This is a genomic window from Acidimangrovimonas sediminis, assembly GCF_002871005.1.
GTDB classification, from domain to species: domain Bacteria; phylum Pseudomonadota; class Alphaproteobacteria; order Rhodobacterales; family Rhodobacteraceae; genus Acidimangrovimonas; species Acidimangrovimonas sediminis.
In genome coordinates, this window is record NZ_PHSN01000014.1 from 1 (window position 1) to 53,760 (window position 53,760).

The 53,760-nt window shown below is 67.7% G+C and carries 59 protein-coding genes and 1 pseudogene (1 of these 60 only partly in view); 22 read left to right on the forward strand and 38 right to left on the reverse strand.

Annotated features, from left to right (window positions below):
• Positions 1–181 precede the first annotated feature (181 nt).
• Positions 182–565: a VOC family protein gene (locus tag CVV76_RS13585; protein ID WP_102225215.1), complete on the reverse strand. Its 384-nt coding sequence runs from the start codon at positions 563–565 to the stop codon at positions 182–184.
• A gap of 45 nt (positions 566–610) precedes the next feature.
• Positions 611–1,420 (reverse strand): SDR family NAD(P)-dependent oxidoreductase, encoded by an 810-nt coding sequence (locus tag CVV76_RS13590; protein ID WP_102225216.1) that lies wholly within the window; start codon positions 1,418–1,420, stop codon positions 611–613.
• Positions 1,421–1,465: 45 nt separating this feature from the next.
• On the opposite strand from CVV76_RS13590, the gene CVV76_RS13595 reads away from it, so the two are divergent.
• Positions 1,466–1,849, forward strand: a complete 384-nt coding sequence (locus CVV76_RS13595) for a winged helix-turn-helix transcriptional regulator (RefSeq protein ID WP_102225217.1) — start codon at positions 1,466–1,468, stop codon at positions 1,847–1,849.
• A 74-nt stretch (positions 1,850–1,923) separates the two neighbouring features.
• Here the strand turns inward: CVV76_RS13595 and CVV76_RS13600 are convergent, their stop codons facing one another.
• The 9 genes from CVV76_RS13600 to CVV76_RS13640 form a co-directional block, all read right to left on the reverse strand.
• On the reverse strand, positions 1,924–3,021 hold the full coding sequence (locus CVV76_RS13600) for an NAD(P)/FAD-dependent oxidoreductase (protein ID WP_102225218.1): 1,098 nt from the start codon (positions 3,019–3,021) through the stop codon (positions 1,924–1,926).
• Positions 3,018–4,124: an alpha-hydroxy acid oxidase gene (locus CVV76_RS13605; RefSeq protein WP_102225219.1), complete on the reverse strand. Its 1,107-nt coding sequence runs from the start codon at positions 4,122–4,124 to the stop codon at positions 3,018–3,020. Before CVV76_RS13605 ends, CVV76_RS13600 begins: the two co-directional genes overlap by 4 nt.
• Positions 4,121–4,999, reverse strand: coding sequence for an ATP-binding cassette domain-containing protein (locus CVV76_RS13610; protein WP_102225220.1), 879 nt, complete (start codon positions 4,997–4,999; stop codon positions 4,121–4,123). The genes CVV76_RS13605 and CVV76_RS13610 overlap by 4 nt, the downstream gene beginning before the upstream one ends.
• Entirely contained in the window at positions 4,996–5,832 is an 837-nt protein-coding gene (locus CVV76_RS13615; RefSeq protein ID WP_102225221.1) for an ABC transporter ATP-binding protein, read from the reverse strand. Before CVV76_RS13615 ends, CVV76_RS13610 begins: the two co-directional genes overlap by 4 nt.
• Position 5,833: 1 nt before the next feature.
• Positions 5,834–6,763: an ABC transporter permease subunit gene (locus CVV76_RS13620; RefSeq protein WP_102225222.1), complete on the reverse strand. Its 930-nt coding sequence runs from the start codon at positions 6,761–6,763 to the stop codon at positions 5,834–5,836.
• On the reverse strand, positions 6,756–7,763 hold the full coding sequence (locus tag CVV76_RS13625; RefSeq protein WP_102225223.1) for an ABC transporter permease subunit: 1,008 nt from the start codon (positions 7,761–7,763) through the stop codon (positions 6,756–6,758). The genes CVV76_RS13620 and CVV76_RS13625 overlap by 8 nt, the downstream gene beginning before the upstream one ends.
• Positions 7,764–7,845: 82 nt before the next feature.
• Complete coding sequence (locus tag CVV76_RS13630; protein WP_102225224.1) at positions 7,846–8,196, reverse strand: RidA family protein; 351 nt, start codon at positions 8,194–8,196, stop codon at positions 7,846–7,848.
• A gap of 54 nt (positions 8,197–8,250) precedes the next feature.
• Positions 8,251–9,354, reverse strand: a complete 1,104-nt coding sequence (locus CVV76_RS13635; RefSeq protein WP_102225225.1) for an NAD(P)/FAD-dependent oxidoreductase — start codon at positions 9,352–9,354, stop codon at positions 8,251–8,253.
• Complete coding sequence (locus CVV76_RS13640) at positions 9,351–10,958, reverse strand: ABC transporter substrate-binding protein (protein WP_102225226.1); 1,608 nt, start codon at positions 10,956–10,958, stop codon at positions 9,351–9,353. The genes CVV76_RS13635 and CVV76_RS13640 overlap by 4 nt, the downstream gene beginning before the upstream one ends.
• A gap of 144 nt (positions 10,959–11,102) precedes the next feature.
• Here CVV76_RS13640 and CVV76_RS13645 point away from each other — a divergent pair, with 144 nt between their 5' ends.
• Positions 11,103–12,038: a LysR substrate-binding domain-containing protein gene (locus CVV76_RS13645; RefSeq protein ID WP_199178602.1), complete on the forward strand. Its 936-nt coding sequence runs from the start codon at positions 11,103–11,105 to the stop codon at positions 12,036–12,038.
• A 195-nt stretch (positions 12,039–12,233) separates the two neighbouring features.
• Here the strand turns inward: CVV76_RS13645 and CVV76_RS13650 are convergent, their stop codons facing one another.
• From CVV76_RS13650 to CVV76_RS13700, 11 genes are all read right to left on the reverse strand, one after another.
• Complete coding sequence (locus tag CVV76_RS13650) at positions 12,234–12,920, reverse strand: GntR family transcriptional regulator (RefSeq protein WP_102225227.1); 687 nt, start codon at positions 12,918–12,920, stop codon at positions 12,234–12,236.
• 84 nt (positions 12,921–13,004) lie between these two features.
• Positions 13,005–13,763 carry a carboxymuconolactone decarboxylase family protein gene (locus tag CVV76_RS13655; protein ID WP_102225228.1) on the reverse strand — a complete coding sequence of 253 codons (759 nt, stop codon included), beginning with the start codon at positions 13,761–13,763 and terminating at the stop codon, positions 13,005–13,007.
• Positions 13,760–14,149, reverse strand: a complete 390-nt coding sequence (locus CVV76_RS13660; protein WP_102225229.1) for a cupin domain-containing protein — start codon at positions 14,147–14,149, stop codon at positions 13,760–13,762. The genes CVV76_RS13655 and CVV76_RS13660 overlap by 4 nt, the downstream gene beginning before the upstream one ends.
• Positions 14,150–14,160: 11 nt before the next feature.
• Positions 14,161–15,054 carry an NAD(P)-dependent oxidoreductase gene (locus CVV76_RS13665; RefSeq protein WP_102225230.1) on the reverse strand — a complete coding sequence of 298 codons (894 nt, stop codon included), beginning with the start codon at positions 15,052–15,054 and terminating at the stop codon, positions 14,161–14,163.
• A 27-nt stretch (positions 15,055–15,081) separates the two neighbouring features.
• Positions 15,082–16,452: an MFS transporter gene (locus CVV76_RS13670; protein ID WP_102225231.1), complete on the reverse strand. Its 1,371-nt coding sequence runs from the start codon at positions 16,450–16,452 to the stop codon at positions 15,082–15,084.
• A gap of 88 nt (positions 16,453–16,540) precedes the next feature.
• Positions 16,541–16,996, reverse strand: coding sequence for a carboxymuconolactone decarboxylase family protein (locus CVV76_RS13675; RefSeq protein ID WP_102225232.1), 456 nt, complete (start codon positions 16,994–16,996; stop codon positions 16,541–16,543).
• Positions 16,997–17,062: 66 nt separating this feature from the next.
• Positions 17,063–18,493 (reverse strand): aldehyde dehydrogenase family protein, encoded by a 1,431-nt coding sequence (locus tag CVV76_RS13680; RefSeq protein WP_102225233.1) that lies wholly within the window; start codon positions 18,491–18,493, stop codon positions 17,063–17,065.
• 4 nt (positions 18,494–18,497) lie between these two features.
• A complete protein-coding gene (locus CVV76_RS13685) occupies positions 18,498–19,373 on the reverse strand; it encodes an NAD(P)-dependent oxidoreductase (protein ID WP_102225234.1) in 876 nt (291 codons plus the stop codon).
• A 48-nt stretch (positions 19,374–19,421) separates the two neighbouring features.
• A complete protein-coding gene (locus tag CVV76_RS13690; RefSeq protein WP_102225235.1) occupies positions 19,422–19,748 on the reverse strand; it encodes an NIPSNAP family protein in 327 nt (108 codons plus the stop codon).
• Between the two features lie 26 nt (positions 19,749–19,774).
• Positions 19,775–20,584, reverse strand: a complete 810-nt coding sequence (locus CVV76_RS13695; protein WP_102225236.1) for an N-acyl homoserine lactonase family protein — start codon at positions 20,582–20,584, stop codon at positions 19,775–19,777.
• Between the two features lie 683 nt (positions 20,585–21,267).
• Entirely contained in the window at positions 21,268–21,663 is a 396-nt protein-coding gene (locus CVV76_RS13700) for a DUF302 domain-containing protein (protein WP_102225237.1), read from the reverse strand.
• Between the two features lie 357 nt (positions 21,664–22,020).
• On the opposite strand from CVV76_RS13700, the gene CVV76_RS13705 reads away from it, so the two are divergent.
• The 3 genes from CVV76_RS13705 to CVV76_RS13715 all read left to right on the forward strand — a co-directional run bounded on the left by CVV76_RS13705 (position 22,021) and on the right by CVV76_RS13715 (position 24,047).
• On the forward strand, positions 22,021–22,980 hold the full coding sequence (locus CVV76_RS13705) for a hypothetical protein (protein ID WP_102225238.1): 960 nt from the start codon (positions 22,021–22,023) through the stop codon (positions 22,978–22,980).
• Between the two features lie 166 nt (positions 22,981–23,146).
• Positions 23,147–23,470 (forward strand): SHOCT domain-containing protein, encoded by a 324-nt coding sequence (locus CVV76_RS13710; RefSeq protein WP_102225420.1) that lies wholly within the window; start codon positions 23,147–23,149, stop codon positions 23,468–23,470.
• A 97-nt stretch (positions 23,471–23,567) separates the two neighbouring features.
• Positions 23,568–24,047, forward strand: a complete 480-nt coding sequence (locus CVV76_RS13715) for a c-type cytochrome (protein WP_102225239.1) — start codon at positions 23,568–23,570, stop codon at positions 24,045–24,047.
• An 18-nt stretch (positions 24,048–24,065) separates the two neighbouring features.
• Here CVV76_RS13715 and CVV76_RS13720 read toward each other — a convergent pair whose 3' ends face one another.
• Positions 24,066–26,402: a heavy metal translocating P-type ATPase gene (locus CVV76_RS13720; protein WP_102225240.1), complete on the reverse strand. Its 2,337-nt coding sequence runs from the start codon at positions 26,400–26,402 to the stop codon at positions 24,066–24,068.
• 259 nt (positions 26,403–26,661) lie between these two features.
• Between CVV76_RS13720 and CVV76_RS13725 the strand changes: the two genes are divergently transcribed.
• The 4 genes and pseudogenes from CVV76_RS13725 to CVV76_RS25610 all read left to right on the forward strand — a co-directional run bounded on the left by CVV76_RS13725 (position 26,662) and on the right by CVV76_RS25610 (position 28,619).
• Positions 26,662–27,666: an aldo/keto reductase gene (locus CVV76_RS13725; protein ID WP_102225241.1), complete on the forward strand. Its 1,005-nt coding sequence runs from the start codon at positions 26,662–26,664 to the stop codon at positions 27,664–27,666.
• Between the two features lie 74 nt (positions 27,667–27,740).
• Complete coding sequence (locus tag CVV76_RS25405) at positions 27,741–27,890, forward strand: hypothetical protein (RefSeq protein WP_233192911.1); 150 nt, start codon at positions 27,741–27,743, stop codon at positions 27,888–27,890.
• Positions 27,891–27,929: 39 nt separating this feature from the next.
• Positions 27,930–28,172 (forward strand): annotated as a pseudogene (locus tag CVV76_RS25605) (alcohol dehydrogenase catalytic domain-containing protein); the annotation flags it as partial.
• Positions 28,173–28,298: 126 nt separating this feature from the next.
• On the forward strand, positions 28,299–28,619 hold the full coding sequence (locus CVV76_RS25610; RefSeq protein WP_269844494.1) for a zinc-binding dehydrogenase: 321 nt from the start codon (positions 28,299–28,301) through the stop codon (positions 28,617–28,619).
• A gap of 125 nt (positions 28,620–28,744) precedes the next feature.
• Here the strand turns inward: CVV76_RS25610 and CVV76_RS13735 are convergent, their stop codons facing one another.
• Positions 28,745–29,503 (reverse strand): SDR family oxidoreductase, encoded by a 759-nt coding sequence (locus CVV76_RS13735; protein WP_102225242.1) that lies wholly within the window; start codon positions 29,501–29,503, stop codon positions 28,745–28,747.
• A 96-nt stretch (positions 29,504–29,599) separates the two neighbouring features.
• Here CVV76_RS13735 and CVV76_RS13740 point away from each other — a divergent pair, with 96 nt between their 5' ends.
• The 9 genes from CVV76_RS13740 (at position 29,600) to CVV76_RS13780 (ending at position 36,542) form a co-directional block, all read left to right on the forward strand.
• A complete protein-coding gene (locus CVV76_RS13740; RefSeq protein WP_102225243.1) occupies positions 29,600–30,511 on the forward strand; it encodes an AraC family transcriptional regulator in 912 nt (303 codons plus the stop codon).
• A gap of 402 nt (positions 30,512–30,913) precedes the next feature.
• Positions 30,914–31,462, forward strand: coding sequence for a sigma-70 family RNA polymerase sigma factor (locus CVV76_RS13745; RefSeq protein WP_102225244.1), 549 nt, complete (start codon positions 30,914–30,916; stop codon positions 31,460–31,462).
• On the forward strand, positions 31,459–32,142 hold the full coding sequence (locus tag CVV76_RS13750) for an anti-sigma factor (RefSeq protein WP_102225245.1): 684 nt from the start codon (positions 31,459–31,461) through the stop codon (positions 32,140–32,142). Before CVV76_RS13745 ends, CVV76_RS13750 begins: the two co-directional genes overlap by 4 nt.
• A 124-nt stretch (positions 32,143–32,266) precedes the next feature.
• On the forward strand, positions 32,267–32,818 hold the full coding sequence (locus CVV76_RS13755; protein WP_102225246.1) for a fasciclin domain-containing protein: 552 nt from the start codon (positions 32,267–32,269) through the stop codon (positions 32,816–32,818).
• Positions 32,819–32,908: 90 nt separating this feature from the next.
• Entirely contained in the window at positions 32,909–33,724 is an 816-nt protein-coding gene (locus CVV76_RS13760) for a cytochrome b/b6 domain-containing protein (protein ID WP_199178603.1), read from the forward strand.
• Positions 33,725–34,501: a molybdopterin-dependent oxidoreductase gene (locus tag CVV76_RS13765; protein WP_102225248.1), complete on the forward strand. Its 777-nt coding sequence runs from the start codon at positions 33,725–33,727 to the stop codon at positions 34,499–34,501.
• A 4-nt stretch (positions 34,502–34,505) separates the two neighbouring features.
• Complete coding sequence (locus tag CVV76_RS13770) at positions 34,506–34,856, forward strand: DoxX family protein (RefSeq protein WP_102225421.1); 351 nt, start codon at positions 34,506–34,508, stop codon at positions 34,854–34,856.
• Between the two features lie 109 nt (positions 34,857–34,965).
• Positions 34,966–36,036, forward strand: a complete 1,071-nt coding sequence (locus CVV76_RS13775) for a type III polyketide synthase (RefSeq protein ID WP_102225249.1) — start codon at positions 34,966–34,968, stop codon at positions 36,034–36,036.
• Complete coding sequence (locus tag CVV76_RS13780) at positions 36,033–36,542, forward strand: isoprenylcysteine carboxyl methyltransferase family protein (protein ID WP_102225250.1); 510 nt, start codon at positions 36,033–36,035, stop codon at positions 36,540–36,542. Before CVV76_RS13775 ends, CVV76_RS13780 begins: the two co-directional genes overlap by 4 nt.
• A 227-nt stretch (positions 36,543–36,769) precedes the next feature.
• On the opposite strand, the gene CVV76_RS13785 is transcribed toward CVV76_RS13780, so the two are convergent.
• From CVV76_RS13785 to CVV76_RS13825, 9 genes are all read right to left on the reverse strand, one after another.
• A complete protein-coding gene (locus tag CVV76_RS13785) occupies positions 36,770–38,077 on the reverse strand; it encodes a TRAP transporter large permease (RefSeq protein WP_102225251.1) in 1,308 nt (435 codons plus the stop codon).
• Complete coding sequence (locus CVV76_RS13790; RefSeq protein WP_102225252.1) at positions 38,074–38,568, reverse strand: TRAP transporter small permease; 495 nt, start codon at positions 38,566–38,568, stop codon at positions 38,074–38,076. Before CVV76_RS13790 ends, CVV76_RS13785 begins: the two co-directional genes overlap by 4 nt.
• Positions 38,569–38,583: 15 nt before the next feature.
• Positions 38,584–39,570, reverse strand: coding sequence for a TRAP transporter substrate-binding protein (locus tag CVV76_RS13795; protein WP_102225253.1), 987 nt, complete (start codon positions 39,568–39,570; stop codon positions 38,584–38,586).
• Between the two features lie 393 nt (positions 39,571–39,963).
• Positions 39,964–40,767, reverse strand: a complete 804-nt coding sequence (locus CVV76_RS13800) for a BtpA/SgcQ family protein (RefSeq protein WP_102225254.1) — start codon at positions 40,765–40,767, stop codon at positions 39,964–39,966.
• 69 nt (positions 40,768–40,836) lie between these two features.
• The gene (locus CVV76_RS13805) at positions 40,837–41,700 is read right to left on the reverse strand and encodes a carbohydrate ABC transporter permease (protein ID WP_199178604.1); all 864 of its coding nucleotides are present in this window, start codon (positions 41,698–41,700) and stop codon (positions 40,837–40,839) included.
• 99 nt (positions 41,701–41,799) lie between these two features.
• Entirely contained in the window at positions 41,800–43,071 is a 1,272-nt protein-coding gene (locus tag CVV76_RS13810; protein ID WP_102225256.1) for an extracellular solute-binding protein, read from the reverse strand.
• Positions 43,072–43,115: 44 nt separating this feature from the next.
• Positions 43,116–43,916, reverse strand: coding sequence for a carbohydrate ABC transporter permease (locus tag CVV76_RS13815; protein ID WP_102225257.1), 801 nt, complete (start codon positions 43,914–43,916; stop codon positions 43,116–43,118).
• Between the two features lie 2 nt (positions 43,917–43,918).
• Positions 43,919–45,019, reverse strand: coding sequence for an ABC transporter ATP-binding protein (locus CVV76_RS13820; protein ID WP_102225258.1), 1,101 nt, complete (start codon positions 45,017–45,019; stop codon positions 43,919–43,921).
• Positions 45,020–45,085: 66 nt separating this feature from the next.
• A complete protein-coding gene (locus tag CVV76_RS13825) occupies positions 45,086–45,886 on the reverse strand; it encodes an SDR family NAD(P)-dependent oxidoreductase (RefSeq protein WP_102225259.1) in 801 nt (266 codons plus the stop codon).
• A 140-nt stretch (positions 45,887–46,026) separates the two neighbouring features.
• On the opposite strand from CVV76_RS13825, the gene CVV76_RS13830 reads away from it, so the two are divergent.
• From CVV76_RS13830 to CVV76_RS13840, 3 genes are read left to right on the forward strand one after another with little or no spacing between them, the layout of a single operon-like run.
• Positions 46,027–46,854, forward strand: coding sequence for a DeoR/GlpR family DNA-binding transcription regulator (locus CVV76_RS13830; protein ID WP_102225260.1), 828 nt, complete (start codon positions 46,027–46,029; stop codon positions 46,852–46,854).
• Between the two features lie 17 nt (positions 46,855–46,871).
• The gene (locus CVV76_RS13835) at positions 46,872–48,356 is read left to right on the forward strand and encodes an FGGY-family carbohydrate kinase (RefSeq protein ID WP_102225261.1); all 1,485 of its coding nucleotides are present in this window, start codon (positions 46,872–46,874) and stop codon (positions 48,354–48,356) included.
• Positions 48,353–48,994: an HAD family hydrolase gene (locus CVV76_RS13840; RefSeq protein WP_102225262.1), complete on the forward strand. Its 642-nt coding sequence runs from the start codon at positions 48,353–48,355 to the stop codon at positions 48,992–48,994. The genes CVV76_RS13835 and CVV76_RS13840 overlap by 4 nt, the downstream gene beginning before the upstream one ends.
• 342 nt (positions 48,995–49,336) lie before the next feature.
• Here CVV76_RS13840 and CVV76_RS24970 read toward each other — a convergent pair whose 3' ends face one another.
• From CVV76_RS24970 to dctP, 4 genes are all read right to left on the reverse strand, one after another.
• Positions 49,337–49,495, reverse strand: a complete 159-nt coding sequence (locus CVV76_RS24970; protein WP_158243155.1) for a hypothetical protein — start codon at positions 49,493–49,495, stop codon at positions 49,337–49,339.
• Positions 49,496–49,505: 10 nt separating this feature from the next.
• On the reverse strand, positions 49,506–50,822 hold the full coding sequence (locus tag CVV76_RS13845) for a TRAP transporter large permease (RefSeq protein ID WP_102225263.1): 1,317 nt from the start codon (positions 50,820–50,822) through the stop codon (positions 49,506–49,508).
• On the reverse strand, positions 50,812–51,333 hold the full coding sequence (locus CVV76_RS13850) for a TRAP transporter small permease subunit (protein WP_102225264.1): 522 nt from the start codon (positions 51,331–51,333) through the stop codon (positions 50,812–50,814). Before CVV76_RS13850 ends, CVV76_RS13845 begins: the two co-directional genes overlap by 11 nt.
• Positions 51,334–51,437: 104 nt before the next feature.
• Complete coding sequence (gene dctP / locus CVV76_RS13855) at positions 51,438–52,472, reverse strand: TRAP transporter substrate-binding protein DctP (RefSeq protein ID WP_102225265.1); 1,035 nt, start codon at positions 52,470–52,472, stop codon at positions 51,438–51,440.
• Between the two features lie 160 nt (positions 52,473–52,632).
• Here dctP and CVV76_RS13860 point away from each other — a divergent pair, with 160 nt between their 5' ends.
• Positions 52,633–53,304: a GntR family transcriptional regulator gene (locus CVV76_RS13860; RefSeq protein WP_233192913.1), complete on the forward strand. Its 672-nt coding sequence runs from the start codon at positions 52,633–52,635 to the stop codon at positions 53,302–53,304.
• Positions 53,305–53,449: 145 nt separating this feature from the next.
• Here the strand turns inward: CVV76_RS13860 and CVV76_RS13865 are convergent, their stop codons facing one another.
• Positions 53,450–53,760, reverse strand: the final stretch of a protein-coding gene (locus tag CVV76_RS13865) for an RraA family protein (protein WP_102225267.1). 358 nt of this gene lie beyond the right edge of the window; the window shows 311 of its 669 coding nt (coding positions 359–669); its start codon lies beyond the right edge, outside the window; it ends in the stop codon at positions 53,450–53,452.

Genomic DNA, 53,760 nt, shown 5'->3' on the forward strand with positions numbered 1-53,760 from the left:
TCGAGGATGCCGATTACAACGGATGAGCCCGCCGCACGAGACAAACCGCCGGGCCGCCCCGGCTTCGTTGCTCCCGTTGACCAGTTGCACCCAAAAGGGCCGGCGCGGCGATCGGGCAGGCACCCGTCGCAACCACCCGGGCGCGCGGGTGCCGCCGAATGTGGCCTGACGGCCCTGAGGTTCAGCCGGCGCCTTGGTGGACCACTTCCACGTTGTTTCCGGCCGGGTCGATGACGAAGCCGGCATAATAGGCGTTGTGGTACTTCGGGCGCAGGCCCGGTGCGCCATTGTCCGTGCCACCCGCGGACAGCGCGGCCGCATGAAACGCCGCCACCTCTTCGCGGTCCTTGGCACAAAACGCCATGTGAATCGGGGGCGGCTCCGTCCCCTCTGCGCCGCCGATGAAGAACTCGACCCAATCGCGGCCGAAACCGGCGACGCCGCCCCCGGGGCGGTCGACATGGAACTTCATCTCTATCCCCAGCGGCGCAAGTGCGGCTTCGTAGAAGCGCTGCATCTCCGCAAGGCGGGTGGTCTTGAGGCTGATGTGGTCGAAGATGCTCATTCCTGCTTCCTTTCGATCGTGATCATGGGGGCGTGCACGCGCGCGTCAGATCGTCGGCAGCATTCCCCCGTCCAGACGCAGGTTCGCGCCCGTCATGTAGGAGGCGCGCGGGCTGGCGAGGAAGGCGACGGCATCCGCGATTTCCTCCAGCGTGCCGACGCGCCCGATGGGCACCTCCGCGAAGAGCGGAAGGACGGCGGCCTCCACCTCGGCCCAAGGGGCGCCGGGCGCGACGCCCCGCTGCTGTGCCACCTCGCGGAACCTGGCATCGAGCTTCTCGCTGTGGATCGTGCCGGGCGACACCGTGTTCACCGTCACCCCCTCGGCCGCGACGGCCTTGGACATGGAGGCGGACATCGCCAGCATCGCCGCCTTGGCGGCGGAGTAATCCGGGTTCGCCGCCGGAGGCATCAGCCCGGCGAGGCTTGAGATATTGATGATCCGCCCCCACCCGGCACGGCGCATCTGGGGCAGCACGGCCTTTGCCACGCGCACGGCCGCCAGCACGTTGGCGTCATAGGTCGATGCCCAGGCCCCGGGTTCGGTCGTGCCCCAGTCGGAACCACCGCCGGAGCCACCCGCGTTATTGACGAGGATCTCGATCTCCCCCGCGACCGCCCGGGCCTCGGCCAGCATCGCATCCACCTGCCTCTCGTCCGTCAGGTCCCCGGTCACCACATGCGCCGTTCCGCCGGCCTCGCGGATCTGCCTCGCCACGCCGCAGGCCAGATCCGCGTCGCGGCCATGAACGATGACGATGGCCCCTTCCCCGGCCAGCCCCCGTGCGATCCCGGCGCCGATGCCCTTGCTGCTGCCGGTCACCAGGGCAATCTTCCCGTGAAGGTATAGATCCATGATCTGGCTCCTCTTATCCTGAGCCCGTGATGTAGGAGCGCCGCTATGGATGCCGCAAGAACGCACCAAAAGGTGCCTGTCCCCGAACCGGACCGAAGCGCCTGCCTCGGGCCGGATGGCGCGGTGGCGCATGTGACCCGCTGCCTGCGGATGATCAGCGGACGATGGAAGCTGCCGATCCTGTTTCGCCTCTACGCGGACGAGGTATTGCGAAGCTCCCAGCTGTTGCGCGACATCCCGGACGTCTCGCAGAAGATGCTGACCCAGCACCTGCGGGAGCTTGAGGCGGACGGGCTGATCCGGCGGACGGATTTCGGCGAAGTGCCCCCGCGGGTGGAATACCGGCTGACCGACCGTGGCGAGGCGCTGATGCCGGTGCTGCTTGCCGCACGCCAGTTCGCAGAGGACCACGGGCAAGAGGCCAAATGACAGCGAGGGAGGCTGTCACCCCATAAGGGCGCCCTCCTCACGCCCCCCTGGAACGCCGTGGTCGGGCCCCCGGATCAGCCATCGGACGCGTCCCGAGCGTAGAACCGTGCCGGCCTCATCTCTGCCAGATCCGCCACGCGTTCGCCTTGCAGGATCTCGCGCGCGACAAGCTCCGCCCAGACGGGCCCCCAGCCGATACCGCCGTGCGATACGGCCAGGTAGAGGCCCGCAAGCCAGGGCAGACCGCCGATCACCGGGCCGCCCGTCGGCATCGCCCGAATGCCGATCCGGACGTCCGAGAGCGGAACGTCGGTGAGGGCCGGGATCGTCCGGGCGATATCGGCAAGCATCCCGGCGGCCGACGCACCGTTGAGCGCGTGGCTCCGCGTCAGGGACTCGCCCCGCCAGTGCAGCGCCAGCCCGTGATCGTAATCGGGACGCGCGAGCCATGCGGCGCCGTTGACCACTTGCCGCGGCAGCCCCTCGCGCCCGGCACCGGCATAGAGCATGACGCCCGGCGCCAGCGAGACCGGGATCGCAAGGCCCGCCATCGCCGCGACGGCGGGTGTCGCGGCCCCCGTCGCCAGCACGACCATATCCGCCTCAAGCGTACGGCCGTCGCGCAGCTCCACCCCCGTCACCCGGTCGCCACGGCGCGAAATCGCCGCCACCTCGCCCCGAAGGAGATGGCCCCCGAGGCTTTGGAAGTTCCGCACGAGGAGGTCGATCATCCGTGGCGCGTCGACCCAGCCCGAGCGCAGTTCCAGCGCCGCGCGCGCATCCGGGGCGGGGCGCAGTTCGGGGGCCAGTTCGGCGATCTCCGCGGCATCCAGCAGGTCGAGCGCGATCCCCGCGGCGCGGCATCCCGCGACCGCCGCATCGAACCCGGGGACGGCCTCGGCAAAGGTCAGCGTGCCCGACCAGTCCAGCCAGTCGCCGCCAAGCGCCTCGTGCAGCCGGTCGAAGCGGTCATTCACGCTCAGCCTCAGGCGCGCCTGTCCGGCGGGCTCGGGCCAGGCGACCTGCGGAAAGGTAGAGAGCCAGGAGAACGACGCCCGCGAGGTACCCGCCCCGGGCGCCGGATCGACCAGCGTCACATCGCCTCCCTCGCAGACCAGGCGATAGGCGATATTCGCCCCGATGGCGCCCGCGCCGACGACGACGATCCTCATGGCATCGACCGGAAGACCGCAGGCGACAGGTCCGACACGCGCGAACAGCCAAGGTGGCCCAGCGTCGTCCAGAATTCGTCGCGCAGAAGGTCGAGCGTGCGCTTGACCCCGGCCTCGCCATCCGCCGCCAGCCCCAGCGCCGCGATCCGCCCGAGGCAGACCGCGTCGGCGCCAAGCGCCAGTGCGGTCGCGATGTCGCTGCCGCGCCGGATACCGCTGTCGAAGACGATCGGCACATCGGGACCGGCCTCGTCGCGGACCTCGGCCAGCGTGGTGATCGAGGCGGGCTCGCGGTCCAGCGTGCGGCCGCCATAGTTCGAGACGTAAAGCCCGACCGCCCCGGCCTTCAGCGCGGCGCGGGCATCCACGCGGCTGTTCACGCCCTTGACGATGCAGGGCAAGGGTGCCTCGGCGATCACCCGCGCGGCTTTGGCCCAGTCCCAGCGGGGACGGGTGAAATCCAGAAGCTCGCGCAGCATCGCATCGTCGGATTTCCCCGGCCCGAAGTTCGAGGGCGTCCCCGCCCCGGGCATGGAGAAGCGATCCTCCATCATCCGCTCGCGCCATTGGCGGATCGGCGAGTAGGTCACGCAGATATGGCCGTAGCCCGCGGCCTTGGCGCGGTGCATCATGTCGATGACCGCCGTCTCCTCGCCGCAGAACGTCATCTGGAAGACCGCCGCCGCGGGGCTTGCCCCGGCCACCTCCTCGAGCGAATGGCCCGCCGCGACCGGCACCATCTGGGCGATCCCGGCGGCATGGGCGGCGCGCCCGACCGCCAGCATTCCGTCGGGGTGGAACAGGGTCTCGCCCCCGCCGAACGGCGCGGTGAAGGCCGGGAAGGACAAGTCGCGCCCCAGCACCCGGGTGCCTGTGTCGGGGTTCGAGATCCCGGCGAACAGCGGCGTCTCGAAGACGTAGGCATCGAAGGCCGAGACATTCGCCCGTGCTGTCACCTCGTCTCCGGTGCCGCAATGCATGTAGTTCCAGACCTGATCGGACAGGTTCTGCCGCGCCTGCCGCCGGATCCCCACCAGCGAGGCGTATTTCTCGCGCGTGGCATAGCGGTCGTCGCGACGGACGTCTTCGCGCGCTTCGGTCATTCGGGCATCTCCCTGTCGTGCGTAACTGTGTTGGCGTCGGCCCGGGCCGCCTGGCGTGCGGCCAACCGGCTGCGGATGGCATCGACGTCGGTCGAGGGGGTGGCCGCCAGCAATTGCCGGGTGAAGGGGTGTTCCGGCGCCGTGAACAGCGCCTCGGCCGGGCCCCGTTCCACCACCTCGCCCGCGCGCATCACCATCACCTCATCAGAGATCCGGCGCACCACCGACAGGTCGTGACTGATGAAGACATAGGCCAGCCCCATCTCGCGCTGAAGCGCCGCCAGAAGGTTCAGCACCTGCGCCTGCACCGACAGATCCAGCGCGCTGACGGGTTCGTCGAGGATCAGGATCGCCGGATGCACCATCAATGCCCGGGCAATGGCGATGCGCTGGCGCTGCCCGCCCGAGAACATGTGCGGATAGCGCCCCGCATGGTCGCGGGTCAGGCCCACGCGTTCCAGCATGTCGCCCACCCGTTCGCGACGCGCGGCGGCCGGCAGATCGGTGTTCAGCGCAAGCTCATCCTCCAGTGCCGCCCCCACCCTCTGGCGCGGGTTGAGCGAGCCGTAGGGGTTCTGGAACACGATCCGCACCTTGCGCCGGAGCACCGCATCGGGCCGGGCGCGGGCGATGTCGACGCTTTCGCCGTCGATCTCCAGCGTGCCGTCGGTAAACGGGTCGATCAGGGTAAGGATGCGCGCCAGTGTGGACTTACCGCAACCGCTCTCGCCCACGACCGAAAGGGTCTGGCCGCGCGCCAGCGTCAGGTCCACGCCCTTGAGCGCGCGGAACGGTGGCGCGGCCCGCAGGATTCCGCCGCGGCCCGGGTAGTCGCGGACAAGGCCGCGCGCCTTCAGGACGACCGGCGCGCTCATGCCCCCTCCTCCTCGGTGAAGGCCACGCCGTCCAGGTCGCTCCCTCCACCCGCCCGCTCCGGCAGCGCGGCGAGAAGGGCCCGCGTATAGGCATCCTTCGGCGCCGCGAAGAGGCTGAGGACATCGGCCTCCTCCCGCGTCCGGCCGCGGTACTGCACCATGACGCGGTCGGCGGTTTCGGCCACCACGCCCATGTCGTGGGTGATCATGATCATCGCCATGCCGGTCCGGGCCTGAAGATCCATCAGTAGGTCGAGGATCTGTTTCTGTATGGTGACGTCCAGCGCGGTCGTCGGCTCGTCCGCGATCAGAAGGCGGGGGGCGCAGGCGATCGCCATCGCGATCATCACCCGCTGGCACTGCCCCCCGGAAAGCTGGTGCGGATAGGCGGCAAGCTTCGCCTCCGGCTCGGGCAGGCCCACGGCACGGAACAGCTCCACGATGCGGCGGCGGCGGGCGGCGCGGCCCAGCTTCTGATGGGTCTTCAGCACCTCGCCCACCTGAAGCCCCACGGTGAAGCACGGGTTGAGCGAGGCGATCGGTTCCTGGAAGATGATCGCCATTTCGCGGCCAATGAGACGCCGCCGCGCCCGGGGTGACAGCGCCAGCAGGTCGGTCCCGTCGAAGCGCATCGCGTCGGCGCGCACCGTCGCCGTGTCGGGCAGAAGCCCCATCACCGCCAGCATCGCGACCGACTTGCCCGACCCGCTCTCGCCGACGATGGCCAGCACCTCGCCCGCGTCGACATGCAGGTCGATGCCGATGGCGGCCTCGAGCGGGCCGTCCGCGGTGTCGAAGGTGACCGAGAGGTTGCGTATCTCCAGAAGCGGCATGTCAGCTCCGTTTCAGACGGGGGTCGAGGACGTCGCGCAGCCCGTCGCCGCAGAGGTTGATCGCCAGCACGGTGATCAGGATCGCCAGACCCGGCATGGTGACCACCCACCAGGCGGACAGGATGAACTCGCGCGCGTCGGCAAGCATCGTGCCCCATTCCGGCGTCGGCGGCTGCGCACCGAGGCCCAGGAACCCCAGCGCCGCGGCGTCGAGGATCGCGGTCGAGAACGACAGCGTGCCCTGCACGATCAGCGGCGACAGGCAATTGGGCAGGATCGTGCGCAGCATCAGCCGCGGGGTCGAGGCGCCGGCGATCCGTGCCGCGATGACGTATTCGCTGCCCTTCTCGGCCATCACGCTGGCCCGGGTGAGCCGGGCGAAATGCGGTTGCAGCACCACTGCGATGGCGATCATCGCGTTCATCAGCCCCGGCCCCAGGATGGCCACCAGCACCAGCGCCAGCAGCAGCGACGGAAAGGCCAGTACCACGTCCATCACCCGCATGATCACCGCGTCCAGCCAGCCGCCGAAATAACCCGCGATCAGGCCCAGCGTGATCCCGATGCTGAGCGCCGCCACCACGACCACAAGCCCGATCATCAGCGAGGTCCGCGCGCCCATGATCAGCCGCGAGAGGATGTCGCGGCCCAGCGGATCGGTGCCCAGAAGATAGGCCGTGCGCCCGCCCTTCTCCCATGCGGGCGGCAGCAGGAGAGCGTCGCGGAACTGCGTCACCGGGTCGTGCGGCGCGAGGAGCGGGGCGAACAGCGCCACGAGGAACAGCGCCGCCACGACGCCAAGGCCCAGCACCGCGCTGCGGTTCTGCCGGAAGCTGCGCCAGAAGGCGGCGAAGGCCGCGCGGGCGGTGCCCTCGCGGGCGCCGGGGCGTCGGGGCGTGCCGCCCAGGGCGGGGATGCGGGGATCAGGCATGGCGGATACGGGGGTTGATGACGGCATAGAGGATATCCACGACGAGGTTGACCAGCATCACCATGGTCGCGATCACCAGGAGGCCCGACTGCACCACCGGGTAGTCGCGGCTGGAGATCGCATCGACGATCCACTTGCCGATGCCTGGCCAGGAAAAGATCGTCTCGGTCAGGATCGCCCCGGTCATCAGGGCGCCGACCTGAAGCCCTACCACCGTGACCACCGGGATCAGCGCGTTGCGCAGTGCGTGCCGCCCCACGACCAGCCCGGGCGCCAGCCCCTTGGCCCGGGCGGTGCGCACGTAATCCTGCCCCAGCACCTCGAGCATTGCAGAGCGCGACTGCCGCGCGATCACCGCCATCGGCACCGTCGCCAGCACGATCGACGGCAGGGCCAGATGCGCCACGGCAGACCTGAAGGCGCCGGGCTCGCCCGACAGCAGGCTGTCGATCAGCATGAAGCCGGTGGGCTGCGGAAAGTAGTACATGAGCGAGATCCGCCCCGAGACGGGCGCCCAGTGCAGAACCCCCGCGAACAGCACGATGAGCAGGAGCCCCCACCAGAAGATCGGCATCGAGTAGCCCACCAGCGCGGTCGACATCGACAGCTGGTCGAACCACGTCCCCCGCTTCACCGCCGCCAGCACGCCCAGGGGCATGCCGATCACCACCGCCAGCACCATGGCGCAGATCGACAGCTCCAGCGTGGCGGGAAAGAAGGTCAGGAAGTCGTTCAGCACGGGCCGGTGCGTCACCAGCGACGTCCCGAGGTTGCCATGCGCCAGCTGCCCCAGATAGCCGAGGTACTGCTGCCAGAGCGGCCGGTCGAGGCCCAGCCGCGCCATCGCGGCGGCGTGTTCCTGCACGGTCATGCCCTTGTCGCCGGCCATGAGCGTCACCGGGTCGCCCGGCAGCAGGTGGATGAAACCGAAGGACACGATGGTGATCCCGAAGAGCGTGGGGATCAGCATCGCGATCTTGCGGACGATGAAATTCAGCATGCGGGCAAATTCGGCATTCGGGGGGGATCCGGGGCGTTGGACGGGGCCACTGGCGCGGCCCCGCGTGTTGAGGTCTGGCCGGTCAGTCCACCGCGGCGGTGATCACCACCTCGATCAGCCGGCGCGGATCGCCGAGATCGGCCACCCCGATCGCCGCGCGCGATGGCAGATGCTCGGCCGGGATCCAGCCCATCCAGACCTCGTTCATCTCGGCCTTCTTCGACATGTCGGAAAGGTAGACCCGGGCATGAAGGATCCGCGTCCGATCGCTGCCGCAGGCGGCCAGCAGCGCGTCCAGCTTGTCGCAGATCTCGCGGGTCTGGCCCGCGATGTCGAGGCCGATATCGGTGGCGGCGTGCCCCGAGGCATAGAGCACGCCATTGTGGATCACCCCACCATGAAGGTGCGGGCGGGGGTTCTTGCGTTCGATCATCTGTCTGATTTCCTTGAGGTTCGGCGAAGTTCGGCGGAAGTCGGCACCGGGGGCTCAGGCCCCGGGCGCATAGGGGGTCAGGTCGACCTCGGGGGCCTCCCCGGAGGCAAGGCGCGCCAGCTGGCGCCCGGCGAAAGGCCCGATCGTCAGCCCCGACGCGCCCAGGGCATTGCCGAGGATCAGCCCCTCGATCCCCGGCACCGCGCCGAGGATCGGGGTGAAGTCGGGGCCGGCCGGGCGAAAGCCGATGCGCGTCTCGATCAGGCTGGCGCGGGCTAGACCCGGGGCATAGCGCAGGGCCGCGCTCAGCACCTCGTGCTGGCCCGCTGCGGTCACGCGGTAATCGAAGCCCGCGCCGTCCTCGCGCGTGGCGCCGACCACGACCCGGCTGTCGTCGAAGGCCAGAAGGTAATGGCTGGCCATCGGCAGCAGCACCGACCAATGCGCGGTCTCGACCCCGGGAAGACCGAAATGCAGGATCTGCCCGCGCTGCGGCACCACCGGATGGGCCAGCCCCAGCGGCCCGAGGATCTGCTGCGCCCAGGCACCCGCGGTCACCACCACGCGGTCGGCCGGGATCTCGGCGCGCTGGCCGTCGCGCACGCGCACCCTGCCCCCCTCGACGTCGAGAGTGGCGTAATCGCTGATCACCTCGGCCCCCAGCGCCACCGCGGCACGCAGCATCGCGGGCGCCAGCTGGCGGGCGTTCACGCGCGCCCCGCCGGGCACGAAGAAGGCCTTGTAGTCCGGGTTGATCGGCGGGAAATGCTTCTGCGCCTCGGAGGGCGGGATCTCGTGGAAACCGCCGGATTCCGGCGCGTCGGCGGTGCGGGCGGCCAGCCGCTCGCCCGCCGCGTCGTAATCGGCCTGCATCTCCGAGGTGACAAGCGCCCCGGTCTTGCGGTAGCCCACGTCGGTTTCGCCCCGCGCCGCGAGATCGGCGATCATCGCCTCGTAATAGCGCGCACCCGCGGCATACATCCGGTACCAGACCGGATCCTCGACCTTGGTCGCCCAGGGGCAGACGATGCCCGCCCCCGCCATGGTCGCCTTGCCCTGGTGCCCGTGGTCGATCACCGTCACCGCGTGCCCCTGGAGGGCAAGGTGATAGGCGGTGCTGGCGCCAAGGATCCCGGCGCCGACGATCACGACCTTCATTGCACCGTCACCCCCGAGAAGCGCGACGATCCGAAGACCGCCGGGACGAAGCCGTGCACCGACTTGTTGACCGCGGTGATGGTGTCCGCGCCGCCCAGCACGACGACCGGCACCTGCGCGTGCACCTCTTCCTGCGCCTGGTGATAAAGGTCGGTGCGCTTGGCCTTGTCGGTGATCGCACCGGCCTCGCGCAGCAGCTTGTTGAACTTCGGATCGCACCACGACCCGATGTTCGAGGGCGCAGGCGTGCCGTCGGCCGAGCAGCTGAGGTAGTTGTTCAGGATCTGGCTGGGATCGGGAAAGTCATAGATGCCGCCGAACATCGCCACGTCCGCCTCGTGATGCTGCGCCCGCTTGATGTATTCGGCCCATTCATAGGTCTTGATGTTCGCCTTGACCCCGATCTTGGCCCAGTCCGCCTGGATCATCTCGGCCGCCCGCTTGCCGTTCGGCATGTAGGGACGCGACACCGGGATCGCCCAGAGATCGGTGGAGAAGCCCTTGGGATAGCCCGCCTCGGCCAGAAGCTTCTTTGCGTCCTCGGGGTCGTACTTGTAGGGCCCGATGTCCTTGGCAAAACCCCAGAGCGAGGGCGGCACCACGGCCCCGGTGACATGACCCATGCCGTTGTAGACCACCTTCACCAGGCTCTTCATGTCGATCGCCTCGGCCAGCGCGCGCCGGACCTTGACGTTCTCAAGCTCCTTCTTCTTGACGTTGAAGTGCAGGAATCCGGTCGAGGGCACCTTGGTGCGCACGGCCTCGAGGTTCGGCGCCTTGTCGATCTGGGCCTTGTCGGAAAGATTCGGATAAAGGCTGATCAGGCATTCCCCCGCCAGCGCCCGCTGCAACCGGACCGAGGCATCGCCCGAGATCGCCATCACGACCGCGTCCACCTCCGGCGTGCGGTTCTTGTCGCCGATCTTCGCCCCCCACGTCCCCTTGAACGGGATCAGGCGCACCATGGAGTCGGTCTGGTAGGCCTGGAAGCGAAACGGCCCGGTCCCGATCGGATCCTGGTCGAACTTCTCGGGCGTGCCGGCCTTTGCCATCGCATCGGCATATTCCTTCGACGTCATGCCGAGAGAGCCGTGCGACATGGTCCCCAGAAAGGCCGCGTCGGGCTTCTTCAGGGTGAAGGCGACGGTGTAGTCGTCGACCTTGGTGATCTTGGCGATGTTGCCCTTCAGCTTGGCGTTGAAGGTCGGGTAATTGCCGCCCGAGACGTCGTGATAGGGGTTCTTCGGATCGGTCATCCGGTCGAAGGTGAAGATCACGTCATCGGCGTCGAACGGTCGGGTCGGCTTGAACGCGGCGTTCGACTGCCACGCCACATCGTGACGCAGCTTGAACGTGTAGGTCAGGCCGTCCTTCGACACGCTCCAGCTTTCGGCCAGCGCCGGCTCCAGCGTCGAGCCCCCGCGCGAGACCGAGACCAGCCCGTCGTAGATCTGGCCCAGCACGGTCATCGTCGTGCCGCTGTTGGTGAGCTCGGGGTTGAAGATCTCGGGCGCCCCCTCGAGGCAGACCGTCAGCACCTTGGCCTGAGCCGCCGGGGCCGCCGCGACGAGCAGCGCCGCCAGCACATATCTGAAGTTTCTCATCTTGCACCTTCCTGTCATCGCATTCGTCCGCGGTCTGGAAACCTGCCGCTTCGGAGCTCAGGGAGGGCTGTCGATTCATGATTGTCAAATTCGTAAAAGGCGGACCAATATGAACACAGGTTATAGTGGAAAGGGGATCGTCCGATGGCCTCGATGAATGTCCGGCAGCTCGAGGCGTTTCACGCGGTGATGGAAACCGGGTCTGTCACGCTGGCGGCGGAGCGGCTGGGGGTTTCACAGCCAGCGGTGAGCAAGTTATTGAAATCGTTCTCGGAAACCTGTGGGTTCAAGCTGTTTACCCGGTCCGGCGGGCGGATGCTTCCGACCGCCGACGCGCGGCTTCTGGCAACCGAGGTGGAGCGGCTCTTTTCCGGCACGGAGCGCATCCAGAAGCTTGCCCGGGCGGTGCGCGACCGCGAATGGGGCGAGGTCTCCGTCGCGGCGCCGCCGGCGCTCTCTGCCCGTTTTTTGGCCCATGCGCTGTCGCCCTTCATGAAAAGCCAGCGCAAGATGCATGTTTCGCTCAGCTCCTACTCCAGCCCGCGAGTCGCCGAGCTGGTGGCAAGCCAGCAGATCGACATCGGCCTGACGGTGCAGCCGTTCGACCATGCCGACGTCACCTCGGAATCTCTGATGCGTTTCGCCATGGTCTGCGCGCTGCCCGCCGCGCATCCGCTGGCGCAGCGCAAGGTGATCCGCATCGACGACCTGCGCGGCGAACCCTTCGTCGGGCTGCAGCGCGACGATTGCTCGATCATGACGATCGACCGGGCGTTCCAGCTGCGCGGGGTCGAGAAGCGCAGCGTGGTGCAGGTGCCGATGTCCGAGACCGCCTGCGACTTCGTGGCCGGGGGGGCCGGCGTGTCGATCGTGCCGTCCTTCGTGGGGCTCGGCTACAGCACGGACCAGCTGGTCAAGCGGCCGCTGCTGCCGCTGACCACGATGACGCTGTGGATGCTGATCCCGGCCTCCCGGCCGCCGTCGCTGGCGGCCCAGAAAGTGGCCGACGTGATCCGCGCGGCGACGCGCGCGCACGGCATCGACCCCTCGATCATGACCACCTCGGTGGAGATCGCCTGAGGCGCGGGTCGAACCGGCCCCTCACACCGGCCCCGGCCATCACCGCCGCACCGTCCGGACAGATGCGTTCCGCGCTTGGGCGGACATCGGGGCAAAGCGCGCCGCCCGCGCACAACCCAGCGGCAGGCGGCCCCCCCCAATATCACGGCCGCGCTTGTTCATCGGCCTGGCACTGCCCCGCGGCGATGCCTGCTGTCAGGTTTGGGCCGGCGCGGTCACGGCTTCACTCAACATCCGCAGCGCCACATCGCAGGCGTTCGCAACGTGGAGCGACGCCAGGCGCTGCGCCTCGTCGGCATCACGCACGGCCAGCGCGGCAGCCAGCTGGTCGATTTCCGACAGGCTGTGCGGCAGGCGGTCAGGATGCATCAGCGAGGTCGCGCGCAGCAGATTGATGCGCGAATAAAAGCTCTGGAGCACTTCGCGCAGCAGGGCGTTGCCGCAATGGCCCAGCATGATGTCATAAAGCTTGCCCTTTGCCTCCAGCACGCGCTCGGTCTCGCCCGTGGCGGCGGCCTCGCGCAGGCGGGAGGCCGCGCGGCCGAATTCCGCCAGCGCGCCGGGGCTGCCGTTGAGGGCGAATTCCCGCGCCGCGTATCCTTCCAGCAGGCCGCGCAGCGCGTACAATTCACGCGCCTCCTCGACCCCGATGCTGGCGACCATGGGCCCCTTGTGGGGGATGATGCGCACCAGCTTTTCCGCCTCGAGCTTGCGCAGCGCCTCGCGCACCGAGGTGCGGCTGACGCCGAGCGCCTCGCACAGTTCACGCTCCACCAGCCGCTCGCCCGGGGCATAGCGGCCCGAGAGGATCGCCTGGCGCAAGGCGTCCTCGACCTGGCGGCGCAGGGTCTCTGGCTGGAGGGCGGCGATGCGGGTGCTCATGCGCGTACTCTGTCGGACAATATGATGAAAGTCCTGTGTATCATCGCCGCCCGTGCGGTCGCAACCCTTGCGGGTGGGGCTGCGTCAGCCTGCCCCGCGGCGCCCCAGTTCCTCTTGCAGCGCGACCGCGCCGGCCTCGGCGCCGTGCATGCCGATCAGGCTTACGATCTCCAGCACTTCCATGATCTCGGCGGCGCTGGCGCCGTAACCCACGGCGTTCTTCATGTGCATCTTCAGGCCCGGCACATAGAGATGCGTGGCCGCCGCGTCGAAGGCGCAGTAGACGAATTCGCGCATCTTGGGGCTGAGCACGCCGTGGCGCCAGGGATAGGCGGAAAAGTCGAGGTAGCCCTCGAAGAGATCCGGGTCTAGCTCGAGGAAATCATTCCAGAAGCTGTGCCAGTATCCGCGATCGCGGGTGAAATCGGCCTTCAGCTTTTCCTGCCGCTCGGTCAGGGGCGCGGGGCCATCGCGCAGCCCCGCTTCCTCCAGCACCTCGACGAGGAGCGGCACGCCGATGTTGCAGGCATGGATCCCCAGCGTCGCGGTCAGCTGGAGGGTCTCCATGATCTCTTCCGCGCTGGCGCCCGCGTCGAGGGCGTTGGCCACCTGCCGGCGGATACCCGGCCCGTAAAGGTGGGTCGCCGCGGCAGACGCGGCCAGCCCGATCAGCGCGCGGTCCTTCGCACCCAGCAGGTTGCGCCGGACCGGCACCCGCGCCATCCGGTACCAGGCATCGAGAAAGCCGGGGGACAGCGCGGCCAGCGCCTCCTGCGTCTCGTCCCAGTAGCCAAGGTCGGCCTCGACCCCGGCGCGCAGGTCTGGGGATCCGTCCGCACTCATTTCTCGGTGCCCTTGTAGTCGGTGTCGGTCACCGCGGTTTCCCACGCCGTCTTGCCCAGCGAGATGGCGGTGTGCAGGAGATAGCTGTCCTCTGCCCCGCCGTGCCAGTGGCGTTCCCCGGCGGGAATCCAGACCGTGTCACCCGGCAGGATCTCGTGCCGCGGCTCGCCTTCCTTGCAGACATAGCCGCGCCCGGCCACGACCTGAAGGATCTGGCCCTGTTCGTGGGTGTGCCAATGGGTGCGCGCGCCCGGCGTGAAGAACACGTTGTTGATGGTGACGCCGTCCGCCGTGGGCATCACCGGATCGGCCCAGACCTGGCCGGTGAAGGTCGGCCCCCGGCTTTCCGAGGCGGATTTCGCGTCGCGGCCCTTGATGATCTGCATGGGATCTCTCCTTACTTGTCGTGCAGGCGGATACCGCCCGAGATGTCGCCGATCGCGTCGACGACACGGTTGCTGATGACGTCACCATACCCCAGCGCAGTAGCAAGGCCGAAGCTTGCCATCGGGCCCGCGGTGTTGAACGAGGCCACGCCAAGCTCGTGCAGCAAATCGCTGTAGAGGACGACATCCTTGGTCATCAGCTTGGCCGTCAGCCCGCCTTCGAGGTAATCGCCGTCGACGATCTTCGGAAAGCGGTTGAGCGAGGCGAAATTCACGCCGCTGGAGGCGTTGATCACGTCGAGCAGCTTGTGCAGGTCGAGGCCCGCCTTCTTGCCCGCCACCATCACCTCGGCCGTGGCGGCAAGGCTGACGGCGTTGAGGAAGTTGTTCAGCAGCTTGGTCGCATGGCCCGCGCCGCTGTCGCCCATGTGGACGACCTTGGCGGCGATGGCGTCGAAGGCCCAGTCGAGGCGGGCGACGGCGCTTTCCTCGCCCCCCACCATCAGCGTCAGCGCCCCCTTCTCGGCCGCCGCGGCACCGCCGGAGACGCCGGCGTCGACATAGGCCACGCCCTTCCCGGCCAGGAGGCCCGCCAGCCGCTTGGTCGAGCTGGCGGCGGCGGTCGAAAGATCGACCACCACCTGACCCTTGCGGCAGCTGGCCAGCACGCCGCCCTCGCCTTCCACCACGGCCTCGACCACCCGGCTGTCGGGCAGGGACATCAGCACGATGTCCGCCGCCGCCATGACCGCCGCGATGTCGGCGGCGGGTTTCGCCCCCACCTTCGCCGCGGCGTCCTTGTCCATGTCGAAGCCCGTCACCTCGATCCCGGCGGCCACGAGGCAGCGCGTCATGCGCCCCCCCATGTTGCCGAGACCGATGAAGCCCAGACGTTTCTCAGTCATTGTCTTGCCTTTCCAAATGCCCCGGGCTCACTCTTCCAGCCCGAAGTCGACATCCTTGGTCTCGGGGCCCATCAGCGCACCGGTCATCCCGATCAGCCCGCCGATCACCAGAAGCACGACCGGGGTCAGCGCCAGCGGCATGAAGGCGCTCAGCCCATCCATGTAGAAGGCATAGAACGACGGCAGCACGACCGAGAGCGAGAAGCCGATGCCGAAGCCGGTGGCGCGGACGTCGGTCACGAAACGCTCGTTGATGTAGGTGACGATCACGCCCCAGGGCGAGGTGACCAGCACCGCCAGCACCACCACGAGGAAGGTCCGCGCGGCAAAGCTCATCTCGGGCGAATGGCCCAGCAGGTAGAAGAGATAGGCGCCCACGGTCGCGATCAGCGGACCGGCGATGGCAAAGAAGGTCCGCCGCCCGATCACCTGCCCCAGCATCCCCGAGCCGATGTAGCTGAAGAACAGCACGACGTAGGTGATCATCAGCGTCGTGGTCAGTTCGAACCCGCTCAGGTGCAGGGTGTGCACCAGCATGCCGGTGGGCAGGTAGATGGTGATGATGTTCTGCGTCAGCCAGAAACCGGTCATCAGGATCAGCACCTGCAGCAGGTTGCGCCCGCTCTGGCCCTTCAGCAGGCTCGAGAGCGGAAGCTTCTCGGCCTCCTCGATCTCGCCTTCCTTCTGTTTCCAGACCTCGGATTCCGACACCTTGTGGGTGTAATAGAGCGCCAGCACGCCGGCGAGGATCGCGCCGAAGACGAAGGGCACGCGCCAGCCCCAGGTGGCATAGGCCGACCCCGGCCCGTCCAGCGGCGCCAGCCAGAACATCAGCGCGGTGATGATGTTGATCGAGACATAGGCCGCGGGGAAGCCCGCGAGGATCAGCCCGCCGACGAAACCGCGCTGCGACTTCTTCGAATACTCGATCGCCAGGGGCATCGCGCCCGTGTAGCCGCCGCCAAGGAAGATCCCGTCGACGAAGCGCAACAGCACGAGAAGGATATAGGACGTCAGCCCCAGCGTCTCGTACCCTGGCAAAAGCGCGATCAGGAGCGTCACCACCCCGAACCCCGAGACGGAGTAGATCGAGGCCGCCCGCCGCCCCACCTTGTCGGCCACCATGCCGAAGATCAGCGCGCCGATGGGTCGGCCCAACAGCGTGGTGATGAACACGAGCGAGGCCAGAACGGTCTGCGCCGCCGCCGACAGGTTCTGCGGCTGGAACACGAACATCACCGGCGCCAGCGCGACGACCGGCAGGTAGATGTCGAACATGTCGATGTATTCGGAAAAGAACGCGCCCTTGATCGCGCTCTTGCGCCGGGTCTCCAGCGGTTCCTGCCAGCCGCGGGCGCCCTCGCCCGCCTGTCCGGCCATGTCTGTTGCACTTGCCATGGGGTCTCCTCCCTCTTTCCCGTTGGCACGCTGGCGGGCATGGCGCCCGCCGCGTCCGATGCGCCCCTTCCCGGGGGCGGTTGCTATGTCAGGTCTTGTCCGCCCCGTTCTTCCGGGGGACCTTGGTCTCGGGCGTGCCCTTTGTGGGGGCGGGGCCGTGCTCCGCCTCCCACTCGGCGATCGCCTTGGTCGCGGTGCGGAAGGCGGCCAGCGTCGCCGGCGCCCCGCAATAAACCAGCGCCTGCATCAGCACGGCGCGGATCTCGTCGGTGCCGACCCCGTTGGTCAGCGCCCCCTTGACGTGCACGCCAAGCTCATGGTGCTGGTTCATCGCGGTCATCATCCCGATGTTCAGCATGGAGCGCGTGCGGAACGGCAGCGTGTCGTCGCCCCAGACGCCACCCCAGCAGACCTCGGTCACCATGCGCTGGACGGGACGGTTGAAATCGTCGGCGCTGCCCCAGGATTTCTCCACATGGCCGGCGCCCAGCACCGTCTTGCGGTTCTCGAAGCCGCGTTTGAAAAGCTCCGTCTCGTCACTCATGCTCTGGACTCCTGTGATCTGGGGTCTTGTCGGATTGTATGATCGTTCTGGTCATGGAAAGGCGCGTCAGGCGGCGTTGAAGCCGATCATCGCCTTCACCTCGAGGTATTCATGCAAGCCCGCGGCGCCCCACTCGCGGCCATTGCCCGAACGGCGGTAGCCACCGAAGGGCGCGCGGAAGTCGGCGGGGGGATAGTTGATGTGAACCTGTCCGCCGACCAGCTGCCGCGCCACCGCGCGGGCGCGATCCGCACTCGCGGACTGGACATAGGCAGCAAGGCCGTAGGGTGTGCCGTTGGCGATGGCGATCGCCTCCTCCTCGCTGTCATAGCCGAGGATCGACAGCACCGGGCCGAAGATCTCTTCCTGCGCGATGGTCATCTCCGGGCTCACGTCGGCAAAGACGGTGGGGCGGACGTAGTAGCCGCGGTTCATCCCCTCCGGCCGGCCCGGGCCGCCGGCGACAAGGCGGGCGCCCTCGGAAATGCCGGCCTCGATCAGCGACTGGACGCGGGCGAATTGCGCGGCATTGACCAGCGGGCCAAGGTCCGTCTGCGGGTCATCGGTCGGGCCGACGCGGTAGGTCTGCGCGGCGCGGGCGGCGATCTCGGCCACGGCGTCCATCTTCGCGGCGGGCACCAGCAGGCGGGTGGGGATGGAACAGGACTGCCCCGAGTTGGTGAAGCAGGCCGCCACCGCCCGCGTCACCGCCGGGTCGAGATCGACATCGTCGAGCAGGATATTGGCCGACTTGCCGCCCAGCTCCTGCGCCACGCGCTTGACCGTGCCGGCGGCGGTGCGCGCCACCTCGATGCCCGCGCGGGTCGATCCGGTGAAGGACACCATGTCGATGCCGGGATGCGCGGCGATCGCGGCGCCGACGCCGGGCCCGTCGCCGTTCACCAGGTTGAACACCCCCGGCGGCACCCCGGCCTCGTGCAGCACCTCGGCAAACATGAGCGCGCTGACGGGGGAGAATTCGCTGGGTTTCAGCACCATGGTGCAGCCCGCTGCCAGCGCGGGCGCGATTTTCACGACGATCTGGTTGATCGGCCAGTTCCACGGCGTGATCAGCCCGCAGACTCCCACCGGCTCGTGGCGGAGCCGCGTGGTGCCGCGGTCCTCCTCGAAGTCGAAATTCTCGAGGATGTCGATCAGCGGCTCCAAATGCGCGGGGCCACGCACCGCCTGGCCCTTGGTCGCGAACCCGATGGGAGAGCCCATCTCGCGCCGCATCGCCTCGGCGAATTCCGCCGTGCGGGCGTTGTAGGCGGCTAGGATGCGGCGCAGAAGGGCCGTGCGCTCTTCCCGGCTGGTGGCAGCGAAAGCGGGCAGCGCCGCGCGGGCGGCGGCCACGGCGCGGTCGACATCCGACGCATCGCCCATGGCGAGCGCGCCGTAGGTCTCCTCGGTCGCCGGGTCGATCAGCGGAAAGCTCCGCGCCGAGGCGGGCGCGACCCACTGGCCGTCGATGTAGAAGCGGGAGGTGTCGACCATGGGATCAGGCCTCCTCATCCGCGAGGAAGCGGTACATCTCGGTATGGTCCGCGGCGGGGCCGGCGCGGCCCGCGACCTCGTGCCAGACCGCGATGTTGTGCGCGCCCACCTGCATCGGATAGCCCACCTGCTCCGCCAACGCGCCGGCGATGCCCAGGTCCTTGTCCATCAGCGCAAGCGAGAAGCCCGAGCCGAAGGTGCCCGAGAGCATGAAGGGCTTCACCTTGTTCTCCGAGGTGTTCGACCGGCCGGTGGAGGCGTTCAGGACATCGGTCATCACCGCCGGGTCGATGCCGAACTTCGCCGCCACGTGCAGCGCCTCGACCGTGGCCATCAGCGCCGAGGCCGAGACGAAGTTGTTCAGCGCCTTCGCCGCGTGCCCCGACCCCGCGGCCCCGATGTGCAGGATCGACCCGCCCATCGCGTCGAGCACCGGGCGACAGGCCTCCAGCAACTCCGCATCACCGCCGACCAGGATGGCAAGCGTGCCGTCCACCGCCCGCTTGACGCCCCCGGACACCGGCGCGTCGAGATAGCCCAGCCCCTTGCCGGTCAGGACCTCGCCCAGCTTGCGCGAACGCATCGGTTCGGAGGAGCTCATGTCGATCACCGCGGTGCCGGGCTTCAGCCGGTCGGCCCAGCCGTCAGCCAGCAGCACCTGCTCCACGATGTCGGATTTCGGCAGCATGGTGATCAGCACGTCCACCTCGCCCGCGGTCTCGGGCGTGAGCATGCGGGCACCGCGCTCGGCGCACAGGGTTTCGGCCCGGGCGGTGTCCGCATCCGCCAGCAGGAGCGGGAACCCCGCCTTGGCAAGGCAGGCGGTCATGGGGGTTCCCATCATGCCGAGGCCGATGAATCCGATGGTCTTGGGGGGCATATCGCGGTCTTTCCGTTGCGTCTTTCGGTGGGTCGGTCGCCGGGCGCCTCAGCGCATCGCCGAGAAGTCCGTGGGTGTCAGGATCGAGCTTTCGATGCGCGTGACGATGGGCTTTTCCGCCTCGGTCGCGTTGCGCACCTCGATCCAGCCCGGGTCGGCCTGGAAGGCGTTCCAGCGGGTCTCGCGCTCGGCGAGGTCGTTCCACTGGAGCATGTAGGTCAGGGTGTGGTTGTGCGGCCCGATCAGCGTGGTCCAGAACCCGATCTGGCGGATCCCGTGCTTGTCCCAGAAGCCCAGCGTGTGGTCGCGAAAGCGCGATTGCAGCGCCGGCAGGCGGGTGGGGGCACAATGGTAGATGCGCAGTTCGACAAGCATGATGGTTCCTCCTCGGATGTCAGATCTCAGATCGTGGGCGTGCCATGGGGGGCAAGGTCGACCCGCGCGATCCAGCCACGGGTGTCCTCGGCCTCGGGCGGGTAGATCTCCAGCACCTGCGGGTCGTGGCCGGGGATGATATGCGCCTCGGTCTCGGCCAGCCGCCTCAGGGTGTCGTAGCCGTCCAGCATGTCGCCGATGTTGAACACCACCGGGTAGGCCAGCGACCTGCCCATGTTGGCGTAGTAATGCGTGGCGTCCGACGCCAGCACGACCCAGCCACGCTCCGTTCTGACCCGCAGGATCTGGAGGCCGTCGGAATGGCCGCCGGTGCGGTGCAGGGTGATGCCGGGGGCAAGCGTGTCCTCGGGGTCGTGGAAGGCCACGCGGCCGGCATAGAGGCGGTCGATCATGGCCTTCACGTCCTCGACGGCGAAGGGGTGGCGCAGCGCGTCGTGGCACATGCAGCGGCCGGTGCAGAAGGCCATCTCGCGGTCCTGCACGTGGAAGGTGGCGTTGGGAAAGAGGTCGTGGTTGCCGGCGTGATCATAGTGCATGTGGGTGATCACCACGTCCTGCACGGCCTCCGGCGCGATGCCCACGCGGGCAAGCCCCTCGGCCACCGGATGCACGATCTTGCGGCCCCGCTTGGCGGCCATCGCAGCGTCGAATCCAGTGTCGACGACAAAGCTCCGCTCCGCGCCCACAATGGCCCAGACGAAGTAATCCATCGGCATCGGCCCGTCGTGGATGTCGCCGCCGATGAAGTTCTCCTGCGCCCGCCGTTCATGCTCGGCGTATTTGATCGCGTATATGCGGTAGCACTCCTCCGGCACTGTCCCCTCCTCCCGGTGTCTGTGGTGCAGGGGATCCCCCCGCGTCGGGGTGCACCCTAGGAATTGTCATACAATCCGTCAATATGATTTTCATTGAAACACGTCGGATTTCGCAGACCTCTGAATGCAGGCTCTCCGCCGGGTCATTTCGCGCCGTCCCCGCGTCTGGCCTGAGTGCCCCCAGACGGCTTCGTCTGACCACCGGAGGGATATCGAGGAGATCGGTCGCCCGTGGCTTGCCCGGGCGAGTCCCGTCCATGCCCCGCGAGGGTTACGGCACCATGTCGATGTGCCCCGAGGCGTCCCACCGCCCCGTCGGGTGCCAAAACCGCGAATTTCGTGAGATCAACTGACGTTTTCTCTGCCCATGGGGAGCCAGGCTACTCGCCTCGCGCGATGAGATCGACGTGACGGGCACACGGGAGGCGGCCGAAGTCTCAATGAAACCGATATGCAACCCGGCCGCCGCCCGGGTGAAGGCATGAAGCAGGCCGGCATGGGAAAGACGGGCACCCGTGACGTTATCACGTGGCCGCGGCATCGGCGGGTTGCGTGCTGGCGAACCGGCTTTCCGAAGATCCGGATTGCCGGGTCCTCCTGCTCGAGACCGGCGAACACGACAGCAACCTCTTCATCCAGATGCCGGCAGGGGGGCGACCGCCCCCATTCGGCATCTCGATCAGTCAGGCGGAAAGCGCTTCGGCCACGTGGCGCAGCTTCGCGGCGACCTCGTTGCCGAGGCGCTCGATGTCGGGGTTTCCGACCATGCCCAGCACCGCCGCAGGGTCCATGAACAGCACCCCGACCGTGCCGTCGGCCTCGTCGCGCACCACGACGTTGCAGGGCAGGAGCGCCCCGATATCCGGCTCGGCCTCCAGCGCGTCATGTGCGAACTGCGGGTTGCAGGCACCCAGAATGACATAGGGGGGCCGGTCGAGCCCCAGCTTGGCCTTGAGCGTGGCGGCCACGTCGATCGTGGTCAGCACACCAAACCCCTCGGCCTTCAGCGCCTCGGTCACGCGCGCGACCGTGGCATCAAACCCCTCGGAACTGGTGACTGCGAAAGTAAACGCGCTCATTCTCTGCCCTCCTTTCGGGATCGAACTGATCAGGCTCCTGCCCCCCGTCCCGAAGGCGGTCGACCGGCACCGTCGCGGACTGTCGCCACGGCCTCCGGCCCGGCTGTCCCATCGACATATTCATGACTATCTAACGTTTCCAGAGCAGGGAAGTTCAAGGGAAAGAAGGGCGCCGGGTTCGGGATGCGCGCCGGATCACGCCGATATGACCCATGACCGCAGCCCGCATGCCAGGGTTGTGAGGCCCCGTGTTGACGCAAGTCAAGGAGGCAGGGCCTCCGGCATCCTTCAATCCTGCACTCAGGGAGGCCCAAGCGTAGCCGCCCGACACTTGCCGCAGCACAGGAGGGCAAAGGCATGGAAACTTCGGCACCTCACGACACTGCAGGCGTCCCGGAAGGTCGATCCTATCTGCGCCGGGCGCTGATCGCCCTCGGGATGGAGGGCGAAGATACGGCCCTGACATCGCAGGTCCGATACGCGTCCTTCACCTGGATACGTCTGCTTTTCGGGGCGGTTCTCATCTATGATGCGTGGTCGTCCCTGACCTGGCAGCACAAGGTCGCGACAGCCAAGGCGATGGGCCTGTCGGTGGACAATCCGGTTCTTCACCTCGTGGTGGTGATCCTGGCCTTCGTCGAGCTCGCGGTTGCGGTTTCCGTCATTGCCGACCGCGGCGTCGTCGCGATGAGCTGGACAGGAATCGGATACGCCGCCTTCGTCTGGATCGTCTTCCAGCATGGCGGCGATTTCGGCCAGGACGGCACCGACCCCGGCGTCGCGCTGCCCTACGTCGTGATGTTCCTGTTCCTCATCGGGGTCGAGCGTTTGCGGACCTCCCCGGACCTGTCGCGCAACGAAATGCTCGCCTTGGCACGCAACGGGTTCGGACTGCTCTGGGGCTATGACGCGCTGATGAAGTTCCACCCCTACTTCCTCGACCACTTCGACGATTTCCTGACCTCGGCCCAGACCGACATGAAGGGCACATGGCTGGCGACCTATGACCACCTGTTCCTCGACGTGACGAACCTGATCGGCCCGCATCTGGTCGCCCTGCTCGTCGGTCTTGCCGAAGCGGCGGTCGCGGCCTCGCTCCTCAGCGGGCGCGGGTTGCGGATCATGGCGCCGGTGGGTTTCCTTCTGTCCTTCGCGATCTGGAGCACGGCGGAAACCCTGGGCGGGCCCTACAGCCTGGGCGTCTCGTCGGAATCGGCGCAGATGTTCGGAACGGCGGTGATCTACATGCTGGCGTTTCTCTACGTCATGACGCTTTACAGCCCGCTCGACCTGCTGCGTGGCAGGGTCCCGGCATGAACGTCAAGGCGAGAGGCGCGGGGTGGCCGCAAGCCGGCCCCGCCGATCCGGGCCGAGTTCACCATGTTGCGACCAGTCCATTCCCTGGCAGTTTATTGACCTCGCTCAACGTCCCGACGCGCCGACCGGCGTATCAACGCTCCAGATCGGAGCTATGGAGGCAAACATGACCAGAATTGCCGTCTACATCGCACTCGCCACAGCACTCGCCACAGGCGCCGCCCGGGCCGATGCGCCGGGGGGCTACGGCCCCGGCTATTACGGTCACCCGATGATGTGGGGCGACGGCGTCGGCTTCTTCGGGATCGGCATGATGGTGATCTTCTGGGGTCTCATCATCGGCCTCGTCATCCTCGCGGTCCGCTGGATGATGGAACGCAACGGCGCCCCCCGCGGCCCCGCGGCGCTCGACATCCTCAAGGAGCGTCTTGCGAAGGGCGAGATCGACCCCGAAGAATACGAGGCGCGGCGCAAGGCGCTGGAAGGTTGAGAACGGCGCTCACGGCGGCTTGACATTCCCGTGATGTAAGCGGCTAGGGTCCCCTCCGGTCCAAGATCCCGGACCGGCGCAGTGCAAGGAGACCCGCATGACCAAAGTGTTGCCCATCGCCATCTTCGGCCTCTTCCTCGGCGGCCTCGCAGTGATCGTCACCCAGGCGATGGCGCCCCGTCCCGGCCCCGGTGGCGGCGCTGACGTCGGCGGGCATGCGATGGGGGTGCCCGACCTGTCGAAGATCGCCCCTGGCGCTTCCATCGTGCGGGTCACGGCCCCGGCCGACCTCAGCCCGACGGCCCGCGTGGGGCAGCAGGCCTTCGATGCGAAATGCGCAGCCTGTCACGGGCCGAACGCGGCGGGGCGCAACGGCATGGGGCCGCCTCTTGTCCATGCCTTCTACAAGCCCGGCCACCACGCCGACGCGGCCTTCCTCATTGCGGCGCGGGGCGGCGTTCAGGCGCATCACTGGCCGTTCGGGAACATGCCGCCGGTCGAGGGCGTGACCCCCGCCGATGTCAAGGCGATCACGGCCTATGTCCGGAGCCTGCAACAGGCGAACGGGGTCTACTGAGCGCCCACCGCCCCCCCTTCACAGCTTCAGCCGCCTGAGCCGGAGCGCGTTGCCGATGACCGAGACCGACGACAGGCTCATCGCCGCCGCCGCGATCATCGGCGACAGCAGCAGGCCGAAGACCGGGTAGAGGATGCCCGCCGCCAGCGGCACGCCAAGGCTGTTGTAGACGAAGGCGAAGAACAGGTTCTGCTTGATGTTGCGCAGGGTGGCGCGGGCCAGCTTGCGGGCGCGGACCAGCCCCGCAAGATCCCCGCCCAGCAGGGTGATGCCCGCGCTTTCCACCGCCACGTCGGCGCCGGTGCCCATGGCGATGCCCACGTCCGCCGCCGCGAGCGCGGGCGCGTCGTTCACGCCGTCGCCAGCCATCGCGACAAAGGCGCCGCGCCTGTGCAACTCCTCGACCAGCGCGGCCTTGTCGGCGGGCAGGACACCCGCGCGCACCTCGTCGATGCCCAGCTTGCCGGCCACCGCGCGCGCCGTCCGCTCATTGTCGCCAGTCGCCATGATGACGGTCAGCCCCGCCGCATGCAGATCGGAGATCGCCTGCGCGGTGGTCTTCTTGATCGGGTCGGCCACGGCGATCAGGCCGGCAAGCGCCTCCCCCGAGGCAAGGTACATCACCGTTTTGCCCCCGGCCCGCAGATCGTCGGCCGTCTCCTCGGCCTTCGACGGGTCGAGGCCGAGGTCCCGCATCATCGCGGCATTCCCAAGCGCCACTCGCTTACCGTCGATCGTGCCCTGTACGCCCTTGCCGGTGACGGCTTCGAAATCCTCCGTCCGGGGCGGGTCGATCCCACGGTCCTTCGCCCCCGCGACGATGGCCTCGGCCAGTGGATGCTCGGACCCACGCTCGATCCCCGCGGCAAGGCGCAGCACCTCGTCCTCGCCGCCGTCCAGCGCCACCACGTCGGTAAGCTTCGGAGCGCCCTCGGTCAGCGTGCCGGTCTTGTCGACGATTACCGTGTCGATCCGCGCCATGCGTTCCAGCGCCTCGGCGTCCTTGATCAGCACGCCCGCCTGCGCCCCGCGCCCGGCGGCGGTGGTGATGGAGATCGGTGTCGCCAGGCCCAGCGCGCAGGGACAGGCGATGATCAGCACCGACACCCCGGCGGCGATGGCGAAGGCCAGCGCGGGGGCCGGGCCGAAGATCAGCCACATCACGAAGGCAAGCAGCGCGCAGCCCACCACCGTCGGCACGAAAACGGCCGACACCTTGTCGGCCAGCCCCTGGATCGGCGCACGCGAGCGGCGCGCGTTCGAGACCATCGAGACGATCTGCGACAGCACCGTGTCGGCGCCCACCTTCTCGGCCTCGATCACCAGCGCGCCGTTGCCGTTGATCGTGCCGCCGGTGACGCTGTCGCCCGCTGCCTTCTCGACCGGCACGGGTTCGCCGGTGATCATGCTCTCGTCGACCGAGGATCGGCCGTCGATCACCTTGGCATCCACTGGCACGCTGTCGCCCGGCCGCACCCGCAACCGGTCGCCCGCCATGACGTTTTCCAGCGGCGCGTCGTATTCGCTGCCATCGGGCAGCACCCGCCGCGCCGTCTTGGGCGCCAGATCCAGCAACGCGCGGATCGCGTCGCCCGTGCGTTCGCGGGCGCGCAGTTCCAGCACCTGCCCGACGAAGATCAGCGCGACGATCACCACCGAGGCCTCGAAATACGTCCCCACCCCGTGGCCCGAGCGGTATTGTGCTGGGAAGACCCCGGGCAAAAACGTCGCCACGATCGAATAGAGATAGGCCGCGCCGACCCCCAATGAGATCAGCGTCCACATGTTGGGCGAGCGGTTCACGACCGACTGCCAGCCACGCTGAAAGAACGGTTGCGCGGCCCAGAGGGCGATGGGCGTCGCAAGCACGAACTCGATGTAGTTCGACAGTTGATGACCGATCCAGTCGCGGAACGGGAGGCCAACCATGCCGCCCATGGTCAGGATGAGCAGGGGCACTGCCGCGCCCGCGCTGATCCACAGCCGGCGGGTGAAATCCGTCAGCTCGTCGCTCGGTTCATCGGAGGGGGTCATCGGCTCCAGCGCCATGCCGCATTTCGGGCAGGCACCGGGTGCGTCGCGCACGATCTCGGGGTGCATGGGGCAGGTGTATTGCGTGCCCGGTGCCGCCGTCGCCCCCCGCTTCGCGGCATGGCCGGAAGCATAGAACCACGGGTCCGCCGTGAACTTCCCGTGGCACTTGTGGGAGCAGAAGTGGAACGTCTTGCCGTCGAAGCTTTCGCTCGGCGTGTCCGGGCCCGGGGTCACGTCCATGCCGCAGACCGGGTCTTTCACGCTGCCGTCGCCGGGCGCGGCGGCGTGGTGGTGATGCGGGTGATGGGCGTGGTCGCTCATGGGCGGCCTCCTCTGGGGATCACGATCCTTGAGTGATGCTGCTTCCGGTAACGGGAAGGTCAAGAAGGAACCGCCCCGCCCCCGGCAAGTTCCCGCAGCGCGAGCGGCCGAAACTTCGCGGAACGCTTGCCCCTTGCCTTGTTCATCATGCTCCATACGACCGAGGGGCCTGAGCCCCTTGCAAACACGGGGCGGCACAGGAACCCGGGCAGGCCGGGCACGTTGCCCTCTTCGAACAATGGAACAGGGAGACGCCACCATGACCAATAGATATACGCTCCCGTACCGCATCGGGATGGGCGGCGTCGCGATCGGCAACGAATTCCGCGTCACGACCGACCAGCAGGCGGCAGAGACGCTCTCGGCTGCGTGGGAGGCAGGGCTGCGCTATTTCGATGTCGCCCCGCATTACGGCCTTGGCCTGGCAGAGCGGCGCTATGGCCAGTTCCTGCACCGCCAGCCGCGCGACAGCTTCGTGATCAGCTCGAAGGTCGGGCGGCTTCTCAAGGCCGGGGCGGAGCATCGCAACCAGACGCTGATGCCCTATTCGCCGTCGCCCAACATCGAGATCTACGATTACAGCCGCGAGGCCACGTTGCGCTCGATCGAGGACACGCTGCAGCGCACCGGCCTCGACAGTCTCGACGTCGTCTTCGTCCACGACCTGTCGCCGGACAACGAAGACGCGCTGCCGAAACCCTGGCTGGAGCTTTGGCCCGAGGCGGTCGAGGGCTGCTTTGCCACGTTGTGCGAGCTGCGCGATCAGGGGGTCATCAAGGCCTGGGGCATGGGCGTGAACAGCCCCGAGCCGATCCTGAAGGCGATGGAGGACAGCGACCCGGACCTGCACCTGATGGCCAGCCAGTATTCGCTTATCGCGCATGACCACCCGGTCGAGACGGTGTTTCCCGCCGCACGGGCGAAGGGCAACAGCTTCGTCATCGGCTCGGCGCTCAATGCGGGCTTCCTTGCCGGGGTGCACCGCTATCACTACGGCGCCCGGAACAGCGTGATTTCCAAGGATCGGATGGACAAGCGGCGCCAGCTTGCCGAGGTTGCCTTCGACCACGGCGTCGACCTTCTCGCCGCGGCGCTACAATTCGCCGAAGCCCCCGACGTGGTACAGTCGGTGGTCGTGGGGATGGGACGGCCGGACGAGGCCATCGACGACATGGCCGCGATGGACAAGCCCATCCCGGCCGCGTTCTGGCAGGACCTGCGCGCAGCGGGGCTGATCCATCCCGATGCCGCGACGCCGGCGTGAGCGCGGCCTATATCTCAAGCGGCACGTCATCTTCCGAACGCCGGGGTGAGGCCATGCCGCAAGGACAGGAAACCATGAAAGCCGTCGTGACGACCGGTGTCGGCAGTTACGACAAGCTGGTCATCAAGGACGTTCCGATACCGCAACCCGGGCGGGGGGAGATCCTTCTCAAGGTGCCTGCGGCCGGGGTGAACAACACCGAGATCAACACGCGGCTGGGGTAGTATTCCTCCTCGGTCTGGACAGGAACGGGTGACACCGGCCGGGACCGGGAGATTGCCGACGGCGGCTGGAATGCCGCCACGCCGTTCCCGTTCGTCCAGGGCACCGATTGCTGCGGCGAGGTCGTCGCGACCGGTCCGGACGGCGACGCGGGGCGCATCGGTCAACGTGTGATCGCGCGGGCCTGCATGCGCACGCACGGGTTCGACGACCCGCGCACCGTCTGGCTCGGCTCCGACATCGACGGCGCCTTTGCGCAATACGTCAAGGTCCCCGACGGCGAGATCTTCCCCGTGGCCTGCGACTGGACCGATGCGGAGCTTGCCTCGATCCCCTGCGGCTATGGCACGGCCGAGAACATGGTCGAACGCGGGGGCATCACCCGGGGCAACCGCGTCCTCGTGCCCGGCATGTCGGGCGGCGTGGGGTCGGCTGTTGCGCAACTGACAAGGCGCCGGGGGGCCGAGGTTATCGGGATCACAAGCTCCGCGAAGGCCGACATGGTGCGCGCGTTCGGCGTGGACCATGTCCTGACCCGGGAGGACGACCCGATCGCCGTGGTCGGCCAAGAAAGCGTCGACGTGGTGGTGGACAACGTGGCAGACGCCGGTTTCGGCACGATGCTCAGGCTGCTGCGGCGGGGCGCGCAGAGCTTGCCGCCCGGCTCAGGATCGGCGGCAAGATCGCGATGCCCCGAGATCGCCCCCGACCCGAGATCGCCCCTGACCTGAGACCGACCGGGGCGCACCGACAACCCGCTGCGCCCGCGCCTGGGCATGAGACCGGCTACCCGACCTCGGCGGACGTCCCGGCCAACAGGGGCCGCGGCGCCACCATTGGCACCGCGGTTGCCCCCTCAGCCGACCGACAGTCCCGCCTCGTGAAAGTTCTGCACGGCATCCGCGCCTGCGGGCAGCTTCATCGGCGCCGCCTCGTCCGTCACCGCGCGCCAGACGGCTTGCGCCACATCGCGCGCCTCGGTCTTTTCCTTCGCCGACATCAGCTTCTCGAAATAGGCCTTCACGAAGGGCTCGTAGGCATCGGGGATCTCCATCCCCATCCGCGCCATCGCGTTGCGCCCGAAGGCGGTTTCGGGCGCGGCGCCCGGAAGGACGAGGCGGGCGCGGACCCCGAATTCCGCGGCCTCGATCGCAAAGCTCTCGGTGAACGCGTTGAGGGCCGCCTTGCTGGCGCTGTAGACCGACAGCGCCGGCAGCGGACGCACCGTGACGGTGGAGCTGACATTGACGATGACGCCACTGCGCTTTGCACGCATGGCGGGCATCACGGCGCGCGTCATGGCGATGGTGCCCAGCACGTTCGTCTCGAACAGCTCGCGCACGCGGTCCATTTCAACCCCCTCAAGCGCGTTCAGCATGCCGACGCCGGCGTTGTTCACCAACGCATCCAGGGGGCCAGCCTGTTTCAGCGCGCCCGCAATGCTGTCGGGGTCGGTCACGTCGAGGGGCAGGATCTGCAACCGCTCGGACGTGGGCAGATCCGCATGGGCAGGGTTGCGCATCGTGGCGACCACGTCCCAGCCCTGGTCGAGGAAATGCAGCGCGATCTCGCGGCCGAAACCCGAGGATGTGCCGGTGATGAGGATACGGGGCATGTCTGTTCTCCTTGCTTGACGCTGCAGAGATAGACGCGGTGCGGCGGATCATGTATAAACAGAGGTCCGCCATTATCAATCAATCGTCCGAATTCGATGCCTGATCTTCCCGCCGACCCGCTGTCAGCCGTCGTGACCCTGCTCAGGCCCGCCGTTTCCGTGTCCAAGCTGGTCGAGGCGGGCGGCGAATGGCAGGTCGAGCGGCGCGACCTGGACAGCCCGTTCTACTGCGCGATGGTCGAGGGCAGCTGCCGCGTTCAGGTCAGCGGGCAGGATGCGATCACGCTTCGCGCGGGCGACTTCGTTCTGATCCCGGATCTGCAAAGCTTCGTCATGGTCAGCGAAAGCCCGCCGCCACCGGACCTGCCGCGCCGACCGCTGGAGACCGGGCCGGGGCAGTTCCGGCTGGGCCCAGCGGACGCCCCTGTCACGATGCGGGCGCTGGTCGGGCATTGCCGATTCGACACGCCGGCGCGCGATCTGCTGGTCTCGCTTCTGCCGCGGATGATTCATGCGTCGGGGCACGCGCGGCTCCTCGCCCTCGTGCCCGCGATCCACGAAGAGACCCAGGCCGCGCGGCCCGGACGCGGCCTGATCCTCGAACGGCTGCTGGAGGTGCTCCTGATCGAGGCGCTGCGCTCCGTCTCCGCGGGCGAGATGCCCCCCGGCCTGTTGCGCGGGCTGGCCGATCCGCAGCTGTCGGGCGCGCTGGAACGCATTCACATGGATATCGCCGGCGCAGTGTCCGTGGCAGGGTTGGCGCGCGCCGCCGGCCTCTCGCGCTCCAGCTTCTTCGAGAGGTTCCGGCGGGAAATCGGGCGTCCACCGATGGAATACGTGCAGGACTGGCGCATGAGCCTGGCGCGGGACCTGCTGAGACAGGGCAAGCTCAACAATACCGAGATCGCGCTACGGGTCGGATACGGCTCGGCCAGCGCATTCGGCCTGGCCTTTGCACGGCATCAGGGCATGTCACCCCGTGCCTTTGCGGCGCTGCCCGCGACGTGAGAATGCTCCTGTCCGGATCTTCGCCGTCCGTGGCGGTTCATGGCGGCTCCATGGTACCGCTGAAGCCGGCGCTGGCGATCGGACGCGGAGATTTCAGATGGCGCCGATCGCAGGAACATCCCGCAACAGACTGATGTGACAGCACAATTCCCATGGGGCCGGCGCGATTGGCCGCCAGCGCGGGCACCGACTCCGAAGAAACCGAACACGCGGGCCGGCCGCCTGGACCGGCGCTCACCGCTCCCGCACGCGCAGGCGCATCGTGCGGCGCGGGAATGGGCCGGAGAGGGACGCGCGCCCCGTCTCGCGCCTGTGGTTTCGATGATACACGCGCCCCCGCTTTACGGTCTTCCTGACCGAAATGGTTCTTGGCGACGGTGAGCCCGCAGTAACATCGCGCACATGAACGACGATCCGCTCGCCGCTTATCTGAATGACGTTGCCGGAGGGGATCGCGCGGCGTTCGGCGCGCTGTATTCCGCCGCCTCCGCGAAACTTTTCGGTGTCTGCCTCCGTATCTTGAACAATCGCGCAGAGGCCGAGGAGGCCCTTCAGGAAGTGTTCACACGGGTTTGGATCAATGCCGGCCGGTTCGATGCGGACCGGGCCAGGGCGATGACATGGTTGATCGCGATCGCGCGCAACCATTGCATCGACCGGGTGCGCGCGCGGCGCGACGACATTCTTCCCGACGACACCGGCGACCCCTTCGCCCGGATGCCCGACCCCGCACCCGGGGCTGAGGCACGCGCGATGGCGCAGAGCGAGGCGCGGCGGATCTCGGAGTGCTTCGACACGCTTGAACCCGCCCGGGCCGAGGCGGTGCGCGGCGCCTATCTCGAGGGGCTGAGTTATGCCGACCTCGCCAAACGGCATGCGATCCCGCTCAATACCGTGCGCACGTGGTTGCGCAGGGGACTTCTTCGGTTGAAGGAGTGTCTTGAATCATGACCACGCCGCAATCCCATATCCCCGAAGGCGGCGACGACCTGCTGGCCGCGGAATACGTGCTGGGCGTGCTGCCGCTGCCCGAGCGGCTGGCGGTCGAAGCCCGGCTGCGGGACGATCCGGCCTTCGCCGAGCGGGTCGCTGCCTGGAGCGGTCACCTCTCGTCGCTCGACGCGGACTTTCCCGAAGTGCCCGCGCCCGACCTGCTGCCTCAGATCGAGGCACGGCTGTTCGGCCGGGCGGATCCCGCGGGACAGCGTGCATCGGGGCGGCGCGGATTGGGGCGGCGCTGGTTCCTTGCGGGGGGCGGCGCGATCGCGGCGGCGGCGGCCGTCGGGGTCTTTCTGACCCGGCCGGGCAAGCCGCAGCTGCTGATGGCGGAGATCGCCGCACAAGACGGCGCGCTGATCTTCCAGGCGCGGTACGACCCCGGCACGGGGATCGCGACGATCACCCGGACCAGGGGTCAGGCCCCGGGCGACGCCCACGATTATGAGCTCTGGATCATCCATCCCGGGCAGGTGCCCAGCCCCGCGGGCCTTGTCAGCGCGCCGACGCGGCGGCTCACCCTGCCGAAGCTGGCCGCGGGCGACACGCTGGCGGTCAGCCTTGAACCCGCGGGCGGCTCGCCGAACGGCAAACCCACGCAGGTTCTGGGGGCCGGCGTCCTGTCGCTGGCCTGAATGCCCCCGGGCCGCCTCCGGTCACACCCTCGTGTTCCGCCATTCCGAAACTTCGCGCCACTGCCCTCCGTAGCTTCGGGCATGGACCGGCATTTTCCGGTTCGCTTTCGGAGGAGGATCCGACATGAAATCGACGTTCCGCGGCCTTGCCGCTGCAACCGCCCTGACGCTGACCGCCGTGGCCGCGCAGGCCAACCCGATGGTCGGCGGCGCGCCGATGTATGCCAACAAGAACATCGTCCAGAACGCCGTCAACTCGAAGGACCACACCACCCTCGTCGCCGCGGTGAAGGCCGCGGGTCTGGTCAAGACGCTGGAGGGAAAGGGCCCGTTCACCGTCTTCGCGCCCACCAACGCGGCCTTCGACAAGCTGCCCGAGGGTACGGTCAAGACGCTGCTGAAGCCCGAGAACAAGGCGAAGCTGCAGAAGATCCTTGAATGCCACGTGGTGAAGGGCGACGAGACCGCGCCGAAGATCGAGGCGATGATCAAGAAGCATGGCGGCATGGCGCCGATCAAGACGCTCGGGGGCTGCACCCTGACGGCGATGATGAAGGATGGCCATGTCTACCTGAAGGACCAGAACGGCGACACGGCCAAGGTCACGATCGCTGACGTGAAGCAGTCGAACGGGGTGATCCACGTGATCGACACCGTGATGCTGCCGAAAAGCTGACGCAGAAGGTGGGGTTGCCCGCCAGAGCGGCAGCCCCACTGGCAAGAAAGGTCCGCCATGCACAAGACCGAACGGAAACAGGAGGGTGAGATGATCCGGCGGCACGGGCCGTGGACGCGGATCACGCATTGGCTCTGGGCGGTCTGCCTGTTCTTTCTGCTGCTCTCGGGGTTGCAGATCTTCGACGCGCATCCGGCGCTTTATCTCGGCCAGCAATCGGGGATGGCGCAGGGCTTCGACAACGCGGTCCTCAGGATCGGCACGGAGGGCGGTCAGGGCGCGGCGCCGCTTCGGGGTGTCACGCAGGTCTTTGGCCATGATCTAGACACCACCGGTGTGCTGGGGCTGAGCGGGCCCAAGGACGCAAGGCAGCCGCGCGCTTTCCCCGGCTGGGCCACGATCCCGTCAGGTCAGGACCTCGCGACCGGGCGGGTGGTGCATTTCTTCTTCGCCTGGGCGCTGGTTGGGACGCTGGCGGTCTGGGCGGTGGCGAGCGGGCTGAACGGTCACCTGAGGCGCGACATACTGCCCGGGCGGCGGGATTTGCGCGGCCTCGGGGCCGACATCCGCGCGCATCTTGGCGGGCCGCTGCCTCACGGGCGGCGCTACAGCCCCTTGCAGAAGCTGGCCTATTTCATCGTCCTGGCCGGGCTCTTCCCGCTGATGATCCTGACCGGGCTGACCATGTCGCCGGGGATGGATGCGGCCTGGCCCTGGCTTCTTGACCTCTTCGGGGGGCGGCAGACGGCGCGCAGCCTGCATTTCCTCGGGATGGCCCTGATCGTGGCCTTCTTCGTCGTCCACATCGTGATGGTACTGGCGGCGGGCCCGCTGAACGAGATGCGATCCATCCTGACCGGCCGCTACAGGATCCGCAGCCAACCCGATGCGACGGAGGAGGAATAGATGAACCGCCGCACCCTTCTGCGCCTTGGCGCCGGTACGCTGGCCACCCTGCCCTTGGCGGGCTGCAAGACCTTCGACTTTTTGTCTACCCCGGACGATCCGGCGCGTGGCGTGCTGATGTCGGCCAACCGCCTGACGGAAGAGGTCCAGAGCCTGTTGCAGGGCCGCGACGCGCTGGCGCGGACCTATACCGAGGCCGACATCCGCCAGCCGATGCGCCCGAACGGCTCCACCCACCCGCAGGCCGCCGACTACATTGCGCTGAGGAAGGGCGGCTTCGCGGAGTACCGGCTGACCCTGGGAGGTGCCGTTTCGACACCGCTCAGCCTGTCGCTGGCGGACCTCAGGCAAATGCCTCAGCAGACGCAGATCACCCGGCACGACTGCGTCGAGGGCTGGTCCTGCATCGCCAAGTGGCAGGGCGTGCGGCTGTCTCACCTTCTCGACCAGGCGGGCGTGAAGCCCTCGGCGCGCTATGCCGTGTTCCACTGCTTCGATGCGCTCACCACCGGGTTGAGCGGGCCGCAGTACTACTACGAGAGCATAGACCTGCGATCGGCGCGGCACCCGCAGACGATCCTTGCATGGTCGATGAACGGCGCGCCCCTGCCGGTCGCCAACGGTGCGCCGCTGCGCCTGCGGGTCGAACGCCAGCTGGGGTACAAGATGGCGAAATACGTCAAGTCGATCACGCTGGTGCCGGATCTCGCGGGTATCCGTGGCGGCAAGGGCGGCTATTGGGAGGATCGCGGTTATGAATGGTATGCCGGTGTCTGAGAGGATGCGCGATCTCGTGAACCTCGCAGGCCGGGTCCTGCTGGCCTTCCTGTTCCTCGCCGGGGCTTTGCAGAAGGTCGTGGACCCGGCGCCAGTGGCGCAGATGATCGGGTGGCTCGGCCTGCCGGGTTGGCTGGTCTGGCCGGTCGCTTTGTTCGATCTCGCCGCGGCGGTGGGGCTGGTGCTGGGGCCGGGTGTCGCGCTCTGGGCCGTGGTGATGGCGGGCTATTGCATCTTCACCAGCTGGTTCCACTGGCAGCTGCGCGCCGACCCCTGGCAGGTGACCATCGTCGTCAAGAACTGGTCGATCGCCGGGGGGCTGCTGGTGCTCGCCGCCGCGGGCCCCGGCCGCTAAGCCCTCGGCCAGGGGGCGCCGACCCGCAGACCCGGCTGAACCCGAGGCCGCTCCGGCGCGTTCCCCCCACGGGCCCCGAAGGCAAAGGTCTCGACCGAAAGGAGACAAGATGCCCGTCCATCTTCACGCGATTTCCACCGCGGTGCCGCCCAACATCCTCGATCAGGCAGAGGTCGCGCGCAATGCCCGCCGTCTGCTCGCGCCCCGTTTCCCGCAGTTCGACCGCGTCGCCGGCGCCTTCGAAAGCGCGGGGATCGCCCGGCGCCATTCGGTCGTGCCGCTCGACTGGTTCGAGGAACCACATGGCTGGGCCGACCGCAACGCCCGCTACATGGAGGGCGCGACGGATCTTTTCGCCGCGGCCGCCGAGACCGCGCTTTCCCGCGCGGGCTGGCACGCGGAAGAGGTGGATTGCGTCGTCACCGTTTCTTCCACCGGCCTCGCGACGCCGACGCTCGAGGCGCAGGCGCTGCGCCGCGTGGGGTTCCGCACCGACATCCTGCGCGTCCCGCTCTTCGGCCTGGGGTGCGCGGGCGGCGTGTCGGGCGCGATCGTGGCGCGGCGCATGGCGCTGTCGCAGCCCGGGGCAAAGGTGCTTATGGTGGTGGTCGAGGCCTGCACGCTGTCGTTTCGCACTGACCGGCTGACCAAGGCCGACATCGTGGCGACCGTCCTTTTCGGCGACGGTGCGGCGGCGCTGTGCCTGTCGACAGATGCGCCCGACGGCCCCGCGATCACGCTGGGCACGCCGCACCAGCATACCTGGCCCGACACCCTGCCGATCATGGGGTGGGAGGTGGAGGACACCGGCCTCGGCGTGATCTTCGACCGCTCGATTCCCGATTTCGTGGGCCAGGAATTCGCCTCGGTCGCCGGGCATGCACTGGAACGTGCCGGCCTGAGCCGCACAGGCGTGGATCGCTTCGTCTGCCACCCCGGCGGCACCCGGGTGATCGAGGCGCTGGAGCAGGTGCTGCACCTCGATCAGGGCAGCCTCGATGCCGAACGGCGGGTGCTGCGCGATCACGGCAACATGTCGGCGCCTACCGTTCTCTTCGTGCTGGAGGAGGTGTTGCGCAGCGGTTGCGAGGGCCACCTGCTTGCCTGCGCGCTCGGCCCCGGGTTCAGCGCGGCCTTCCTTCCCGTCCGGGTCGCCACCAACGCCCGGCAGGCGGCATGAGCGGCGCGGTCAACCCGGCCGCCCTGATCTTCATGGCGGTCGTCATGGCGCAACGCCTGGCCGAGCTTGCCCTCGCCCGGCGCAACACCGCCCGCCTTCTGGCGCAGGGTGCGCACGAGCATGGCGCGGGGCATTACCCGGTGATGGTCGCGCTGCACACGGCGTGGATCCTGGGCCTCGCGTGGTTCGGCCGGGATGCGGCCCTCCACCCCGGCTGGCTGGCCCTCTGGGTGATGCTGCAGGCCTTGCGCGTGTGGATCCTGGCAAGCCTCGGCGCGCGCTGGACCACGCGGATCATCGTTCTCGACGCGCCCCTTGTGCGGCGCGGACCCTACCGGATCCTGCGTCACCCGAACTACGCCCTTGTGGTCGCCGAGATCGCGGTGACCCCGCTGGTGCTCGGCCTGTGGCCCCTGGCCCTGGTCTTCAGCGCCCTGAACGCCGCCATGCTGTGGTGGCGGATCCGGGCCGAGAACGCGGCGCTGCGCCCGGCCCGGGACCGGTGAGCGCGCGGCGATGACAGCACAGCCGGCCACGCGCCCTCGTCCCGGCCGACCGCCCCGCGGAGCGCCTGCGCCCCACTCGGGCGTCCCCTCGGCATCATGGGCCTAACACCGACGCCCATGCGATAGACGCCCGCGAAATTCGCCGTGCTCACGGGGAGAGAGATCTTGCGACATGGCGCGGTAGATGGCGGCCCGACGGAGGGCCCAGCCCCTGACAGGCCCCTTCGTCAATGTCCGAACATCGAGTTCGGAATGAAGGTGGCGATTGCCGGAAACGCGATGATCAGCAGCAGGCCCACGATCATCGACATCAGGAACGGCGTCACCCCGCGGAAGATCGTCATCATCGGCACCTCGGGCGCAACGCCCTTGACCACGAAGACGTTCAGCCCGACGGGCGGCGTGATCAGCCCCATCTCGACCACGATCACCGCGACCACCCCGAACCAGATCGGATCGAAGCCGAGGGTCTGGATGATCGGGAAGACGATCGGGATCGTCACCACCAGCATCGACAGCGAGTCGAGGAACATCCCCAGGACGACATAGCCCAGGATGATGAGGGCGAGCGTGCCGTAGGGGCCAAGGCCCGCCCCGGTCAGCGCCGTGCCCAATGCGTCGGGGATATGGGTCACCGCGAGGAAGGGGTTCAGCACATCCGCCCCGATCACCACCATGTAGAGCATGGCCGAGGTCCGTACCGTCTCGATCAGCGCGGAGGAGAAGCCGCGCAGGCTGAGGCTGCGCAGCGCGAAGGCCAGCAGGATGATCAACCCCGCGCCGATGGCCGATGCCTCGACCGGGGTGAAGATACCCGCGTAGATCCCGCCGATCGACAGCGCGATGATGCCCAGCAGCGGTGCCGAACGGCCGAACAGGACCATCCGGTCGCGCAGGCCCACCTGCGCGCCGCGCGGACCCGCCGCGGGGTTCAGCGTGGCGATCGTTGCGACGGTCGCCATGAACAGGCCCATCAGCAGAAGCCCCGGCAGGATGCCCGCCATGAACAACCGCCCCACCGATTGCTGGGTCAGGATCGCGTAGAGCACGAAGCCGGTGGACGGCGGGATCAGGAAGCCGAGCGTGCCACCCGCGGCAATCGCGCCGGTCGACAGGCCGTCGCCGTAGCCCAGCCGCTTCATCTCGGGGATCGCGACCTTGCCGATGGTGACCGCGGTCGCCACCGAAGATCCCGAAACGGCCGAGAAGACGGCGCAGCCCAGCACCGAGCTTGACGCCAGCCCGCCCCGGAACCGCCCGACCCAGGCGAAGGCCGCATCGTAGAGCGCGCGGCTGAAGCCGGCCTGTGAGGCGACGTTGCCCAGAAGGACGAACATCGGCACGACGATCAGGTCGTAGTTCGATACCGCCTGATAGCTTTGCGTGACCATGACTGCGCTGGCCGCCCGCGCCCCCTGCAGCAGATACATGCCGCCATACCCCACCGCGAGCATGGCAAAGGCCACCGGCGTGCGCAGGATCATCAGCGCGAACAGCGCGACGATGCCGAGTATTCCGATCGTTTCCGGGCTCATGCCGCGCGTCCCCGCATCAAGATGGCAACCAGCTGTGCGGCAAGCACGAGCGCGCTGAGCGCCATGCCCAGGGCAATGGCGGCGTAGAAGGGCCAGAGCGGCAGCGACAGCATGTTGGTCACGTCGCCGAATTCATGCGCCTCCAGCGCCTTGGTGATGGCGCGCCGCACAAGCGCCGACAGGACAAGGATGCTGACGGCGCGCGACAGCAGATCGCCCAGGAAACGCCCGATCCGCCCGATCGCACCATCCAGCACGTCGACGGTGACATGCCCGCCCGACCCGGTGCAATGTGGCAACCCCAGCATCACCAGGGCCACCGCCGTCAGCTGCACGACCTCGTTGAGGCCCAGAAGCGGCCGGCCGAGGAGGTAGCGCGAGACGACGCCCGCGAAGACGATCGCCACCAGCGCCACGAGGATCGCCGCGGCCAGCCCGGCCAGCAGGCGGTTCGCCCGGTCGATAGCACCCAGCCAGAAAGGCCCTTCCATCGCCTGCGCCCCCGCCTACTGGTCGGCTTTCAGCGCGTCGACGATCTTCTGCGCGTCGCCGCCGGTCTTTTTCACCACCTCTTCCGTCACCGGGACCGAAAGCTTGTCGAAGGCCGCGGCCTGGTCGGCGGTGAGGTGGATCACCTCCTTGCCCGGCTCGGCGGCGAAGGACCTGAATCCCGCCTCGGCAACCTTCAACTGGCTTTCCAGCCCATGCATCGCCGCGTCTTTGCCGGCCTCGTCCACCGCCTTCTGCTGATCCGGGGTCAGCCCCGCATAGGCATCCCTGTTTATGATGATGAAGAAGGGCGAGATCGTCGTCTTCATCCCCATCGTGATGTATTTCGACACCTCGTTGAGCTTGAAGGCGTTGACGCCGGTGCCGTCGATCATTGCACCGTCCAGCACGCCGGTCTGCATCGCGTTGTAGATCTGGGTCACCGGCATCGAGACGGGTGAACCGCCCCAAGCCTCGACCATAAGCCCGGTCGCGCGCGAGGGCACGCGGATCTTCATGCCCTTCAGGTCGGCCGGCGAACGTACGGCCTTGTCGCGGGTGAAAAGAACGTTCTCGGCACTCGACCACAGCGCAACCAGGTGGACACGGCGATAATCGTGCTTGAACAGCCCGAGGTTCTTGTAGATGTCCTCTGTCCCGGTCTTTTCCTCAAGGACACCCGGAAGTTCCGACAGCAGCGTCAGCGGGAATTGAGAGGCCGTATAGCCGGGCAGGCTCACGGCGAGATCGGCGACGCCGTCGACGACGCGGTTGTACTGCTGCACCGGACCTGCGCCCAGCTCGCCCCCGTTGTAAAGCTTCACGGTGACCTTGCCGTCGGTAAGCTTGCTGACCTGGTCGGCGAAGGGCTGGAAGGTGCTGCCGACATAAGGGTGGTTGGACGGCATGAAGTTGGCGAAGCTGAGTTCCTTGGCGCTGGCTGCGCCGCCGGTCGCCATCACGGTGCCCAGCACCGCCGCGGCGATGATCTTTCGTGCGAACATGGGTGTCTCCTCTCCCTGACCGGTCCGGGCCGCGGCCCGCGCCGAATGTGGAGGGGAGACTTCACCACCCCGCTCCGCTGCGCCAATAGAAACGGGGGTGCCCACCATAAGATCGGGCTATAGCGACGTGGCCGGAGGCCCCCGGCGGGGCCTCGGCACGCTGGACCGGGGCCGAGGCCGAGGCAGCGCTGGCGGCTGCACCGGCCGGATAGGGAAGGGCGCAGGCAAGCGAACCTGCCTGCGCCCTGCTCTACCGCCAGAATTATCCCGCGACGCTCTCGTCGCGCCGGAGAGACCGCGCGGCGGCGGATCCGCCAGCGCACCGAGAGGCACGACCGGATCCGCGCTCAGCCGATGCCCATCCCGGGAAGCATCACACAGGAAGGGCCGGCCTCAGGCCCGCTCCGCCCGCACCACATCCATGAACATGCGCGCGCGGTCCGGATCGACCGCGTTCCAGGTGTGGCCGTCCACCTTGAGCGAGGAGCCCACGATGCAACCGTCCGCGATCTTCAGCACGTCGGCGACGGTGGCGTGCTTGACCCCGGTGTTGGCCAGCACGGGCGTGTCCGGCAGCGACTTCTTCACCGCCTCGAGATCCGTCATCCGCGCGGCCTCGCCGGTGATCGCGCCCGAGACCAGCACCGCGTCGGGGATCGACGAGAACACCGCCGAACGCGCCCGGTCGGGCAGCGGGCGGGCATCGAGCGAATGCGCGAACTCGGCCGAGACGTTGTTGAGGATCACCAGATCCTTGCGATCGAGGCGGCGTGCCTCGCGCATCGCGCGGCCCGCGTTCGGGGTCCACGGCCCCATGTCCGAGGCATAGGTGCCGGTGAAGATCTCGCGCACGAAGGCGGCGCCGGTCGCCGCAGCCAGTGCCACGGTCGCATCCGGATCCCACAGCACGTTGACACCGAAGGGTTTCTCGATCCGGTCGCGCAGCCGCCCGATGACATGGGCCATCGCCGCGGTGGTGGCCACGTTGACCTCCAGCTCATAGGGACGGTCGTTCTCGTTGCCGAACATCACCGCGTCGACACCGGCGGCCTGCAGCGCATCCAGATCCTTCAGCGCGGCCTGGTAGATCCCTTCGACACCGGCATCGGCATCATACAGCGGGGTGCCGGGCATGGGGTTCAGGTGAACCATCGCGATGACAGGCTTGATCCCCGGGAAAAGCGAGGCGAATTTCATGGTTTGTCTCTCCTTTGTCCCCGGCGGGTGCGGGGGGTCGATGGGAATGGAATGGGTGTCGGGGCGGCCTCAGCTCTTCCTGCGTTCGAGCAGGAAGAAGAAGACCACCGTGATGAGAAGCACGATCAGAAGCAGGATGAAGGCCGCGGCGCTGCCCTCGTTCAGCGCCAGGCCCTTGAAGGCGCGCTGATAGGCGAAATACGACAGGAGCTCGGTCGAGACGCCGGGGCCGCCCCGGGTCAGGATGTAGACCAGGTCATAGGTGCGGAATTCGTTGATCAGCTGGATCACCACCGCGATCATCGCGACCGGGCGCAAGAGCGGCAGGGTGATGTACCAGAACTGTTGCAGCGGGCCCGCCCCGTCGACCTCGGCCGCCTCATAAGGCTCGCGCGGCAGCGAGGCGAGACCGGCGGACAAGAGCAGCACGACGAAGGAGGTCTGCTGCCAGATGTCGATGAAGATCATCGTCTTCAGCGCAAGATGGGGATCGCCGAGCCAGTCGACCGCCGGCAGGCCCAGCGACGTGAGCGTCTGGTTGACGATGCCGAGGTTCGGTTGCAGCAGCATGCGCCAGATCAGCGCCACCGCGACCGGCGCCATCGCCATCGGCAGCGTCAGCACCGCGAAGTAGAGGCCGCGCAGCGCCACCACCTGGCGCAGCATCAGCGCGATCGCGAGACCCACGAGGAATTCGCCGACCACGGCGCCCAGGGCATAGCGCAGCGTCAGGCCGAGCGAGCTCCAGAACAGCGGCTCGGACATGATCTGGAGGAAGTTCCCCACCCCGGTGATGTGCAGCGCCGGGCGCAGCAGCGTCATCGACGACAGCGCCATCGCCAGCGCATAGAGCACCGGCAACCCCATCACGATGGCAAGCATCGTCAGGCCGGGGGCGGCAAATGCCCAGCCCGCGCGGGCGGAATGTGCCATTCTGGTGCTCATCGGGGCGGTCTTTCGGCTGGTCGGAACGGGATCGGGTCGGAAGACCGGGGGCGATGCGGCGGCACCGCCCCCGGGGCGTGCGTGGGATTACTTGTTCATCAGCCCGGTCAGGCCATCGGCCGCGGCGGAGAGCGCGTCAGGCACCGGCTTCTCGCCGCTGGCGGCCAGCGACAGCTGGGTGCCCAGCGTGTCCTCGTACTGCGCGGAATAGGTGAAGATCGGGAAGGACTTGCCGCTTTCCACCACCTTCATCGCCTGCTTGTAGAACGGATATTTCTTCAGCACGGCCGGGTCCTCGTAGACATCGGCGCGCACCGGGGCATGCCCTTCCATCGCGCGGGCCACGGCCACATCCTTGCTTTGCACCCAGGTGATGAACTTCCAGGCGGCGTCCTTCTCGTCCTGGGGGATGTTCTTGGGAATGCCCCAGCCCCAGCCGCCGCTTTCGCCATGCCCGCCGGGCATCACCGACAGCGCGACCTTGCCCGCCACCGACGGGCAGCTCTTGGCGTTGTCGATCTGCGGCAGCATCCACCAGTAGGTGACCATGCTGAACGCCTTGCCCGAGCACATCAGCCGCATCGTGTCGTCCAGCGTGGCCGACAGCGCGCCGGTCTGCGCGGCATGGGTGATCGCATCCTTGTAAAGCGTCAGCGCGGTCTTTCCGGCGTCGGAATTCAGCACCACCTTGTTCTTGCCGTCGAGGTAGGCGCCGCCGGCGGAAAACAGGTAGTTCGAGAATTCCATCGCGTTGGGGTCGCCCTTCTGGCCCTGCATCGCAGCGCCGGCAACCTTGCCCTCGGCCTTCATGAACTTGGCGACCTTGACGTAATCGGCCAGCGTCTTGGGCACCGCCAGCTCCTGCCCCGTCTCCTTCTTGTAGGTCGCCTTCAGTTTCGGATCCTGCAACAAGTCGGTGCGGTAGATCAGGCCCATGGAGTAGTTGTACATCGGGATCAGCGGCATCGAGGCGTCGGTGTCGCCCAAGAGCTTCATCGTCGAGGGGATGAAGACCGAGGTGTCGAAGCCGCTCTTCTTGGCGTAGGGCTTCAGATCCTCCAGCCAGCCCGCGGCGGGGAACTCCCCGGCCCAGAGGAAATCGACCTCGAGCAGGTTGTAATAGCTCTTGCCGCTGACCAGCTGGGGGACCAGCTTGTCGTGCATGTCGCCGTAGCCGACCTTTTCGAACTCCACCTTGATGCCGGTCTGCTTCTCGAACTCGGGCAGCATCTTCTCGATGATGGCCGTCTCGGGCACGTCCTCCATCAACGCGTGCAGGGTGACGCCGTCGGCCAGCGCCGCACCGCCCCACAGGGACGCGGCCGCGCCAAGGGTCAGTGCCGTGATCATCTTCTTCATCGCTTACATCCTCGTCTGTTGGGTTTCGCTGCTCTGCTTTTTTGTTATTTCACCGATCCGAAGGAGAGCCCCTCGACCAGGTATTTCTGAATGAACTTGGCCGCGATCATCAGCGGCAGGATCGCCAGCGAGACGCCCGCCGCGACGTTCGAGATCTGCACCCCGTTCGAGGTCTGAAGGCTGGCCAGCGCGACCGGCACCGTCGCCGTGCTCGATCCGTTGAGGATCAGCGCGAACAGGAATTCGTTCCACGACAGGATGAAGCCCAGCACCGCGGCCGCCATGATCCCCGGCGCGGCCACCGGCAGGACGACGCGCCAGAAGGCGCCCCAGCGGGTCGCGCCGTCGGTCATCGCGGCGCCTTCCAGATCCTCGGGGATCGACTCGAAGAACCCCATCAGGATCCAGATCAGGAACGGCAGGTTGATGGCCGCATAGACGATGGTCAGCCCCAAGAGAGAATTGGTCAGCCCCAGCGTCCGGAACAGCATGAAGGTGGGCAGCGCCAGCGCGACCGGCGGCAGCATCTGACTGGCCAGCGTGGCAAAGCGCGCGATCCGGCCACCGGTGCGAAAGCGCGCGAAGGCATAGCCCGTCATCGCGGCCAACGGCATCGTCAGCACCACCGACAGCCCGGCGACGATCAGCGAATTCAGGTAGTTCCGGCCGAAATCCTTGTCGGCGAACAGCGCACGGTAATTGTCCAGCGTCACCGCGGGCAGGATCGCCGTGCTGTAGCTGTCATGCGCCGGCACCAGCGACGTGCGCAGCACCCACAGGATCGGGAACAGCACAATCACCACCGCCAGGATCAATCCGACATGGGAGACGACCTTGCGCAGCATCGTCAGGCCTCCCGCACCAGCGCTTCGCCATCGGCGGCATCGAACAGGTGCATGTGCGCCAGATCGGCATGCAGCGTGACGGTCTCGCCCAGCTTGGGCAGGAAATGCCGGTCGACCCGCGCGGCGATGCGGTGCCCGCCGCTCTCCACCGCGATCAGGTTCTCGTTGCCGAGCGCCTCCACCGCGGTCACGCTGCCCTCGAACGGAAGGGTGCCGGGCTTCGCCTCGGTGGCGATATCCTCGGCGCGCAGGCCGAACTGCAGCGCCCGCCCCACGCCGGCCCGATAGGCCGCGGCCTCGCGCGCGGGCAACGGCCCGGCGATCGGACCGGCCCCGAGCGCGATGCCCCCGTCCGAAGCAGTCAGTTCCGCCGGGATCAGGTTCATCGCGGGCGAGGCCAGGAATTGCGCGACGAAGGTGTTGCGCGGCCGGGCGTAGACCTCCAGCGGCGGCCCCACCTGCTCGATCCGGCCGTTGCGCATGATGCAGATCCGGTCGCCCATGGTCATCGCCTCGACATGGTCATGCGTGACGAAGACAGTGGTCTTGCCCACGCGGCGGTGCAGCTTGACCAGTTCCTGACGCATCTCGCCGCGCAGCTTGGCGTCGAGGTTCGACAGCGGCTCGTCCATCAGGAACACGTCGGGCTCGCGCACGATCGCCCGCCCCAGCGCGACCCGCTGGCGCTGCCCGCCCGACAGGGCCGAGGGCTTGCGGTCGAGATAGGCCTGCAAGCCCAGAACCTCTGCCGCCTGCGCGATGCGCGCCTCCTGCTCGGCCCGCGGCGTCTTGCGCATCTTCATGCCGAACCGCATGTTCTCGCGCACGCTCATGTGGGGATAAAGGGCGTAGGACTGGAACACCACGGCGACGTTGCGCGCCCGCGGCGCCAGCCGGGTGACGTCGCGACCCGCGATGCTGATCTCACCGCTGGTGGTTTCCTCCAGCCCCGCGATCATCCTCAATGTCGTCGACTTGCCGCATCCGGACGGGCCGAGGAGGACCATGAACTCCCCCTCCTCGATATCGAGGCTGACGTCCTGCACGCCGAAGATGCCCAGACCGTAGTCGCGGCTGATGTTGTTGAGCTTGATAGCTGGCACGGGTCGTATCCGTCGCAAGAAAAGGGATGTGGCTGGGGGCCGTTTCCGGGCGGGCGCGGCCCGGTGTCAGGTCATGTAGACGCCGCCGGTCACGTTGATCGCCTGCCCGGTCATGAAGCGCGCGGCGTCCGAGCACAGGAAGATGACCACGCCGGCCACGTCCTCGGGCGTCTCGATCCGGCCCAGCGGGGTCTGCGAGATGTAATCCTGCGTCACCGCGTCGGGGGTCATGCCGCGTAGCTCGGCCTCCCACGCGATCTCGCGCTCCTGCATCGAGGTGCGCACGAAGCCGGGGCAGACCGCGTTGACGCGGATGCCTGCGGGCGCCAGTTCCCGCGCAAGGCCCTGGGTCCAGCCCACGACGGCGAACTTGCTGGCGGAATAATGCGCCAGCAGCGGCGCCCCCACCTTGGCCGCCAGCGAGGCGGTGTTGACGATGGTGCCCGCACCGCGCGCAAGAAAGTGCCGCGACGCGATCTGGTTGGTCAGGAACACGCCGCGCGCGTTGACGTCCATGTTGAACGCCCAGTCGTCATCGGTCAGATCGACGGCGCGCCGCATGCTCGACACCCCGGCGTTCGCGATGCAGATGTCGACCCCGTCGCCCCGCGCCGCGGCTTCGGCAAAGGCCGCCTCGACCGAGGCGCGGTCGCGCACGTCTACCTGCACCGCGTGATGCCCCTGCCCCAGCTTTTCTGCCGCCGTCCGGGCCGCAGACAGATCCAGATCGGCAACCGTCACCGTCACGCCCTGCGCTGCCAGCGCCCGCGCGATCGCCCAGCCGATTCCACCGGCTGCGCCGGTCACGAAGGCGGACTTGCCCTGAAGGCCCGGATGCTGCTGAAGCGCAAGGTCGTGTTCATTCATGTGCAATTACTCCCAGATTGATCAAAATCAAACACGGTTTTGGAAAACGCACAAGAGTTATGTTTTGAAATGTTCAGTTGAAACCGAGGTGATGTTCTGGTTTGATCGAAGCAGTATTCCGTAGCAAGGGCCGGTTCAAGATGACTGAGACGACGACCGAGGCGCCGCAGGCGCGGCGTGGGCGGACACCCGCGCAGGCCCGGCTGACCGCCATCCTTGCCCGGCTCAACCAGGGCGGGTCCGTCTCGGTCGCGGAGATCGCGGAGGAATTCGGGGTCTCCGACATGACCGTGCGGCGCGATCTGGCCGAGCTGGAGGCGCAGGGCCTGCTGGAGCGCGTGCATGGCGGCGCCGTCAGCCTGCAACACGGGCCGCTGACCGTGATCGACGATGTCGAGCCGCTGTTCGAGGCCCGGCGCCGCCTGAACAGCGACGCCAAGGCGCGCATCGCGCAGGCCGCCGCCGGATTGGTGGCAGAATGCCAGACCGTCGCCTTCGATCTGGGCACCACCGTGCTGGCCGCCGCGCGGGCGCTCCTCTCCGCCGAGCCGCCGGCGGGCATGCGGATCTTTACCAACAGCCTGCGGGTGGCCCAGCTGACCGCCGCCGCCACGGTGCAGACCTACGTGCCCGGCGGCCTGATCCAACCCGGCGAGATGTCGGTGACCGGGCCGGGCGCGATCGAGGATTTCTCGCGCTACTATTTCGACGCCTCGGTGATCGGCGCCTCGGGGCTGACGGCGGATGGCCTTTTCGACTATTCCCCCGAGGAAGCCGCGATGAAGACGGTCTACATCCAGCGCGCCGCGCGCCGGATCCTGCTGCTCGACAGTTCCAAGTTCCGCCGCATGTCGACCGTCCGGGTCGCCGACCTCAAGCGCATCTCGGTGCTGGTGACCGATGCCACCCCGCCGCCTGAACTGACTCAGGCCCTCGATGACGCGGGCGTCTCGATCCTCGTCGCCTGACATTTACAGGATATTCCATGGCTCTCTATCTGGGTCTCGACATCGGGACCACTTCGACGATCGGCCTTCTGATCGAACTGCCCGACCGGATCCTCGCCAAGGCGCAGCGCCCGGTGACCCTGCATTCCGCGCACCCCGGCTGGGCCGAGGAAGACCCCGATCAATGGTGGGCCAATTGCTGCGCGATCATCCCCGAACTCTTGGCGAGCGCGGGGCGCGAAGCGTCGGAGATCGCGGGCATCGCCGTGGCCGGCATGCTGCCCGCGACGATCCTGCTGGATGAAGACGGCAAGCCGTTGCGCCGCTCGATCCAGCAAAGCGACGGGCGCGCCGGGGCCGAGGTCACGCAGATGCGGGCCGAGCTGGACGAAGACGCGTTCCTGGCCAGCGCCGGCAACGGCGTGAACCAGCAACTGGTCGGCGCCAAGATGCGCTGGCTTGCCCGGCATGAGCCCGAGGTGGTGGCAAGGGCCCGCACCCTGCTGGGGTCCTATGACTACATCAACTACCGGCTGACCGGCGTTGCCCGGGTGGAACAGAACTGGGCGCTGGAGGCGGGCATCGTCAACGTCGCCAGCAACCGGATCGACCCGGATCAGGCCGCCCGCACCGGCATCGACCCGGCGCTTCTGCCGCCGCTTGCCCCCTCGTCCGAGGTGATGGGCCACGTCACCGACGCTGCCGCCGCCGAGACCGGCCTTGCGGTGGGCACGCCGGTGTTCGGCGGGGCCGCGGACATGATCGCCTCTTGCCTTGGGGCGGGGGTCGTGGCGAACGGCGACGTGCTGCTGAAATTCGGCGGCGCCGTCGATATCCTGACCGCCACGGACAAGGCGATCCCGGACGGGCGGCTGTTTCTCGACTATCACCTGATCCCGGGGATGTGGATGCCGAACGGCTGCATGTCGACCGGGGGCTCGGTGCTCAACTGGTTCGTCGACACCCTCGCCACCGGGGTCGAGCCCCTGAACGGATCGCGCCACGCGGCGCTGGATGCGATGGCCGCGGCGCGGCCCGCGGGCGCGATGGGCCTGACCTTCCTGCCCTACCTTCTGGGCGAGAAGACGCCGCTGCACGATCCGGCGGCGCGCGGCGCCTTCGAGGGGCTGACGCTGTCGCACGACCTGGGGCACATCTGGCGCGCCGTGCTCGAGGCCTATGCCTACGCGATCCGCCATCACATCGAGACGTTCAACGACATCGGCTATCAGACCACACGGTTCTTCGTCTCGGACGGCGGAGCGAACAGCGATGTCTGGATGGGCATCGTGGCCGACGTCCTGGGCGTCCCCCTGCAACGGCTGGGCGGGCACCCCGGATCATGCCTCGGCGCGGCCTGGGTGGCCGCCGTGGGCTGCGGCGCCGCCACCTGGGAGGGCATCAGCGCCCTGACGCGCCGCGACCCCCCGATCGCGCCGACCGCCGCCAACCGTCAGGTCTACGACACGGGCTATGCCCGGTTCCGCGACCTCTACACCCGGCTCGAGGGGATCCACGCATGACGTTGCGCGCGGTCGCGTGGGACATCGACGGCACGCTGGTCGACAGCGAGCCCCTGCACCATCGCGCGCTGGTGGCCGTCTGCGCCCGCTACGGCCTGACGATCGACCCCGAGGATCAAAGCTTTGTCGGCGTTCACATCGGCGATGTCTGGGCGCGCCTGCGCCACCGCCTTCCCGCCTCCGTCGAACAGGCCCGCTGGCTGGAAGAGCTGCACGCCTATTACGCGGCACAGAGCGACACCCTGCAGCCCATGCCCGGCGCCATCGAGACGATGCACGCGCTGGCGCAGGCGGGCGTGTCGCAGATCTGCGTGTCGAATTCCGTCCGCGCCGTGGTCGACATCAACCTCAGGAGCCTGGGTGTGACGGGGCTTCTGTCCGGATCGCTCAGCCTCGACGACGTGGCCGCGGGCAAGCCCGACCCCCTGCCCTACCGCATGGCCGCCGACCGCCTGGCCCTTCCGCCGGAGGCGGTGCTTGCGGTGGAAGACAGCCTGACCGGCCTGCGCTCCGCCCGCGCCGCCGGGCTCCGCGTCGCGCTGGTGGGCCCCGAGGCCGCGCAGACGAATGACGCGGATTATGCGCTGCGCGCCCTGACCGAGATCCCCGCCCTGCTCGGCGTGCCGACCCCCGCCTGAGGACTCCCCCGGCCTCCGCCCCCCGCGCAAGGAACGCCGGCCGTAGAGTGCCGGCATTTCCAGCAGGTTGACGAAGCCGGCATAGTGCAGCTCGGTTCAAGGCGCATTCTCGAGCAGGCGCGCCAAGGTCGGGTAGTGTGCTTCGCCGCCCATGTCCTTCAACCGCGCAACCCTAGCCTGGAACGGGCCACGCGACAGCCGCTCGGCATGCTCAAGGCTTCCCCGGCTGGAGGAAACCGGAAAGCGCGAAACTCGGCCCCGCCATGTCCCGGCGGCATCTTTCGCGACCGTTGGCCGAACCGGCGGGCAGCCCCCGGATCGGCGGGGCCCGCCCGTCGCATCCTATCCTCTGAACGCGAAGCTCATCCAGATCAGCGCGAGCGTCAGCAGCACACCGGCCACCTCGGGCCAGTTGCCGAACTTCGGCTCCCACCGCGCGTCCGCATCATAGGCGTCGGGGGTGAGCTCTTCCTCGTGCCGGGTCAGGTCGTCCTGGGTCATGGCGGGTTCCCTAGTTGGTCAGCTGCGGTAGCCACAGGGCGATCTCGGGGAAGAACAGCACCAGCAGCAGCCCGATGATCTGCAACCCGATGAAGGGCAGCACGGCGACGAAGATTTCCTGAAGCTCGATGTCCTTGGGCGCAACCGACTTCAGGAAGAAGCAGGCCGGACCGAAGGGCGGCGAAAGGTAGTAGATCTGCAGGTTCATGGCGAAAAGCACGCCGAACCAGACCGGATCGAACCCGAGGTTGATGACCACCGGCACGAAGATCGGAACGGTGATGAAGAGGATCGCGATCCATTCGAGGAAGGTGCCCAGCACCATCACGATCAGCATCATCACGACGATCACCGCCAGCGGCGGAATGTTCAGCGACGACAGCAGCCCGTGCAGGAAATCATCGCCGCCGATGCGGTTGTAGATCCCCACCAGCGAGACCGCGCCGATCACCAGCCAGATGATCGAGCCCACGGTGATGACCGTCTGGCGCATGGCGTCGCGCGCCATGGTCCAGCTCAGCTCCCGCCGCAGGGCCGCGATTACCATGGAGCCGACGGCGCCCACCGCCGCGGCCTCGGTGATCGTGGCGATGCCGGTGTAGATGATGCCCAGCACGACGACGATCAGCAGCCCGGGCAGAACCACGCCCTTGAGGTAGCGCAGGCGCCGGAAGAACGGCAGGCCCGTCTCGGGCACGTCGTAGATCGGCGCGAGGCCGGGGTTCAGCCGCACCCGGATCAGGATGTAGGCGACATAGAGCGATGCCAGCAGAACACCCGGCAGGATCGAGGCCGTGAACAGCTTGGTGATGGAGATCTGCGCGGCCAGTCCGAAGATGATAAGGATGATCGACGGCGGGATCAGCGTGGCCAGCGCGCCCGCGGCACAGATGATGCCGATCGCCAGCTTGCGGTCGTAGCCCAGCCGCAGCATCTGCGGCAGGGCCACGAGGCCGAGGATCACGATCTCGCCCCCCATCACCCCCGACATCGCCGCCAGAAGCACCGCCACGACCGAGGTCTGCACCCCGATGGAGCCATGGAACCGCCCGCCGGCGATCGCCATGGCATCGAAAAGCTCCCGTGCCATGCCGGATCGTTCAAGCACGTTCGCCATGAACACGAAGAAGGGCACCGCGACGAGGTCGTACTTGGAAAACACCTCCGTCACGTTGGCCGAGACGAGGAAGAAGCCCGCGGTGGTGCCGAAATAGAGGATCGCCGTGCCCAGCGAGACGGCAAGCGTGGTGATGCCCAGCGGCACCCCCAGCGCCATCAGCCCCAGAAGCGCCAGGACGATCAGGATCGTGATGAGTTCAATGCCCATGGCGCGGCTCCATCGCGGGCTCGTCGAACCAGCGGATCAGGTTGGCGATCAGTTGACCGAGGTAGAGGAAGCCGCTGACGAGGATCAGCACGTGGAAATAGGCGGGCTGGATCGAGTTCATGGCCGTGCCTGACCGTTCGGGCGAGGCGAACTGGCGCATCGCCGGATCCCAGACCGCCCAGCACAGGGTGGCGATGGTGACGATGGCGATAACAAGCTGCAGCAGCCGGAACCAGCGCCAGACCCGGGGGCCGACCAGCAGCTCCAGCATGGTGATGGCGATGTGGCGGTCGCGCTGGGTGACGTAGCCCACAGCCAGCGCCCAGGCCGAGGCGCAGAGCGTCATCACCACTTCCATCGACCAGTCGCTGGGATCGTTCAGGACATAGCGACGGAACACCTCGATCGCCGAAAGCGCGATGCAGGTGAAATAGAACACGCCGCTGGCCTGGCCGATGAACACGCTTATTCGGTCCATCGCCGCGACGAGGCGCGACAGAAGAGCCTTCATGAGGGCCTCCGCATGGGCTGGGAACGGGTGCTGCATGCAGCGGTCACCCGGGGATCAAGTGGCACGCGGCGCCCCCGTTTCGCGCAGGGGACGCCGCGCCAGGCTCACTTCGGCGCGATGCCGAGCGTCTTCATGTAGGCGAGGTCGGCGTCGAGGACCTTCTGCGCCAGCGCGCTCTTCTTGGCGAAGACCTCCCACTGCCCGCGGGCGACCTTGCGCAGCTCGGCCCGGCTTTCGTCGGACCAGTCGATCAGATGCACCTTGCCGTCGGCCGCGTCCTTCTTGGCGCGGTCGGCGCTTTGCTTGGCCACGTCCTTGGACAGCGCCGCCATCGCGTCGTACCACCAGCTGCGGATCGTCTTCTGGTCGGCGGCCGAGATCTTCTTCCACTTCGCATCCGAGATCGTCAGCTGCATCGAAGGCATCGACGAGATCCCGGGATAGAGCGAATAGGGCGCGACCGCGTGAATGCCGATCTCGGCGTTGTTGATGTAGACCGAGGCGTCGGCCGCATCGACCGTGCCCTTCTGGAGCGCCGAGAACACCTCGGAGAACGGGATCGAGACCGGCACCGCGCCGGCGGCGGCGAAGATCGCGGATTCAAGGCCCTGCGGCGCGCGGATCTTCTTGCCCTTCATCGCGGCGAAATCAGGGATCGCAACACGGGCCGGCAGGGCCTCCTTGCCGTAGGGGCCACAGGCCACGGCCTTCACCTTGCCCGCCCCCTCGACCTTGTCGATCGCCTCCTGCAACAGCTTGGTGCCCTGATCGTCCTTGCAGAAATCCTGCATCTGCTCGGGCGTGTCATAGCCCGAGATCAGATCGCCCAGCAGCGCGAAGGCGGGTTCCTTGCCCGCGAAATAGCTGGTCGAGGTGAAGTCGCCGTCGATCACGCCCATCGCGGTGGCATCCAGCGTCTGGTTGCCCGGAACGACCGACCCGTTCGGCAGCAGCTTCATCTTCACCCGCCCGTCGGTTTCCTTGGCCAGCTTCGGCAGCCAGGTGTCGGTGAAGAACTTCATCGTGAAGTCGTTCGCATTGAACGACGACTGGATCGTCACGGTCATCGCCTGAGCGGCGCCCGCGCTGAGCGCGGCGGCGGCGCAGCCGGCAAGGATGGTGCGAGTTATGCTTTTCATGTTGCCTCCCTGGGTTCTGACGCCACCTCCATGGCGCGCGCCTTGACGACTAATATATTAGTGTATCTCGCGCAAGCTTGCTTTAGGCTGTGTTGAACGACCTCAAACCCGGGATCCGAATTGAATGACCGAGGCACTAAGAAATTCAGGCGTCTTTCCAATGCCTTCGAACAAGTCGCGCCGGATTCCAGTGTCCGAGCAGATCTACCAGTCGTTACGGGCCCGGATCGTTCGCCTCGTGCTGCAACCGGGCGAAAGCCTCAATCGGCAACAGATCGCCGAAGGGTATCGCGTCAGCCAGTCACCGGTGCGCGACGCGTTCCTTAGGCTCGAACAGGAAGGGCTGATCGAGATTTTTCCCCAGTCGCGCACGATCGTCACGCCGATCGACATCCACCATGCGCGCGAGACCCAGTTCCTGCGCCTCGGGCTGGAACTCGAGATCTGCCGCACGCTGGCTGCGAAACGGGATCCGTCGCTTCTGGCCCAGAGCGAACAGATCCTGCTGCGGCAACGGCAGGCGCTGGACATCAACGACCTTGAGCGTTTCGCATCGCTCGACTTCGAGTTCCATCTCTCGCTGTGCGATGCGGTCGGCCATGCCGCATTATGGCACCTGATCTCGGACCGCTCGGGCCATATCGACCGCCTGCGCCAGCTCAACCTGCCCGACCCGGGCAAACCTGCGACCATCCTGAACTGCCACAGCCAGATCCTCGACGGCATCCGCGCCGGGAACCTTGGCGCGACCGAGGCGGCGGTGCGCGAACACCTGTCGGGCACGCTTCAGGCGGTGCGGCAGATCATGGCGCTGCACCCCGGGTATTTTTGACGGAGACGTCGGGCAATCCTTGCCGCTGGCCGGAGATGCGGGGCCACCCTGCCCCACGACCGCACGGCCGCCCCTCTGTCCGCCGTCAGGTCCGGGGCGCCTGCCGCACCGGCAGACGTCCGAAAACCGGTCGTGAACTCCGGGCCTAGGCCAGCTTGGCCAGGACCTTGGCGGTGGCGCCGCTCGCGTCACCAAGCCTGATCTTGCGGTCGCGCACCTCGGCCTCGCGCGCCTTGCCCCGCTCCTGCCGGGCGATCGCCTCCTTCGCCTCGGTCGCGACCTCGCCGCGCGGCAGGACCAGCACACCGCTTTCATCCGCCAGCACCGCGTCGCCCGGCATCACCACCGTGTTGCCGCACGAGACGGGCACGTTGATCGCGCCGCCCAGATCGTAAAGCCGCGTGGTGATGGCCGAGAGGCCGCGGCACCACATCGGGAAGTCGGAGGCGACGATCT

What these genes read in the sequence shown, in the direction of transcription:
- CVV76_RS13585 (WP_102225215.1), bottom strand. Translation starts at nt 565, where the DNA reads ATGAGCATCTTCGACCACATCAGCCTCAAGACCACCCGCCTTGCGGAG.
- CVV76_RS13590 (WP_102225216.1), bottom strand. Translation starts at nt 1,420, where the DNA reads ATGGATCTATACCTTCACGGGAAGATTGCCCTGGTGACCGGCAGCAGC.
- CVV76_RS13595 (WP_102225217.1), top strand. Translation starts at nt 1,466, where the DNA reads ATGGATGCCGCAAGAACGCACCAAAAGGTGCCTGTCCCCGAACCGGAC.
- CVV76_RS13600 (WP_102225218.1), bottom strand. Translation starts at nt 3,021, where the DNA reads ATGAGGATCGTCGTCGTCGGCGCGGGCGCCATCGGGGCGAATATCGCC.
- CVV76_RS13605 (WP_102225219.1), bottom strand. Translation starts at nt 4,124, where the DNA reads ATGACCGAAGCGCGCGAAGACGTCCGTCGCGACGACCGCTATGCCACG.
- CVV76_RS13610 (WP_102225220.1), bottom strand. Translation starts at nt 4,999, where the DNA reads ATGAGCGCGCCGGTCGTCCTGAAGGCGCGCGGCCTTGTCCGCGACTAC.
- CVV76_RS13615 (WP_102225221.1), bottom strand. Translation starts at nt 5,832, where the DNA reads ATGCCGCTTCTGGAGATACGCAACCTCTCGGTCACCTTCGACACCGCG.
- CVV76_RS13620 (WP_102225222.1), bottom strand. Translation starts at nt 6,763, where the DNA reads ATGCCTGATCCCCGCATCCCCGCCCTGGGCGGCACGCCCCGACGCCCC.
- CVV76_RS13625 (WP_102225223.1), bottom strand. Translation starts at nt 7,763, where the DNA reads ATGCTGAATTTCATCGTCCGCAAGATCGCGATGCTGATCCCCACGCTC.
- CVV76_RS13630 (WP_102225224.1), bottom strand. Translation starts at nt 8,196, where the DNA reads ATGATCGAACGCAAGAACCCCCGCCCGCACCTTCATGGTGGGGTGATC.
- CVV76_RS13635 (WP_102225225.1), bottom strand. Translation starts at nt 9,354, where the DNA reads ATGAAGGTCGTGATCGTCGGCGCCGGGATCCTTGGCGCCAGCACCGCC.
- CVV76_RS13640 (WP_102225226.1), bottom strand. Translation starts at nt 10,958, where the DNA reads ATGAGAAACTTCAGATATGTGCTGGCGGCGCTGCTCGTCGCGGCGGCC.
- CVV76_RS13645 (WP_199178602.1), top strand. Translation starts at nt 11,103, where the DNA reads ATGGCCTCGATGAATGTCCGGCAGCTCGAGGCGTTTCACGCGGTGATG.
- CVV76_RS13650 (WP_102225227.1), bottom strand. Translation starts at nt 12,920, where the DNA reads ATGAGCACCCGCATCGCCGCCCTCCAGCCAGAGACCCTGCGCCGCCAG.
- CVV76_RS13655 (WP_102225228.1), bottom strand. Translation starts at nt 13,763, where the DNA reads ATGAGTGCGGACGGATCCCCAGACCTGCGCGCCGGGGTCGAGGCCGAC.
- CVV76_RS13660 (WP_102225229.1), bottom strand. Translation starts at nt 14,149, where the DNA reads ATGCAGATCATCAAGGGCCGCGACGCGAAATCCGCCTCGGAAAGCCGG.
- CVV76_RS13665 (WP_102225230.1), bottom strand. Translation starts at nt 15,054, where the DNA reads ATGACTGAGAAACGTCTGGGCTTCATCGGTCTCGGCAACATGGGGGGG.
- CVV76_RS13670 (WP_102225231.1), bottom strand. Translation starts at nt 16,452, where the DNA reads ATGGCAAGTGCAACAGACATGGCCGGACAGGCGGGCGAGGGCGCCCGC.
- CVV76_RS13675 (WP_102225232.1), bottom strand. Translation starts at nt 16,996, where the DNA reads ATGAGTGACGAGACGGAGCTTTTCAAACGCGGCTTCGAGAACCGCAAG.
- CVV76_RS13680 (WP_102225233.1), bottom strand. Translation starts at nt 18,493, where the DNA reads ATGGTCGACACCTCCCGCTTCTACATCGACGGCCAGTGGGTCGCGCCC.
- CVV76_RS13685 (WP_102225234.1), bottom strand. Translation starts at nt 19,373, where the DNA reads ATGCCCCCCAAGACCATCGGATTCATCGGCCTCGGCATGATGGGAACC.
- CVV76_RS13690 (WP_102225235.1), bottom strand. Translation starts at nt 19,748, where the DNA reads ATGCTTGTCGAACTGCGCATCTACCATTGTGCCCCCACCCGCCTGCCG.
- CVV76_RS13700 (WP_102225237.1), bottom strand. Translation starts at nt 21,663, where the DNA reads ATGAGCGCGTTTACTTTCGCAGTCACCAGTTCCGAGGGGTTTGATGCC.
- CVV76_RS13705 (WP_102225238.1), top strand. Translation starts at nt 22,021, where the DNA reads ATGGAAACTTCGGCACCTCACGACACTGCAGGCGTCCCGGAAGGTCGA.
- CVV76_RS13710 (WP_102225420.1), top strand. Translation starts at nt 23,147, where the DNA reads ATGACCAGAATTGCCGTCTACATCGCACTCGCCACAGCACTCGCCACA.
- CVV76_RS13715 (WP_102225239.1), top strand. Translation starts at nt 23,568, where the DNA reads ATGACCAAAGTGTTGCCCATCGCCATCTTCGGCCTCTTCCTCGGCGGC.
- CVV76_RS13720 (WP_102225240.1), bottom strand. Translation starts at nt 26,402, where the DNA reads ATGAGCGACCACGCCCATCACCCGCATCACCACCACGCCGCCGCGCCC.
- CVV76_RS13725 (WP_102225241.1), top strand. Translation starts at nt 26,662, where the DNA reads ATGACCAATAGATATACGCTCCCGTACCGCATCGGGATGGGCGGCGTC.
- CVV76_RS25405 (WP_233192911.1), top strand. Translation starts at nt 27,741, where the DNA reads ATGAAAGCCGTCGTGACGACCGGTGTCGGCAGTTACGACAAGCTGGTC.
- CVV76_RS25610 (WP_269844494.1), top strand. Translation starts at nt 28,299, where the DNA reads ATGTCGGGCGGCGTGGGGTCGGCTGTTGCGCAACTGACAAGGCGCCGG.
- CVV76_RS13735 (WP_102225242.1), bottom strand. Translation starts at nt 29,503, where the DNA reads ATGCCCCGTATCCTCATCACCGGCACATCCTCGGGTTTCGGCCGCGAG.
- CVV76_RS13740 (WP_102225243.1), top strand. Translation starts at nt 29,600, where the DNA reads ATGCCTGATCTTCCCGCCGACCCGCTGTCAGCCGTCGTGACCCTGCTC.
- CVV76_RS13745 (WP_102225244.1), top strand. Translation starts at nt 30,914, where the DNA reads ATGAACGACGATCCGCTCGCCGCTTATCTGAATGACGTTGCCGGAGGG.
- CVV76_RS13750 (WP_102225245.1), top strand. Translation starts at nt 31,459, where the DNA reads ATGACCACGCCGCAATCCCATATCCCCGAAGGCGGCGACGACCTGCTG.
- CVV76_RS13755 (WP_102225246.1), top strand. Translation starts at nt 32,267, where the DNA reads ATGAAATCGACGTTCCGCGGCCTTGCCGCTGCAACCGCCCTGACGCTG.
- CVV76_RS13760 (WP_199178603.1), top strand. Translation starts at nt 32,909, where the DNA reads ATGATCCGGCGGCACGGGCCGTGGACGCGGATCACGCATTGGCTCTGG.
- CVV76_RS13765 (WP_102225248.1), top strand. Translation starts at nt 33,725, where the DNA reads ATGAACCGCCGCACCCTTCTGCGCCTTGGCGCCGGTACGCTGGCCACC.
- CVV76_RS13770 (WP_102225421.1), top strand. Translation starts at nt 34,506, where the DNA reads ATGCGCGATCTCGTGAACCTCGCAGGCCGGGTCCTGCTGGCCTTCCTG.
- CVV76_RS13775 (WP_102225249.1), top strand. Translation starts at nt 34,966, where the DNA reads ATGCCCGTCCATCTTCACGCGATTTCCACCGCGGTGCCGCCCAACATC.
- CVV76_RS13780 (WP_102225250.1), top strand. Translation starts at nt 36,033, where the DNA reads ATGAGCGGCGCGGTCAACCCGGCCGCCCTGATCTTCATGGCGGTCGTC.
- CVV76_RS13785 (WP_102225251.1), bottom strand. Translation starts at nt 38,077, where the DNA reads ATGAGCCCGGAAACGATCGGAATACTCGGCATCGTCGCGCTGTTCGCG.
- CVV76_RS13790 (WP_102225252.1), bottom strand. Translation starts at nt 38,568, where the DNA reads ATGGAAGGGCCTTTCTGGCTGGGTGCTATCGACCGGGCGAACCGCCTG.
- CVV76_RS13795 (WP_102225253.1), bottom strand. Translation starts at nt 39,570, where the DNA reads ATGTTCGCACGAAAGATCATCGCCGCGGCGGTGCTGGGCACCGTGATG.
- CVV76_RS13800 (WP_102225254.1), bottom strand. Translation starts at nt 40,767, where the DNA reads ATGAAATTCGCCTCGCTTTTCCCGGGGATCAAGCCTGTCATCGCGATG.
- CVV76_RS13805 (WP_199178604.1), bottom strand. Translation starts at nt 41,700, where the DNA reads ATGGCACATTCCGCCCGCGCGGGCTGGGCATTTGCCGCCCCCGGCCTG.
- CVV76_RS13810 (WP_102225256.1), bottom strand. Translation starts at nt 43,071, where the DNA reads ATGAAGAAGATGATCACGGCACTGACCCTTGGCGCGGCCGCGTCCCTG.
- CVV76_RS13815 (WP_102225257.1), bottom strand. Translation starts at nt 43,916, where the DNA reads ATGCTGCGCAAGGTCGTCTCCCATGTCGGATTGATCCTGGCGGTGGTG.
- CVV76_RS13825 (WP_102225259.1), bottom strand. Translation starts at nt 45,886, where the DNA reads ATGAATGAACACGACCTTGCGCTTCAGCAGCATCCGGGCCTTCAGGGC.
- CVV76_RS13830 (WP_102225260.1), top strand. Translation starts at nt 46,027, where the DNA reads ATGACTGAGACGACGACCGAGGCGCCGCAGGCGCGGCGTGGGCGGACA.
- CVV76_RS13835 (WP_102225261.1), top strand. Translation starts at nt 46,872, where the DNA reads ATGGCTCTCTATCTGGGTCTCGACATCGGGACCACTTCGACGATCGGC.
- CVV76_RS13840 (WP_102225262.1), top strand. Translation starts at nt 48,353, where the DNA reads ATGACGTTGCGCGCGGTCGCGTGGGACATCGACGGCACGCTGGTCGAC.
- CVV76_RS24970 (WP_158243155.1), bottom strand. Translation starts at nt 49,495, where the DNA reads ATGACCCAGGACGACCTGACCCGGCACGAGGAAGAGCTCACCCCCGAC.
- CVV76_RS13845 (WP_102225263.1), bottom strand. Translation starts at nt 50,822, where the DNA reads ATGGGCATTGAACTCATCACGATCCTGATCGTCCTGGCGCTTCTGGGG.
- CVV76_RS13850 (WP_102225264.1), bottom strand. Translation starts at nt 51,333, where the DNA reads ATGAAGGCTCTTCTGTCGCGCCTCGTCGCGGCGATGGACCGAATAAGC.
- dctP (WP_102225265.1), bottom strand. Translation starts at nt 52,472, where the DNA reads ATGAAAAGCATAACTCGCACCATCCTTGCCGGCTGCGCCGCCGCCGCG.
- CVV76_RS13860 (WP_233192913.1), top strand. Translation starts at nt 52,633, where the DNA reads ATGCCTTCGAACAAGTCGCGCCGGATTCCAGTGTCCGAGCAGATCTAC.